General features: G+C 51.7%; 66 protein-coding genes and 4 tRNA genes (1 of these 70 only partly in view). 59 read left to right on the top strand and 11 right to left on the bottom strand.

Going from position 1 to position 54,756, the window contains the following annotated elements:
- The 47 genes from lgt to QV747_RS15460 form a co-directional block, all read left to right on the top strand.
- Positions 1–551, top strand: partial view of a prolipoprotein diacylglyceryl transferase gene (gene lgt / locus QV747_RS15690; RefSeq protein WP_273432348.1) — the 3' portion only. 250 nt of this gene lie to the left of the window's left edge; only the last 551 of its 801 coding nucleotides appear in the window; its start codon lies beyond the left edge, outside the window; it ends in the stop codon at positions 549–551.
- Between the two features lie 101 nt (positions 552–652).
- Positions 653–738, top strand: a tRNA-Tyr gene (locus tag QV747_RS15685).
- Positions 739–783: 45 nt separating this feature from the next.
- Positions 784–857: transfer RNA gene (locus QV747_RS15680), tRNA-Gly, on the top strand.
- Between the two features lie 10 nt (positions 858–867).
- A tRNA-Thr gene (locus tag QV747_RS15675) sits at positions 868–942 on the top strand.
- A 57-nt stretch (positions 943–999) separates the two neighbouring features.
- Entirely contained in the window at positions 1,000–2,190 is a 1,191-nt protein-coding gene (gene tuf, locus QV747_RS15670; protein WP_273432340.1) for an elongation factor Tu, read from the top strand.
- A gap of 47 nt (positions 2,191–2,237) precedes the next feature.
- A tRNA-Trp gene (locus tag QV747_RS15665) sits at positions 2,238–2,313 on the top strand.
- Between the two features lie 66 nt (positions 2,314–2,379).
- Complete coding sequence (secE, locus tag QV747_RS15660) at positions 2,380–2,736, top strand: preprotein translocase subunit SecE (protein WP_028448464.1); 357 nt, start codon at positions 2,380–2,382, stop codon at positions 2,734–2,736.
- A 15-nt stretch (positions 2,737–2,751) separates the two neighbouring features.
- The gene (nusG, locus tag QV747_RS15655) at positions 2,752–3,285 is read left to right on the top strand and encodes a transcription termination/antitermination protein NusG (RefSeq protein WP_273432346.1); all 534 of its coding nucleotides are present in this window, start codon (positions 2,752–2,754) and stop codon (positions 3,283–3,285) included.
- Between the two features lie 85 nt (positions 3,286–3,370).
- On the top strand, positions 3,371–3,802 hold the full coding sequence (gene rplK, locus QV747_RS15650; protein WP_028448462.1) for a 50S ribosomal protein L11: 432 nt from the start codon (positions 3,371–3,373) through the stop codon (positions 3,800–3,802).
- On the top strand, positions 3,803–4,495 hold the full coding sequence (gene rplA / locus QV747_RS15645; protein ID WP_028448461.1) for a 50S ribosomal protein L1: 693 nt from the start codon (positions 3,803–3,805) through the stop codon (positions 4,493–4,495).
- A 223-nt stretch (positions 4,496–4,718) separates the two neighbouring features.
- A complete protein-coding gene (gene rplJ, locus QV747_RS15640) occupies positions 4,719–5,243 on the top strand; it encodes a 50S ribosomal protein L10 (protein ID WP_047392356.1) in 525 nt (174 codons plus the stop codon).
- Between the two features lie 51 nt (positions 5,244–5,294).
- The gene (gene rplL, locus QV747_RS15635; protein ID WP_028448459.1) at positions 5,295–5,672 is read left to right on the top strand and encodes a 50S ribosomal protein L7/L12; all 378 of its coding nucleotides are present in this window, start codon (positions 5,295–5,297) and stop codon (positions 5,670–5,672) included.
- Positions 5,673–5,864: 192 nt separating this feature from the next.
- Complete coding sequence (rpoB, locus tag QV747_RS15630) at positions 5,865–10,037, top strand: DNA-directed RNA polymerase subunit beta (RefSeq protein WP_273432356.1); 4,173 nt, start codon at positions 5,865–5,867, stop codon at positions 10,035–10,037.
- 84 nt (positions 10,038–10,121) lie between these two features.
- Positions 10,122–14,348 (top strand): DNA-directed RNA polymerase subunit beta', encoded by a 4,227-nt coding sequence (rpoC, locus tag QV747_RS15625; protein ID WP_047392350.1) that lies wholly within the window; start codon positions 10,122–10,124, stop codon positions 14,346–14,348.
- A 176-nt stretch (positions 14,349–14,524) separates the two neighbouring features.
- Positions 14,525–14,899, top strand: coding sequence for a 30S ribosomal protein S12 (gene rpsL / locus QV747_RS15620; RefSeq protein ID WP_028448456.1), 375 nt, complete (start codon positions 14,525–14,527; stop codon positions 14,897–14,899).
- Positions 14,900–15,009: 110 nt separating this feature from the next.
- Entirely contained in the window at positions 15,010–15,480 is a 471-nt protein-coding gene (gene rpsG / locus QV747_RS15615) for a 30S ribosomal protein S7 (RefSeq protein ID WP_028448455.1), read from the top strand.
- Positions 15,481–15,507: 27 nt separating this feature from the next.
- On the top strand, positions 15,508–17,607 hold the full coding sequence (gene fusA / locus QV747_RS15610) for an elongation factor G (RefSeq protein WP_028448454.1): 2,100 nt from the start codon (positions 15,508–15,510) through the stop codon (positions 17,605–17,607).
- 17 nt (positions 17,608–17,624) lie between these two features.
- The gene (tuf, locus tag QV747_RS15605) at positions 17,625–18,815 is read left to right on the top strand and encodes an elongation factor Tu (protein ID WP_273432340.1); all 1,191 of its coding nucleotides are present in this window, start codon (positions 17,625–17,627) and stop codon (positions 18,813–18,815) included.
- Between the two features lie 10 nt (positions 18,816–18,825).
- The gene (gene rpsJ / locus QV747_RS15600) at positions 18,826–19,137 is read left to right on the top strand and encodes a 30S ribosomal protein S10 (RefSeq protein WP_028448392.1); all 312 of its coding nucleotides are present in this window, start codon (positions 18,826–18,828) and stop codon (positions 19,135–19,137) included.
- A 147-nt stretch (positions 19,138–19,284) separates the two neighbouring features.
- On the top strand, positions 19,285–19,929 hold the full coding sequence (rplC, locus tag QV747_RS15595; RefSeq protein ID WP_028448393.1) for a 50S ribosomal protein L3: 645 nt from the start codon (positions 19,285–19,287) through the stop codon (positions 19,927–19,929).
- A complete protein-coding gene (gene rplD / locus QV747_RS15590; protein WP_028448394.1) occupies positions 19,929–20,549 on the top strand; it encodes a 50S ribosomal protein L4 in 621 nt (206 codons plus the stop codon). The genes rplC and rplD overlap by 1 nt, the downstream gene beginning before the upstream one ends.
- Complete coding sequence (gene rplW, locus QV747_RS15585) at positions 20,546–20,851, top strand: 50S ribosomal protein L23 (protein WP_028448395.1); 306 nt, start codon at positions 20,546–20,548, stop codon at positions 20,849–20,851. Before rplD ends, rplW begins: the two co-directional genes overlap by 4 nt.
- 12 nt (positions 20,852–20,863) lie before the next feature.
- Entirely contained in the window at positions 20,864–21,697 is an 834-nt protein-coding gene (gene rplB, locus QV747_RS15580; protein ID WP_047395215.1) for a 50S ribosomal protein L2, read from the top strand.
- Between the two features lie 6 nt (positions 21,698–21,703).
- Positions 21,704–21,979 carry a 30S ribosomal protein S19 gene (gene rpsS, locus QV747_RS15575; RefSeq protein WP_047395218.1) on the top strand — a complete coding sequence of 92 codons (276 nt, stop codon included), beginning with the start codon at positions 21,704–21,706 and terminating at the stop codon, positions 21,977–21,979.
- Positions 21,980–21,988: 9 nt separating this feature from the next.
- Positions 21,989–22,318, top strand: a complete 330-nt coding sequence (gene rplV, locus QV747_RS15570; protein WP_028448396.1) for a 50S ribosomal protein L22 — start codon at positions 21,989–21,991, stop codon at positions 22,316–22,318.
- Between the two features lie 10 nt (positions 22,319–22,328).
- Positions 22,329–23,033, top strand: coding sequence for a 30S ribosomal protein S3 (gene rpsC, locus QV747_RS15565; protein WP_028448397.1), 705 nt, complete (start codon positions 22,329–22,331; stop codon positions 23,031–23,033).
- Positions 23,017–23,433 (top strand): 50S ribosomal protein L16, encoded by a 417-nt coding sequence (rplP, locus tag QV747_RS15560; RefSeq protein WP_028448398.1) that lies wholly within the window; start codon positions 23,017–23,019, stop codon positions 23,431–23,433. The genes rpsC and rplP overlap by 17 nt, the downstream gene beginning before the upstream one ends.
- Positions 23,434–23,622 carry a 50S ribosomal protein L29 gene (gene rpmC / locus QV747_RS15555; protein ID WP_028448399.1) on the top strand — a complete coding sequence of 63 codons (189 nt, stop codon included), beginning with the start codon at positions 23,434–23,436 and terminating at the stop codon, positions 23,620–23,622.
- Positions 23,623–23,624: 2 nt separating this feature from the next.
- Positions 23,625–23,888 (top strand): 30S ribosomal protein S17, encoded by a 264-nt coding sequence (rpsQ, locus tag QV747_RS15550; RefSeq protein WP_028448400.1) that lies wholly within the window; start codon positions 23,625–23,627, stop codon positions 23,886–23,888.
- 187 nt (positions 23,889–24,075) lie between these two features.
- Positions 24,076–24,444 carry a 50S ribosomal protein L14 gene (rplN, locus tag QV747_RS15545; protein WP_028448401.1) on the top strand — a complete coding sequence of 123 codons (369 nt, stop codon included), beginning with the start codon at positions 24,076–24,078 and terminating at the stop codon, positions 24,442–24,444.
- An 11-nt stretch (positions 24,445–24,455) separates the two neighbouring features.
- Positions 24,456–24,773 carry a 50S ribosomal protein L24 gene (rplX, locus tag QV747_RS15540; RefSeq protein ID WP_028448402.1) on the top strand — a complete coding sequence of 106 codons (318 nt, stop codon included), beginning with the start codon at positions 24,456–24,458 and terminating at the stop codon, positions 24,771–24,773.
- A gap of 10 nt (positions 24,774–24,783) precedes the next feature.
- A complete protein-coding gene (rplE, locus tag QV747_RS15535; protein WP_028448403.1) occupies positions 24,784–25,323 on the top strand; it encodes a 50S ribosomal protein L5 in 540 nt (179 codons plus the stop codon).
- Positions 25,324–25,330: 7 nt separating this feature from the next.
- Complete coding sequence (rpsN, locus tag QV747_RS15530; RefSeq protein WP_028448404.1) at positions 25,331–25,636, top strand: 30S ribosomal protein S14; 306 nt, start codon at positions 25,331–25,333, stop codon at positions 25,634–25,636.
- A 15-nt stretch (positions 25,637–25,651) separates the two neighbouring features.
- Positions 25,652–26,044 carry a 30S ribosomal protein S8 gene (gene rpsH, locus QV747_RS15525; RefSeq protein ID WP_028448405.1) on the top strand — a complete coding sequence of 131 codons (393 nt, stop codon included), beginning with the start codon at positions 25,652–25,654 and terminating at the stop codon, positions 26,042–26,044.
- Between the two features lie 12 nt (positions 26,045–26,056).
- Positions 26,057–26,590 carry a 50S ribosomal protein L6 gene (rplF, locus tag QV747_RS15520; RefSeq protein WP_273432330.1) on the top strand — a complete coding sequence of 178 codons (534 nt, stop codon included), beginning with the start codon at positions 26,057–26,059 and terminating at the stop codon, positions 26,588–26,590.
- Positions 26,591–26,603: 13 nt separating this feature from the next.
- Positions 26,604–26,957, top strand: a complete 354-nt coding sequence (gene rplR / locus QV747_RS15515; RefSeq protein WP_028448407.1) for a 50S ribosomal protein L18 — start codon at positions 26,604–26,606, stop codon at positions 26,955–26,957.
- A gap of 19 nt (positions 26,958–26,976) precedes the next feature.
- Positions 26,977–27,492, top strand: coding sequence for a 30S ribosomal protein S5 (gene rpsE / locus QV747_RS15510; protein WP_028448408.1), 516 nt, complete (start codon positions 26,977–26,979; stop codon positions 27,490–27,492).
- Entirely contained in the window at positions 27,489–27,674 is a 186-nt protein-coding gene (gene rpmD, locus QV747_RS15505) for a 50S ribosomal protein L30 (RefSeq protein WP_028448409.1), read from the top strand. The genes rpsE and rpmD overlap by 4 nt, the downstream gene beginning before the upstream one ends.
- A 2-nt stretch (positions 27,675–27,676) precedes the next feature.
- Positions 27,677–28,111 (top strand): 50S ribosomal protein L15, encoded by a 435-nt coding sequence (gene rplO, locus QV747_RS15500; protein ID WP_273432328.1) that lies wholly within the window; start codon positions 27,677–27,679, stop codon positions 28,109–28,111.
- A gap of 22 nt (positions 28,112–28,133) precedes the next feature.
- The gene (gene secY / locus QV747_RS15495) at positions 28,134–29,438 is read left to right on the top strand and encodes a preprotein translocase subunit SecY (RefSeq protein ID WP_273432326.1); all 1,305 of its coding nucleotides are present in this window, start codon (positions 28,134–28,136) and stop codon (positions 29,436–29,438) included.
- 223 nt (positions 29,439–29,661) lie between these two features.
- On the top strand, positions 29,662–29,775 hold the full coding sequence (gene rpmJ, locus QV747_RS15490) for a 50S ribosomal protein L36 (protein WP_081986638.1): 114 nt from the start codon (positions 29,662–29,664) through the stop codon (positions 29,773–29,775).
- 57 nt (positions 29,776–29,832) lie between these two features.
- Complete coding sequence (gene rpsM, locus QV747_RS15485; RefSeq protein WP_028448412.1) at positions 29,833–30,195, top strand: 30S ribosomal protein S13; 363 nt, start codon at positions 29,833–29,835, stop codon at positions 30,193–30,195.
- 15 nt (positions 30,196–30,210) lie between these two features.
- Entirely contained in the window at positions 30,211–30,603 is a 393-nt protein-coding gene (gene rpsK / locus QV747_RS15480) for a 30S ribosomal protein S11 (RefSeq protein WP_028448413.1), read from the top strand.
- A 14-nt stretch (positions 30,604–30,617) separates the two neighbouring features.
- Entirely contained in the window at positions 30,618–31,241 is a 624-nt protein-coding gene (gene rpsD / locus QV747_RS15475; RefSeq protein ID WP_028448414.1) for a 30S ribosomal protein S4, read from the top strand.
- Between the two features lie 33 nt (positions 31,242–31,274).
- Positions 31,275–32,258, top strand: coding sequence for a DNA-directed RNA polymerase subunit alpha (locus QV747_RS15470; RefSeq protein ID WP_034618537.1), 984 nt, complete (start codon positions 31,275–31,277; stop codon positions 32,256–32,258).
- Between the two features lie 26 nt (positions 32,259–32,284).
- On the top strand, positions 32,285–32,665 hold the full coding sequence (gene rplQ / locus QV747_RS15465; RefSeq protein WP_028448416.1) for a 50S ribosomal protein L17: 381 nt from the start codon (positions 32,285–32,287) through the stop codon (positions 32,663–32,665).
- 58 nt (positions 32,666–32,723) lie between these two features.
- A complete protein-coding gene (locus QV747_RS15460; RefSeq protein WP_273432319.1) occupies positions 32,724–33,551 on the top strand; it encodes a symmetrical bis(5'-nucleosyl)-tetraphosphatase in 828 nt (275 codons plus the stop codon).
- On the opposite strand, the gene QV747_RS15455 is transcribed toward QV747_RS15460, so the two are convergent.
- From QV747_RS15455 to QV747_RS15415, 9 genes are all read right to left on the bottom strand, one after another.
- Positions 33,508–34,137, bottom strand: coding sequence for a 1-acyl-sn-glycerol-3-phosphate acyltransferase (locus QV747_RS15455; RefSeq protein ID WP_288791539.1), 630 nt, complete (start codon positions 34,135–34,137; stop codon positions 33,508–33,510). The genes QV747_RS15460 and QV747_RS15455 overlap by 44 nt on opposite strands.
- A 200-nt stretch (positions 34,138–34,337) precedes the next feature.
- Positions 34,338–35,132: a GNAT family N-acetyltransferase gene (locus QV747_RS15450; protein ID WP_273432316.1), complete on the bottom strand. Its 795-nt coding sequence runs from the start codon at positions 35,130–35,132 to the stop codon at positions 34,338–34,340.
- Positions 35,133–35,184: 52 nt separating this feature from the next.
- A complete protein-coding gene (locus QV747_RS15445; protein WP_273432314.1) occupies positions 35,185–35,379 on the bottom strand; it encodes a DNA gyrase inhibitor YacG in 195 nt (64 codons plus the stop codon).
- Positions 35,379–36,137 (bottom strand): cell division protein ZapD, encoded by a 759-nt coding sequence (zapD, locus tag QV747_RS15440; protein WP_273432312.1) that lies wholly within the window; start codon positions 36,135–36,137, stop codon positions 35,379–35,381. Before zapD ends, QV747_RS15445 begins: the two co-directional genes overlap by 1 nt.
- 13 nt (positions 36,138–36,150) lie before the next feature.
- Positions 36,151–36,798, bottom strand: coding sequence for a dephospho-CoA kinase (gene coaE, locus QV747_RS15435; RefSeq protein ID WP_273432311.1), 648 nt, complete (start codon positions 36,796–36,798; stop codon positions 36,151–36,153).
- Positions 36,788–37,639: an A24 family peptidase gene (locus tag QV747_RS15430; RefSeq protein WP_273432310.1), complete on the bottom strand. Its 852-nt coding sequence runs from the start codon at positions 37,637–37,639 to the stop codon at positions 36,788–36,790. Before QV747_RS15430 ends, coaE begins: the two co-directional genes overlap by 11 nt.
- Complete coding sequence (locus QV747_RS15425) at positions 37,639–38,865, bottom strand: type II secretion system F family protein (protein ID WP_273432309.1); 1,227 nt, start codon at positions 38,863–38,865, stop codon at positions 37,639–37,641. Before QV747_RS15425 ends, QV747_RS15430 begins: the two co-directional genes overlap by 1 nt.
- Positions 38,866–38,877: 12 nt before the next feature.
- Positions 38,878–40,584, bottom strand: a complete 1,707-nt coding sequence (gene pilB, locus QV747_RS15420; RefSeq protein ID WP_034618539.1) for a type IV-A pilus assembly ATPase PilB — start codon at positions 40,582–40,584, stop codon at positions 38,878–38,880.
- A 227-nt stretch (positions 40,585–40,811) separates the two neighbouring features.
- Positions 40,812–41,618, bottom strand: a complete 807-nt coding sequence (locus QV747_RS15415; RefSeq protein ID WP_273432306.1) for an inner membrane protein YpjD — start codon at positions 41,616–41,618, stop codon at positions 40,812–40,814.
- Between the two features lie 81 nt (positions 41,619–41,699).
- Between QV747_RS15415 and ffh the strand changes: the two genes are divergently transcribed.
- The 5 genes from ffh to rplS all read left to right on the top strand — a co-directional run bounded on the left by ffh (position 41,700) and on the right by rplS (position 45,140).
- Positions 41,700–43,043, top strand: a complete 1,344-nt coding sequence (ffh, locus tag QV747_RS15410; RefSeq protein WP_273432304.1) for a signal recognition particle protein — start codon at positions 41,700–41,702, stop codon at positions 43,041–43,043.
- Between the two features lie 103 nt (positions 43,044–43,146).
- Positions 43,147–43,395 carry a 30S ribosomal protein S16 gene (gene rpsP / locus QV747_RS15405; RefSeq protein ID WP_028448426.1) on the top strand — a complete coding sequence of 83 codons (249 nt, stop codon included), beginning with the start codon at positions 43,147–43,149 and terminating at the stop codon, positions 43,393–43,395.
- A 7-nt stretch (positions 43,396–43,402) separates the two neighbouring features.
- Complete coding sequence (rimM, locus tag QV747_RS15400) at positions 43,403–43,948, top strand: ribosome maturation factor RimM (RefSeq protein WP_288791538.1); 546 nt, start codon at positions 43,403–43,405, stop codon at positions 43,946–43,948.
- A gap of 14 nt (positions 43,949–43,962) precedes the next feature.
- A complete protein-coding gene (trmD, locus tag QV747_RS15395; RefSeq protein ID WP_273432301.1) occupies positions 43,963–44,763 on the top strand; it encodes a tRNA (guanosine(37)-N1)-methyltransferase TrmD in 801 nt (266 codons plus the stop codon).
- On the top strand, positions 44,760–45,140 hold the full coding sequence (rplS, locus tag QV747_RS15390) for a 50S ribosomal protein L19 (RefSeq protein ID WP_028448428.1): 381 nt from the start codon (positions 44,760–44,762) through the stop codon (positions 45,138–45,140). The genes trmD and rplS overlap by 4 nt, the downstream gene beginning before the upstream one ends.
- Before the next feature lie 79 nt (positions 45,141–45,219).
- On the opposite strand, the gene ispB is transcribed toward rplS, so the two are convergent.
- Complete coding sequence (gene ispB / locus QV747_RS15385) at positions 45,220–46,233, bottom strand: octaprenyl diphosphate synthase (RefSeq protein ID WP_273432298.1); 1,014 nt, start codon at positions 46,231–46,233, stop codon at positions 45,220–45,222.
- Positions 46,234–46,421: 188 nt separating this feature from the next.
- Here ispB and rplU point away from each other — a divergent pair, with 188 nt between their 5' ends.
- The 7 genes from rplU to QV747_RS15350 all read left to right on the top strand — a co-directional run bounded on the left by rplU (position 46,422) and on the right by QV747_RS15350 (position 54,460).
- On the top strand, positions 46,422–46,733 hold the full coding sequence (gene rplU, locus QV747_RS15380) for a 50S ribosomal protein L21 (protein WP_028448430.1): 312 nt from the start codon (positions 46,422–46,424) through the stop codon (positions 46,731–46,733).
- Between the two features lie 15 nt (positions 46,734–46,748).
- Positions 46,749–47,021: a 50S ribosomal protein L27 gene (rpmA, locus tag QV747_RS15375; RefSeq protein ID WP_028448431.1), complete on the top strand. Its 273-nt coding sequence runs from the start codon at positions 46,749–46,751 to the stop codon at positions 47,019–47,021.
- Between the two features lie 167 nt (positions 47,022–47,188).
- On the top strand, positions 47,189–48,352 hold the full coding sequence (gene obgE / locus QV747_RS15370; protein WP_028448432.1) for a GTPase ObgE: 1,164 nt from the start codon (positions 47,189–47,191) through the stop codon (positions 48,350–48,352).
- 149 nt (positions 48,353–48,501) lie between these two features.
- Positions 48,502–49,764 carry a hypothetical protein gene (locus QV747_RS15365; RefSeq protein WP_028448433.1) on the top strand — a complete coding sequence of 421 codons (1,263 nt, stop codon included), beginning with the start codon at positions 48,502–48,504 and terminating at the stop codon, positions 49,762–49,764.
- Positions 49,765–49,781: 17 nt separating this feature from the next.
- Positions 49,782–50,441, top strand: coding sequence for a hypothetical protein (locus QV747_RS15360; RefSeq protein WP_028448434.1), 660 nt, complete (start codon positions 49,782–49,784; stop codon positions 50,439–50,441).
- On the top strand, positions 50,441–53,281 hold the full coding sequence (locus tag QV747_RS15355) for an AAA family ATPase (protein WP_273432293.1): 2,841 nt from the start codon (positions 50,441–50,443) through the stop codon (positions 53,279–53,281). The genes QV747_RS15360 and QV747_RS15355 overlap by 1 nt, the downstream gene beginning before the upstream one ends.
- A 9-nt stretch (positions 53,282–53,290) precedes the next feature.
- On the top strand, positions 53,291–54,460 hold the full coding sequence (locus tag QV747_RS15350; RefSeq protein WP_273432291.1) for a class I SAM-dependent RNA methyltransferase: 1,170 nt from the start codon (positions 53,291–53,293) through the stop codon (positions 54,458–54,460).
- Positions 54,461–54,528: 68 nt separating this feature from the next.
- Here the strand turns inward: QV747_RS15350 and QV747_RS15345 are convergent.
- On the bottom strand, positions 54,529–54,756 hold a 228-nt coding region (locus QV747_RS15345; RefSeq protein WP_273432289.1), incomplete at its 5' end, for a hypothetical protein.

Raw genomic sequence — 54,756 nt, 5'->3', positions numbered from 1 at the left:
AGCATCCGCTGAGCGTTTTTAAGTTGTGGGAAGGTGGCATGGCCTTTCATGGCGGTTTTCTCGGTGTATTGGTGGCGATGTACCTATTTGGCCGTAAAACCGGGCGCAGTTTTTTGCAGGTAACTGACTTTATTGCGCCGCTGGTGCCGCTGGGCTTGGCGGCGGGCCGACTAGGTAATTTCATTAATGGCGAATTGTGGGGGCGCGTAACCGATGCCACCATGCCGTGGGCGATGGTCTTCCCGCAGGCGCACGATGGTTTGCCGCGTCATCCGTCGCAGCTGTATCAGTTTACTTTGGAAGGTATGCTGCTGTTTGCTATTTTGTGGTGGTTCTCAAGCAAGCAGCGGAAAACCGGGCAGATTTCGGCACTATTCCTGTTAGGGTATGGCGCATTCCGCTTTGTGGCCGAATTTGCGCGTGAGCCAGATGACTTCCTTGGCTTGCTGTATATGAACTTCTCCATGGGGCAGTGGTTGAGCTTGCCGATGATCGTGATTGGGGTGTTGATGTGGCTGGTATGCAGTCGCGGCACTGCGCGCGCCAACTAAATTACCAAGCAAAATTAAGTATTTATTCAAAAACTGAGGGTGGAGATGAAAAATCTGTTTGACGACGGCAAAGTTCATCTCCATAATGCGTGGCTCTTGACGGGGAGGTTACCCAAGCGGTCAACGGGTCCGGACTGTAACTCCGGCGGCTTAGCCTTCGAAGGTTCGAATCCTTCCCTCCCCACCAGTTGCCCCCTAAGCGGGTGTGATAGAACGAATTGAGTATTAAGCCGCGGGTGTAGCTCAATGGTAGAGCAGAAGCCTTCCAAGCTTACGACGAGGGTTCGATTCCCTTCACCCGCTCCAATGATTAAATGCTGATGTAGCTCAGGGGTAGAGCACTCCCTTGGTAAGGGAGAGGTCGGGGGTTCAATTCCCCCCATCAGCACCATTCATTTCAATGCGTCATTAATCTGTTATTTCAAGTTCTCGAGAAGGAAATAAAGCGATGGCTAAGGAAAAGTTTACGCGGACCAAGCCGCACGTTAACGTTGGTACCATCGGTCACGTTGACCACGGTAAAACCACTCTGACTGCTGCGATCACGACTGTACTGACTCGCAAATTCGGTGGCGAAGCTAAAGACTACTCACAGATCGATAGCGCTCCTGAAGAAAAAGCACGTGGTATTACCATTAATACCGCTCACGTTGAATACGAAACTGAAACTCGCCACTACGCTCACGTAGATTGTCCAGGTCACGCGGATTATGTGAAAAACATGATTACCGGTGCGGCTCAGATGGATGGCGCGATTCTGGTTGTATCTGCTGCTGATGGTCCTATGCCACAAACTCGCGAGCACATCCTGTTGTCTCGTCAGGTTGGCGTACCATACATCATCGTATTCATGAACAAAGCTGATCTGGTTGACGACGCTGAGTTGTTGGAACTGGTTGAGATGGAAGTTCGTGACCTGCTGTCTAAATATGACTTCCCAGGTGATGACACCCCAATCATCGTTGGTTCAGCTCGTTCAGCGCTGGAAGGCGATCAAGGTGAATATGGCGAGCCAGCCATCTTCCGCTTGGCTGAAGCGCTGGACACTTACATTCCTCTGCCAGAGCGCGCAGTGGATGGTACCTTCCTGATGCCAGTTGAGGACGTGTTCTCAATCTCTGGTCGTGGTACTGTGGTTACCGGTCGTGTTGAGCGCGGCATCATCAAAGTGGGTGAAGAGATCGAGATCGTTGGTATCGTTCCAACTATCAAGACTACTTGTACTGGTGTTGAGATGTTCCGTAAGCTGCTGGACCAAGGTCAAGCGGGTGACAACATCGGCGCGCTTCTGCGTGGTACGAAGCGTGAAGAAGTTCAGCGTGGTCAAGTTCTGTCTAAACCAGGCTCAATCACTCCGCACACCAAGTTCACTTCTGAGATCTACGTATTGTCTAAAGAAGAGGGTGGTCGTCACACTCCATTCTTCAGCAACTACCGTCCTCAGTTCTACTTCCGTACTACGGACGTAACTGGCGCGATTTCTCTGCCAGAAGGCACTGAAATGGTTATGCCAGGTGACAACGTATCGATCACTGTGACGCTGATCGCCCCAATCGCGATGGAGCAAGGTCTGCGCTTTGCGATTCGTGAAGGTGGCCGTACCGTTGGTGCCGGCGTTGTAGCGAAAATTATTGAATAAGTAGTTTGCAAAATTGGCGGGGTTAAGTTATAATTCCGCCTCTCCGTAGGCGATTAGCTCAATTGGTAGAGCACCGGTCTCCAAAACCGGGGGTTGGGGGTTCGAGACCCTCATCGCCTGCCACGATATCAGCGGAGCCGTTCCAAATTTGATTTGGGGCGGCTTTGTTTTATGGGTCGCCAGAAAGTAATGCAAAACATTGAACGCCTGAAGTTGGTAGCGGCACTCGCGTTGGTTGCGCTGGGTGTGGCTGGCTTTTATTTGGTTCCCGCAGGGCAGTCCTTTGTCGGGTCTTTGTCGGTGGTTGCGGGTCTAGCGGCTGCGGCTGCGGTGCTGTGGTTTAGCGAGACCGGTCGCGGTTTTGTTGATTACGCCCGTGATGCGATCAAAGAAGCGCAAAAGGTTGTGTGGCCAAGCAAGAAAGAAACCTGGCAGGTGACTGGGGTTGTGTTCTTGTTTGTGGCGGTTTTGGCATTGTTCATGTGGGTTGTGGATTCTGGCCTGGCTTGGGTGTTTTACGATATCGTGCTGGGTCGCGGTAAATAAGGCGGAGCATCAGGCATGGGAATGCGTTGGTATGTAGTGCATGCATATTCGGGCTTTGAAAAGAGTGTGCAAAAAGCGCTGACTGAACGAATTACACGTCTTGGCATGGAGCATCTGTTTGGTCAGATCTTGGTGCCAGTAGAAGAAGTGGTGGAAGTAAAGGGTGGCCGCAAAGCGGTTTCGGAGCGTAAGTTCTACCCTGGTTATGTGTTTGTTGAAATGGAAATGACCGACGATAGCTGGCACTTGGTGAAAAGCACGCCAAAAGTGACCGGTTTTATCGGTGGTACGGGCACCAAGCCGATGCCAATCCCGCTCAAAGAAGTGGAGCGGATGATGCAGCAGGTGCAGGATGGTGCTGAAAAACCACGTCACAAAGTGTCTTTTGAGGTGGGTGAGGTTTTGCGTGTAATCGATGGTCCTTTTGCGGATTTCTCTGCAACGGTTGAAGACGTTGATTACGACAAGAATCGTCTGAAAGTGGCTGTGTCGATCTTTGGTCGTGCCACTCCGGTCGATTTGGAGTTTTCTCAGGTAGAAAAAACCTGATGAACTAGGCCCCCGCATGTCGGGGGTGTTGAGTTGGGGAGCCAATGTTCGCATTGGCGTTTGACCCGTTTTAAGGAGTAGTCCTGTGGCAAAAAAAATTATTGGCTACATCAAGCTGCAAGTGCCAGCTGGTAAAGCAAATCCTTCGCCTCCAATCGGTCCAGCGCTGGGTCAGCGCGGTCTGAATATTATGGAATTTTGTAAAGCCTTCAATGCTGCAACACAAGGTGTTGAGCCAGGCTTGCCAATTCCAGTGGTGATCACTGCTTTTGCAGATAAATCATTCACTTTCGTGATGAAGTCGCCTCCTGCGACCATCCTGCTGAAAAAAGCAGCTGGCATCACTAAAGGTTCTCCACGTCCACATACCGACAAAGTAGGTAAAGTGACACGTGCTCAGCTGGAAGAGATCGTAAAAACCAAGCAGGCTGATCTGACTGGTGCTGATCTGGATGCGGCTGTGCGTACCATCGCGGGCTCAGCTCGTTCGATTGGTATTGAAGTGGAGGGCGTGTAAATGGCTAAGGTTTCTAAACGTCTGGCAGCACTGCGTGCTTCTGTTGACAGCAATAAACTGTACGCAGCTGATGAAGCTCTGGCTCTGGTTAAGGGCGCAGCAACTGCTAAATTCAACGAATCAATCGATGTGTCATTTAACCTGGGCGTTGACCCACGTAAATCTGACCAAGTTGTTCGTGGTGCTGTTGTTCTGCCTAAAGGCACTGGTAAATCAGTACGCGTTGCTGTTTTCACCCAAGGCGCTAACGCTGAAGCAGCTAAAGCTGCTGGTGCAGATGTAGTAGGTTTTGAAGATCTGGCTGAACAAGTTAAAGCTGGCAATATTGATTTCGACGTGGTGATTGCATCTCCAGATGCAATGCGCATCGTTGGTCAGTTGGGTCAGATTCTTGGTCCACGCGGCCTGATGCCAAACCCGAAAGTAGGTACTGTTACGCCTAACGTTGCTGAAGCGGTTAAAAACGCGAAAGCCGGTCAGGTTCAATACCGTACTGACAAAGGTGGTATCGTTCACGCAACCCTGGGTCGCGCTTCTTTTGAAGTGGCTGATCTGCGTGAAAACTTGGCTGCTCTGGTTGATGCTCTGCAAAAAGCTAAACCAGCTAGCTCTAAGGGCGTGTACTTCAAGAAGATCGCCGTATCAAGCACGATGGGCCTGGGTGTTCGCGTAGACACTTCGTCTGTCCTGTAATCCGACTTTGGGCTGGGGCTTTGGCCCCAGAATGTCAAAGACCGTAGGTGCCAGCCATCTGGCTGGCTTAATCAAGGTGCCCAAACACCAGCCTACGCAGACGGTGCTCCCAATGCAGGCTTTTTGCTGAACCTAGTTTAGTTATTAGTCTCCTGAATATTGGTCGCCGTTTGATTGGGTGGCGCATCAACAATGCGCTGAACTTAACTAATGGAGAATGACCTTGAGTCTTAATCTTGACGACAAAAAAGCGGTCGTAGCTGAGATTGCGGCAGAAGTTGCCAAAGCCCAGACTATCGTAGTCGCTGAATATCGTGGTATCGAGGTTTCCAGCATGACTCAACTGCGCAAAGAAGCGCGTGAGTCAGGCGTTTACCTGCGTGTTCTGAAAAACACGCTGGCACGCCGTGCGGTACAAGGAACTCCGTTCGCCGATTTGGCCGACAAAATGGTTGGCCCACTGGTGTACGGTATTTCTGAAGACCCAGTTGCTGCAGCTAAAGTACTGAACAATTTCGCGAAAAAAGACGACAAAATCGTTCTGAAAGCCGGTTCTTATGATGGCAAAGTAATGGATGCAGCTGGCGTAGCCGCCCTGGCATCTGTACCAAGCCGCGAAGAACTGCTGTCAAAACTGTTGTTCGTTATGCAAGCGCCTGTTTCTGGCTTCGCGCGCGCTCTGGCTGCGCTGGCAGAGAAAAAAGGCGAAGGCGCCGCAGCTCCTGCTGCCGAAGCAGCCGAAGCATAATTTCGCAATTTAACTATATTAATCCGAAAAGATTTTCAGGAGTATTTACAAATGGCTATCACTAAAGAAGACATCCTCGAAGCGGTTGGCGCGCTGACTGTACTGGAACTGAACGACCTGGTTAAAGCGTTCGAAGAAAAATTCGGCGTTTCTGCTGCTGCTGTTGCCGTAGCTGGCCCAGCTGCTGCTGGTGGCGCTGCTGCTGCTGCAGAAGAAAAAACTGAATTCGACGTAATCCTGACCGACGCTGGCGCACAAAAAGTTGGCGTGATCAAGGTTGTACGTGAAGTTACCGGTCTGGGCCTGAAAGAAGCCAAAGACCTGGTTGACGGCGCTCCTAAAGCTGTGAAAGAAGGTGTTTCTAAAGCTGATGCTGATGCGATCGCTAAGAAACTGATCGAAGCTGGCGCACAAGCTGAAGTTAAGTAATCCTTAGCTAGCTAAGTAGTTCAGGCAGACGGAGCAATCCGTCTGCCCTTTTGCGTTTGTATACTGCGCTTGCTTACAGCATGTTTGTAAGTAGCACCAGCAGCAGACAAACCAGAAACCGCTCACAACTGATTTGTTAGCGGGCGTTTTGCGGTTTGTCCATTGCGCCCCACCCATGGAGAGTTTATGAGTATGAAATACTCGTTCACTGAGAAGAAACGCATTCGTAAAAGTTTTGCGAAGCGGGCAAGTGTCCTCGAAGTACCGTTTCTGCTGGCTACTCAGATCGACTCTTATTCCGAGTTTCTGCAACTGGGCGTGCCCCTAGAAGGGCGTCGCGAGATCGGTCTGCAGGCTGCGTTCAACTCGATTTTCCCGATTGTTTCGCACAATGAGTATGCACGCCTCGAATTCGTGCACTACACACTGGGTGAACCCGCGTTTGACGTGAAAGAGTGTCAGCAGCGGGGCATCACATTTGCGGCGCCATTGCGCGCCCGTGTGCGCCTGGTGATCATGGATCGTGAGTCATCCAAGCCAACAATCAAGGAAGTAAAAGAACAGGACGTGTATTTCGGTGAAATTCCACTGATGACTCGGAACGGTTCGTTCGTCATCAATGGTACTGAGCGCGTCATCGTTTCACAGTTGCACCGCTCTCCTGGTGTGTTCTTCGAGCATGACAAGGGTAAAACCCACAGCTCAGGGAAACTGCTGTTCTCGGCGCGGATTATTCCTTACCGCGGTTCATGGCTGGATTTCGAGTTTGACCCGAAAGATCTGCTGTTCTTCCGGATTGACCGTCGTCGTAAGATGCCAGTGAGCATTCTGCTCAAGGCGCTGGGGTATACCCCTGAACAGATTCTGGCTGAATTCTTTGATACCGATACCTTCCAATTGGGTGAAGACGGTATTTTCTGGGAACTGGTGCCGGATCGCCTGCGTGGTGAAGTTGCGAAATTTGATATCGTGACTGACGAAGGCAAAGTACTGGTTCAGAAAGATAAGCGTATTACCGCCAAAACCATCCGCGATATCAATACCGCGGGTATGACCCATGTACAAGTCCCGCTGGACTACATGTATGGTCGCGTCTTGGCGAAAGATGTATTGAATCCAGAAACTGGTGAAATCATTGCCAAAGCCAATGAAGAGCTGACCGAAGATCTGTTGGTAAAACTGGATCTGAACGAAGTTAAAGCCATCACCACGCTGTATATCAATGACCTTGACCAAGGTGGCTTCATTTCGTCAACACTGCGGACCGATGATACTGCAGACGAATGGCAAGCCCGTGTTGCGATCTATCGCATGATGCGTCCTGGTGAGCCGCCAACTGAAGAAGCCGTGCAAGCACTCTTCAATGGCCTGTTCTTCGCTGAAGATCGTTACGATCTGTCGGCCGTAGGTCGCATGAAGTTTAATAGCCGTGCTTACCCAGATCGCTTGGATGAAAAAGCGCCGGGTTGGCAACGTCGTTTCTACCAGCGCGTAGGTGCTAAGGGCATTACTGGCCCTGGCGTGCTGTCGACTGAAGACATCATCGCCGTGATTGGCATCTTGCTCGAGCTGCGCAATAGCCGCGGGGAAGTGGACGATATCGATCACTTGGGTAACCGTCGCGTGCGTTCGGTTGGTGAGTTGGCGGAAAACCAATTCCGTGCCGGCTTGGTGCGTGTTGAGCGCGCAGTGAAAGAGCGTCTGTCGCAAGCCGAATCAGACAATCTGATGCCGCATGATCTGATCAATGCCAAGCCAGTATCGGCCGCAGTGAAAGAGTTCTTCGGCTCTTCACAGTTGTCACAGTTCATGGATCAAACCAACCCACTGTCAGAAATCACGCACAAACGTCGTGTTTCTGCCTTGGGTCCAGGCGGTCTGACGCGCGAGCGCGCGGGCTTCGAGGTACGTGACGTACACCCAACGCACTACGGTCGTGTGTGTCCGATTGAAACGCCTGAAGGTCCAAACATTGGTCTGATTAACTCGCTGTCTTGCTACGCCCGCACCAATGAGTATGGTTTCCTGGAAACCCCATACCGCAAAGTCGTGGATGGTAAAGTCACCAGCGAAATCGAATATCTGTCGGCGATTCAAGAAGGCAAATATGTCATTGCTCAGGCAAACGCCCAAACCGATGCAGACAACAATCTGGTCGATGAGTTGGTGACTTGCCGTGAAGCCGGTGAAACCATCTTGGCTTCGCCTGATCGCGTGCAGTTCATGGATGTGGCACCTAGCCAGATCGTATCGGTTGCTGCATCGCTGATTCCGTTCCTTGAACACGATGACGCGAACCGTGCCTTGATGGGCGCCAACATGCAGCGGCAGGCCGTACCTTGTCTGCGTGCAGAAAAACCTATGGTAGGTACCGGTATCGAGCGCACTTGTGCGACCGACTCGGGCACGGCCGTAACCGCTCTGCGCGGTGGTGTAGTTGATTACGTTGATGCAACTCGTATCGTTGTGCGCGTGAACAACGACGAAGTGATCGCGGGTGAAGCCGGTGTAGATATCTACAATCTGGTTAAATTTACTCGCTCTAACCAGAACACCAACACCAACCAGCGTCCGATCGTGAAGAAAGGCGACATTCTGGCGAAGGGTGACGTGGTTGCCGATGGTGCGTCGACTGACTTGGGCGAATTGGCCCTGGGTCAAAATATGACCATCGCCTTCATGCCATGGAATGGTTACAACTTCGAGGATTCGATTCTGATTTCCGAGAAGGTGATTGCTGACGATCGTTACACCTCAATTCACATTGAAGAATTGAGCGTAATGGCGCGTGATACCAAGCTGGGCCCTGAAGAGATCACCCGTGATATCTCCAATCTGTCAGAGCGTATGCTCGGCCGTCTGGATGAGTCCGGTGTGGTGTATATCGGTGCTGAAGTTGAAGCCGGCGATGTACTGGTTGGTAAAGTGACGCCTAAAGGTGAAACTCAGCTGACGCCCGAAGAGAAACTGCTGCGCGCCATCTTCGGTGAAAAAGCCTCTGACGTTAAAGATACGTCGCTGCGCGTGCCTTCAGGCATGACCGGTACCGTGATCGACGTACAAGTATTCACTCGTGAAGGTATTGAGCGTGATAAACGCGCCCAATCGATTATCGATGAGCAACTGCGTCGCTACCGTCAAGACTTGAACGACCAACTGCGGATCGTAGAAGCCGACTTGTTCAAGCGGATTGAAGATATGCTGGTGGGCAAAGTTGCCAACGGCGGTCCGAAGAAGCTGGCTAAAGGCGCGACCATTACCGCTGAATATCTGGCTGATCAAGCGAACAAGCACGACTGGTTTGATATCCGTCTGGCCGATGAAGAAAGCGCTCGTCAGTTGGAAGCCAATAAAGACCTGATCGCACAAACTAAAGCCGAGTTCGAGCTGCGTTTTGAAGATAAGAAACGTAAGTTGACCCAAGGCGATGAGTTGCCACCGGGCGTGATCAAAATGGTGAAGGTGTACGTTGCAGTTAAACGTCGTCTGCAGCCAGGTGACAAGATGGCCGGTCGTCACGGTAACAAGGGTGTGGTATCGAAAATCCTACCAGTGGAAGATCTGCCATACATGGCAGATGGCACACCGGTCGACATCGTACTGAACCCATTGGGCGTACCGTCACGGATGAATATCGGTCAGATTCTGGAAGTGCATCTGGGCTGGGCGGCTAAAGGGATTGGTCAACGCATCGACAAGATGCTGCGCGATCAGCAAAACCTGGAGCAAGTACGCAGCTACCTCGATCGCATCTACAACAGCGCTGGTAAGCAAGAAGACATCGCTGGCCTGACTGATCTTGAAGTGCTGGATCTGGCTCAAGGCCTGCGCAAGGGTATGACCTTCGCGAGCCCAGTATTTGATGGCGCGAAAGAAAGCGAAATCCGCGCGATGCTGGATCTGGCTTATCCAGATGAAGATGCTCGCACGCAGCAGCTTGACTTCAATGGCAGCAAAACGCAGATGCAACTGTACGATGGCCGTACGGGTGAAGCCTTCGAGCGTAAAGTGACCGTGGGTGTGATGCACTATCTGAAACTGCACCACTTGGTGGACGATAAGATGCACGCCCGTTCAACCGGTCCATACTCGCTGGTAACTCAGCAGCCATTGGGCGGTAAAGCTCAGTTTGGTGGTCAGCGTTTCGGTGAGATGGAGGTGTGGGCACTGGAAGCTTATGGTGCTGCATACACCCTGCAAGAGATGTTGACTGTGAAGTCTGACGACGTGAATGGTCGTACCAAAGTATACGAAAACATTGTGAAGGGCGATCACCGCATTGATGCTGGCATGCCAGAGTCATTCAATGTGTTGGTTAAGGAAATCCGCTCGCTCGGTATCGATATCGATCTGGAAACCTATTGATTGCTGTGAGGTATAGGGCTGCAGGCTAGGATCTGCCTAGCTTTGCAGCTAATACCCTGATTGCCCTCACTGGAGAATATTGGAATGAAAGGCTTACTCGAACTCTTCAAGCAAGTCACCCAAGACGAAGAATTTGACGCGATTAAGATCGGGCTCGCATCGCCTGAGAAAATCCGCTCATGGTCGTTTGGTGAAGTGAAGAAGCCAGAAACCATCAACTACCGTACGTTCAAACCTGAACGTGACGGTCTGTTTTGTGCGCGTATTTTTGGCCCGATCAAAGACTACGAATGTCTTTGCGGTAAGTACAAACGCCTGAAGCACCGCGGTGTAATTTGTGAAAAATGTGGCGTTGAAGTCACGCTGTCGAAAGTGCGTCGTGAGCGCATGGGCCACATCGAGCTGGCTAGCCCAGTAGCGCACATCTGGTTCCTGAAATCGCTGCCGTCACGTCTGGGTATGGTTCTGGACGTTGCACTGCGTGATATCGAACGCGTGCTGTATTTCGAAGCATACATCGTGATCGAGCCGGGCATGACCCCGCTGCAACGCGCACAGCTGCTGACCGAAGAAGACTACTTCGCCAAAGTCGAAGAGTACGGCGACGAATTTGTAGCAATGATGGGCGCGGAAGCGGTGCGTGAGCTGCTCAAATCCATGGATGTTGATCAAGAGATCAGCAAACTGCGCGCTGAGCTGGATAGCACCGGTTCTGAAACCAAGATCAAGAAAATCGCTAAGCGCCTGAAAGTGCTGGAAGCCTTCGAGCGTTCAGGTATCAAGCCAGAGTGGATGATTCTGGATGTGCTGCCTGTGCTGCCGCCTGAGCTGCGTCCATTGGTGCCGCTGGATGGTGGCCGTTTTGCGACTTCCGATCTGAATGATCTGTATCGCCGCGTGATCAACCGGAACAACCGTCTGAAACGCCTGCTGGAATTGCGTGCGCCAGAAATTATCGTGCGCAACGAAAAACGGATGTTGCAAGAGTCGGTCGATTCGCTGCTGGACAACGGCCGTCGCGGTAAAGCGATGACTGGTGCAAACAAGCGTCCGCTGAAATCACTGGCCGACATGATCAAAGGTAAGGGCGGTCGTTTCCGTCAGAACTTGCTGGGTAAACGTGTTGACTACTCAGGTCGTTCGGTTATTACCGTAGGCCCAACTCTGCGTTTGCATCAGTGCGGTCTGCCAAAACTGATGGCGCTCGAATTGTTCAAGCCATTCATTTTCCACAAGCTGGAAGTGATGGGCCTGGCGACAACCATTAAAGCCGCCAAAAAAATGGTGGAAAGCCAAGAGCCAGTCGTATGGGATATCTTGGAAGAAGTGATCCGCGAGCATCCGGTACTGCTGAACCGTGCGCCGACGCTGCACCGCTTGGGTATTCAAGCTTTCGAACCGACTCTGATCGAAGGTAAAGCGATTCAGCTGCACCCGCTGGTTTGTGCGGCATTCAATGCCGACTTCGACGGTGACCAGATGGCCGTTCACGTGCCACTGTCGCTCGAAGCGCAGATGGAAGCGCGGACGCTGATGCTGGCGTCAAACAATGTACTGGCCCCAGCCAATGGCGAGCCTATCATTGTGCCGTCGCAGGATATCGTATTGGGTCTGTACTACATGACCCGCGAAGCAAAATATGCCAAAGGTGAGCGCCTGAGCGATGCCGGTGAACGCCTGACAATTTTTGCTGACGTGTCTGAAGCGCTGCGTGCTTACCAAAATAAAGCCGTTACGCTGCAAACCCGCGTTTCTGTGCGGACGAAACAATGGTCGAAAAACGAAGCAGGTGAGTGGGAATACCGCTTGGTGCGTCGTGACACCACAGTTGGCCGCGCGATCCTGTCTGAAATTCTGCCAAAAGGCTTGGATTTCTCGCACATCGACAAAGCACTGAAGAAAAAAGAAATCGGTAAACTGATCAATGCTTCATTCCGTCGCTGCGGTCTGAAAGACACGGTGGTGTTTGCAGATCAGCTGATGTACACCGGTTTCTCATACTCGACGCGTGGCGGTATTTCGATTTGCGTTGACGATATGCTGGTGCCAGCGAAGAAAGTGGAACTGCTAGCAGCTGCCCACGCAGAGGTAAAAGAGATCGAGCAGCAATACAGCTCAGGTCTGGTAACCCAAGGCGAGCGCTACAACAAGGTCGTGGATATCTGGGGTCGTGCCGGTGATCAAATCGCGAAGGCGATGATGGATCAGCTGGGTAAAGAGCCAGTTCTGGATGCCAACGGTAAACAGGACGAGCAAGAGTCGTTCAACTCGATTTACATGATGGCTGACTCGGGTGCCCGGGGTTCGGCAGCGCAGATTCGTCAGCTGGCTGGTATGCGGGGTCTGATGGCTAAGCCAGATGGCTCGATTATTGAGATGCCAATTACCACTAACTTCCGTGAAGGTCTGACAGTACTGCAGTACTTCATCTCAACACACGGTGCACGTAAAGGTCTGGCGGATACGGCTCTGAAGACAGCGAACTCGGGTTACCTGACACGTCGTCTGGTCGATGTAACGCAAGACTTGGTGGTTATTGAGGACGATTGCGGCACCAAAAATGGTGTGGCGATGAAGGCCGTAGTTCAAGGCGGTGACGTGGTTGAAGCCCTGCGTGACCGTATCTTGGGTCGTGTAGTTGCTAAAGACGTGGTTGATCCTTCGACACAAGAAACGATCTTCGAAGCCGGCGTGATGCTGAGCGAAGATGCAGTGGATGTGATCGAAGAGCGTGGCATTGATGAAGTGCTGGTACGCACACCGCTGACGTGTGAAACCCGCTATGGTCTTTGCGCGAAATGTTATGGTCGTGACCTCGGTCGCGGTCACTTGGTGAATAGCGGTGAAGCGGTTGGTGTTATCGCGGCGCAGTCGATTGGTGAGCCTGGTACACAGCTGACCATGCGTACGTTCCACATCGGTGGTGCGGCATCACGGGCGGCAGCAGCCAATCAGGTTGAAGCGAAATCTGGCGGCAAAATCGCTTATAGCTCGAATATGCGTTATGTAACTAACGCTAAGGGCGAGCCAGTAGTGATTGCCCGTTCAGCAGAAGTGATCGTCTTGGACGACAATGGCCGTGAGCGTGAAACACACAAAGTGCCATATGGCGCTACGCTGACTGTAAAAGATGGCGACGCTGTGAAAGCGGGTGCAGTGCTGGGTACATGGGATCCTCACTCACGCCCAATCATTACTGAATACGCGGGTACCGTTCGCTTCGAAAACGTCGAAGAAGGGATGACCGTTGTTAAACAGGTAGATGATGTAACTGGCCTGTCAACGCTGGTGGTTATTGCTTCGAAAGCGAAAGCAACTTCAAGCAAAGGCGTGCGCCCATTGGTGAAACTGCTGGACGAGTTTGGTAATGAAATCAAACTGGCGGGTACTGAAACCCCAGTCACCATTTCGTTCCAAGTTGGTTCGATCATTACAGTGAAAGATGGCCAGCAAGTAGGTGTGGGTGATGTTCTGGCCCGTATCCCACAAGAATCTGCGAAAACACGCGATATTACCGGTGGTCTGCCACGGGTAGCTGAGCTGTTTGAAGCTCGTTCACCGAAAGATGCCGGCATGTTGGCCGAAGTAACGGGTACTGCAAGCTTTGGTAAAGACACCAAAGGTAAGCAACGTCTGGTGCTGACCGACCTTGAAGGTGTTGCACATGAATATCTGATTTCTAAAGATAAGCATGTGATGGTGCACGACGGTCAAGTGGTTAACCGCGGTGAAACGATCGTGGATGGCCCGATTGATCCGCATGACATCTTGCGTCTGCAAGGTATTGAAGCCTTGGCGCGTTATATCGTTCATGAAGTGCAAGAGGTTTATCGCTTGCAGGGCGTGAAGATTAATGACAAGCACATTGAAGTTATCGTGCGTCAAATGCTGCGTCGTGTTGTGATTTCTGATGCCGGTGGTTCAGACTTCATCTTGGGTGAGCAAGTTGAGCGCGCCGAAGTGTTGATCGCGAACGACAAACTGTTGGCTGAGGGCAAAGAACCTGCGAAGTTTGACAATATCCTGCTTGGTATTACCAAAGCATCGCTGTCGACTGACTCGTTCATCTCCGCTGCTTCGTTCCAGGAAACGACTCGTGTCCTGACCGAAGCGGCGATTATGGGTAAGATCGATGATCTGCGTGGTCTGAAAGAAAACGTGATCGTGGGTCGTCTGATCCCGGCGGGTACTGGTCTTGCGTATCACAAAAACCGCAAGCGCCTGCAGGGTAAAGCGGAAGCACTGATGCCGTTTGCAGAAATCGCGGCTGAAGTGATGGCCGAATCAGCAGGTGAAACAGCAGCTGAATAATAGGAACGCCTTCCGCTTGCGCGGAAGGCGTTGACGTTCTCTTGTCAAGTTCCTTATAATTCAAAGTCTTTTGCTGCGACAGGTGAAATGCCGGTCGCAGCGTTTCCTTTTGGAAACTCAATTCCCTTGCGCAAGCTAAGGGTTTTTTATTTAAACGCGGTAGGAAGTTAGAAACAATGCCAACTATCAACCAGCTCGTCCGTAAAGGGCGTGTCGCGGAAGTCGCTAAGAGCAAAGTACCTGCTCTGCAGGCGTGTCCGCAAAAGCGTGGTGTGTGCACTCGTGTGTATACCACTACTCCAAAAAAACCAAACTCCGCTTTGCGTAAAGTTTGTAAAGTTCGTCTGACCAATGGTTTTGAGGTGATCTCATACATCGGCGGTGAAGGCCATAACTTGCAAGAGCACAGCGTGGTTCTGATTCGCGGTGGTCGTGTAAAAGACTTGCCAGGTGTGCGCTATCACTGCGTACGCGGCTCTCTGGACTTGGCTGGCGTGAAAAATCGTAAGCAGTCTCGCTCTAAGTACGGTGCTAAACGTCCTAAGGCGTAATTTGCACGGTCTGTGCGGCAGCGCAGAGCAAAAGCTGTCAAGTAAGTGGCCATCTTTATAGATGTCCGCGGGGTATCCCCAACTGAATGTCACATTAAGGAAGTAAATTTATGCCAAGACGCAGAGAAGTACCGAAGCGTGAGATTCTGCCAGATCCAAAATTTGGTAGTACTGAACTCGCTAAATTCATGAACGTTGTAATGCTGGACGGTAAAAAAGCCGTTGCCGAGCGCATCGTTTATGGCGCACTTGACCAGATCGCTAAAAAATCTGGCAAAGATGCGCTGGAAGTATTTAACACCGCAATCGGCAATGTAAAACCTGCCGTTGAGGTGAAAAGCCGTCGTGTCGGTGGTGCTAACTACCAAGTACCAGTAGAAGTACGCCCAAGTCGTCGTCTGGCATTGGCGATGCGTTGGGTCCGTGAAGCGGCGCGCAAACGTGGCGAGAAGTCAATGGATCTGCGTCTGGCGGGTGAGCTTCTGGATGCTGCTGAAGGTCGCGGTGGCGCCATGAAAAAACGTGATGAAGTGCATCGCATGGCTGATGCTAACAAGGCGTTCGCACACTTCCGCTTCTAATTACGTTTTTCCAATAAGGATTAAACCGTGGCACGTAAAACCCCTATTGAGCGGTACCGCAATATTGGTATCTCTGCTCACATTGATGCTGGTAAAACTACCACAACCGAACGTATCCTGTTCTACACCGGTGTAAATCACAAAATCGGTGAAGTGCATGATGGCGCAGCCACCATGGACTGGATGGAGCAAGAGCAAGAGCGTGGTATTACCATTACTTCGGCTGCAACCACTACCTACTGGAAAGGTATGGGTATGCAGTTCCAAGAGCATTTGGTAAACATTATTGATACCCCAGGGCACGTTGACTTCACGATTGAAGTTGAGCGTTCAATGCGTGTTCTGGATGGTGCTTGTATGGTTTATTGTGCTGTGGGCGGTGTTCAGCCACAGTCAGAAACCGTATGGCGCCAAGCTAACAAATACAACGTACCTCGCTTGGCATTTGTGAATAAGATGGACCGCTCAGGTGCCAACTTCTTCCGTGCGGTTGAGCAGATGAAAATTCGTCTGAAAGCGAATCCGGTACCTGTTGTAGTGCCTATCGGTGCGGAAGACAAATTCGAAGGCGTTGTTGATCTGCTGAAAATGAAAGCGATCATCTGGGATGACGCATCGCAAGGTATGAAGTTTGAATACGGCGATATCCCTGCGGATCTGGTTTCAGTTGCTCAAGAATGGCGTGAGAAGATGGTCGAGTCTGCGGCCGAAGCTTCTGAAGAGCTGATGAACAAATATCTCGAAACCGGCGAATTGACCGAAGAAGAGATTATCGCTGCTCTGCGTACCCGTACTCTGGCGTGTGAAATTCAGCCAGTGTTGTGTGGCTCTGCATTCAAAAACAAAGGTGTTCAACGTATGTTGGACGCTGTGATTGAATTCCTGCCATCGCCACTGGATATTCCAGACGTTAAAGGTGTGGATGATCGCGAGCAAGAAGCTTCTCGTCCTGCTTCAGACTCTGCGCCATTCTCTGCTCTGGCATTCAAACTGATGAATGACCCGTATGTTGGTCAGTTGACCTTCTTCCGCGTCTATTCTGGCGTATTGAATTCAGGCGACTCTGTTCTGAACTCGGTTAAGAGCAAGAAAGAGCGTATCGGTCGTATCGTGCAAATGCATGCTAACGATCGTAAAGAAATCGATGAAGTTCGTGCTGGTGATATCGCTGCTGCGATTGGTTTGAAAGATGTGACGACTGGTGAAACTCTGTGTGATCCAGACCATGCTATCGTGCTTGAGCGCATGGTGTTCCCAGAGCCTGTAATTCACGTGGCAGTTGAACCAAAAACCAAAGCTGACCAAGAGAAAATGGGTCTGGCGCTGGGTCGTTTGGCTAAAGAAGATCCATCATTCCGCGTTCGTACCGATGAAGAAACTGGCCAGACCATTATGTCTGGTATGGGTGAATTGCACCTCGAGATTCTGGTTGACCGGATGAAGCGTGAGTTTGGTGTAGAGGCTAACGTAGGTGCGCCACAAGTGGCTTACCGCGAAACCATTACCCAGATCGCTGCTGATGTTCAGGGTAAGCACGCCAAACAGTCTGGTGGTAAGGGTCAGTACGGTGATTGTACGATCACTATCGAGCCAGCTGGGGAAGGCAATGGCTACTCGTTTATCGATGAAATTAAGGGCGGTGTAATTCCTCGCGAATTCATTCCTTCTGTCGATAAGGGTATCCAAAATACACTGAAGTCTGGTGTGTTGGCTGGCTTCCCAGTTGTGGACGTAAAAGTACGCCTGACATTTGGTTCTTACCACGATGTGGACTCTTCGCAGATCGCCTTCGAGTTGGCCGGTTCTATTGCCTTCAAAGAAGCAATGCGTCGTGCTGGTCCGGTGATTCTGGAGCCGATGATGGCTGTGGAAATCGAGACGCCAGAAGAGTACATGGGTGATATCATGGGTGATATCTCTTCTCGTCGCGGTATCTTGCAAGGTATGGATGACAATCCTGCTGGTGGCAAGATGGTTAAAGCTGAAGTTCCGTTGTCTGAGATGTTTGGTTACTCGACTACTCTGCGCTCAATGTCGCAAGGTCGTGCAACTTACTCGATGGAATTTAAGCACTACTCTATCGCACCGAAGCACATTGCTGATGCCATCATGGCAGCTAAAAAATAATCTGAGGAATTTGTAAAATGGCTAAAGAAAAGTTTACGCGGACCAAGCCGCACGTTAACGTAGGTACCATTGGTCACGTTGACCACGGTAAAACCACCCTGACTGCTGCGATCACGACTGTGCTGACTCGCAAATTCGGTGGCGAAGCTAAAGACTACTCACAGATCGATAGCGCTCCTGAAGAAAAAGCACGTGGTATTACCATTAATACCGCTCACGTTGAATACGAAACTGAAACTCGCCACTACGCTCACGTAGATTGTCCAGGTCACGCGGATTATGTGAAAAACATGATTACCGGTGCGGCTCAGATGGATGGCGCGATTCTGGTTGTATCTGCTGCTGATGGTCCTATGCCACAAACTCGCGAGCACATCCTGTTGTCTCGTCAGGTTGGCGTACCATACATCATCGTATTCATGAACAAAGCTGATCTGGTTGACGACGCTGAGTTGTTGGAACTGGTTGAGATGGAAGTTCGTGACCTGCTGTCTAAATATGACTTCCCAGGTGATGACACCCCAATCATCGTTGGTTCAGCTCGTTCAGCGCTGGAAGGCGATCAGGGCGAATACGGCGAGCCAGCTATCTTCCGCTTGGCTGAAGCGCTGGATACTTACATTCCTCTGCCAGAGCGTGCAGTGGATGGTACCTTCCTGATGCCAGTTGAGGACGTATTCTCAATCTCTGGTCGTGGTACTGTAGTTACTGGTCGTGTTGAGCGCGGTATCATCAAAGTAGGTGAAGAGATCGAGATCGTTGGTATTGTTCCAACTATCAAGACTACTTGTACAGGTGTTGAGATGTTCCGTAAGCTGCTGGACCAAGGTCAAGCGGGTGACAACATTGGCGCGCTGCTGCGTGGTACGAAGCGTGAAGAAGTTCAGCGTGGTCAAGTTCTGTCTAAACCAGGCTCAATCACTCCGCACACCAAGTTCACTTCTGAGATCTACGTATTGTCTAAAGAAGAGGGTGGTCGTCACACTCCATTCTTCAGCAACTACCGTCCTCAGTTCTACTTCCGTACTACGGACGTAACTGGCGCGATTTCTCTGCCAGAAGGCACTGAAATGGTTATGCCAGGTGACAACGTATCGATCACTGTGACGCTGATCGCCCCAATCGCGATGGAGCAAGGTCTGCGCTTTGCGATTCGTGAAGGTGGCCGTACCGTTGGTGCCGGCGTTGTAGCTAAGATCATCGAATAAGGATTTGGATATGCAAAACCAAAAAATCCGTATCCGCCTGAAAGCGTTTGACTACTCTCTGATCGACCGCTCTGCGCAAGAGATCGTTGAGACGGCAAAACGTACTGGCGCAGTGGTGAAAGGCCCAGTTCCTTTGCCAACTAAAATCGAGCGTTTTGATGTGCTGCGTTCGCCGCACGTTTACAAAACGTCACGTGACCAGTTCGAAATTCGCACTCACCTGCGCATGATGGATATCGTTGACCCAACAGATAAAACTGTTGATGCGTTGATGAAGCTGGACTTGCCAGCTGGTGTAGATGTAGAAATCAAACTGAACTAATCCTTGTTGGCGCGTATATAAGTGCTTGCCGTATAAGGATTTAGTGTGGTAGTATCGCGGACTTGCCATCAGGTGGTGGCAAGTCCGTTTATTTTTTAATGGTCATAGCCAGTCAATCGTAACTGGCCCTTGATAAAGGGAATAACTATGAGCTTAGGTCTTGTAGGTCGCAAAGTCGGCATGACCCGCATTTTTGCTGAGGACGGCGTGTCTGTTCCAGTGACTGTGCTGGAAATGGCTGCAAACCGCGTCACGCAAATTAAAACCGAAGAAGTGGATGGCTATTCAGCTGTTCAAGTTACTTTCGGCGCTAAGAAAGCTGGTCGTGTAAATAAAGCTGAAGCAGGTCATTTTGCTAAAGCTGGTGTAGAAGCTGGTGAGGCTCTAGTTGAGTTTCGTCTGGCGGCTGACAAAATCGCGGATCTGAAAGCCGGCGATACTCTGTCAGTTGAGTTGTTTAGTGTAGGTCAGATTGTTGATGTAACTGGCACCACCCAAGGTAAGGGTTTTGCTGGTCCAATCAAACGTCACCACTTTAGCTCTAATCGTGAATCACACGGTAACTCGGTTTCGCACCGTTCGCCTGGTTCGATTGGTATGGCGCAAGATCCTGGTCGTGTATTCCCAGGTAAGCGCATGGCCGGTCAGTTGGGTAATGTGAAGCGTACCGTGCAAAATCTGGAAGTTGTACGTGTTGATGTAGAGCGTCAACTGCTGTTGGTTAAGGGCGGTGTGCCAGGTTCTAAAGGCAATCAAGTCATTGTCCGTCCAGGCGTGAAGGTGGGTGCGTAATGGAACTGAAATCTGTAAATCTGAAAGGTGAAGCTCAGGCGGCAGTTGCAGGTTCGGATGCACTGTTCGGTCGTGAGTTTAGCGAAGCTCTGGTGCACCAGGTTGTAACTGCGTATTTTGCAAATGCACGCAGTGGTAATCGTGCGCAGAAAGATCGCACTGATGTAAAACACTCAACCAAAAAGCCTTGGCGTCAAAAAGGTACGGGCCGTGCTCGTGCTGGTATGTCGTCTTCTCCGCTGTGGCGTGGTGGTGGTCGTGCGTTCCCAAATAGCCCTGATGAGAATTTCTCTCAAAAAGTAAACCGCAAGATGTACCGTGCTGGTATTGCGACGATTTTCTCGCAATTGGTGCGCGAAGAGCGTCTGTTGGTGGTTGATTCTTTTGATGTTGAAACTCCAAAAACTAAGGCTTTTGCTCAGAAGCTAGCTGATCTGCAGCTGGATAACGTGCTGATTATCACCAAAGAACTGAGTGAAAATCTGTACCTTGCTTCGCGCAATCTGCCGCATGTTTTGGTACTTGAGCCATCGCAAGCTGATCCAGTTAGCCTGGTTCGCTTCAAAAAAGTAGTGCTGACTCGTGATGCGCTGCAGGCTCTTGAGGAGATGTTTGCATGATCAAAATCGCCGAAAATCGCCTGTTGCAAGTAATTCTTGCTCCAGTTGTATCGGAAAAAAGCACCATGCTGGCTGAAAAAGCTGAGCAAGTTGTTTTCCGTGTTGCAACTGATGCAACTAAGGCTGAAATTAAAGCTGCAGTTGAATTGCTGTTCAAAGTAAAAGTGGACGCAGTTACAACTGTTAATGTGAAGGGTAAAACCAAACGCTTTGGCCGCACCGCTGGCCGTCGTAAAGACTGGAAAAAAGCGTATGTTAGCCTTGTGGCGGGTCAAGAAATTGATCTGGCTGCTGCGCAATAAGGAGTCTGAATAATGGCTTTGGTTAAAGTAAAACCTACCTCTCCAGGTCGCCGCGCAGTAGTTAAGGTTGTTAACGAAGATCTGCACAAAGGCGCGCCTTACGCACCTTTGCTGGTGAAAAAATCAAAAACTGGTGGTCGTAATAATAACGGTCATATCACTACACGTCATATCGGTGGCGGTCACAAGCAGCACTACCGCTTGATCGACTTCCGTCGCAATAAAGATGGCATCGTAGCGAAAGTTGAACGCATTGAATACGATCCAAACCGCACTGCGCATATTGCATTGCTGTGCTATGCAGATGGCGAACGCCGCTACATCATCGCCCCTAAAGGCTTGGTGGTTGGTGCTACTGTAGTATCGGGTTCAGAAGCACCGATCAAATCAGGTAACACTCTGCCTATCCGCAATATTCCAGTGGGTTCAACTATCCATTGCATCGAATTGCAACCTGGTAAAGGCGCGCAATTGGCTCGCTCAGCTGGCGCTGCTGTACAGTTGCTGGCTCGTGAGGGTGCATACGCTCAATTGCGTCTGCGCTCAGGTGAGATCCGTAAGGTGCACGTTGATTGCCGCGCAACGATCGGTGAAGTGGGTAATGCAGAGCATTCCCTGCGTTCATACGGTAAGGCTGGTGCTAAGCGCTGGTTGGGTATTCGTCCAACTGTTCGTGGTACTGCGATGAACCCGGTTGATCACCCGCACGGTGGTGGTGAGGGGCGTACTGGTGAAGGTCGTGTGCCAGTTAGCCCATGGGGTCAACCTACTAAAGGCTATCGTACTCGTCGTAACAAGCGTACGGACAACATGATTGTTCGTCGTCGTTTCGCGAACAAGGGGTAATGAATAATGGCTCGTTCCGTTAAAAAAGGTCCATTCGTTGATCTGCATCTGCTGAAAAAAGTAGAAGCAGTCCGTGCCAATAACGACAAACGTCCAGTGAAAACTTGGTCTCGTCGTTCTACCATCCTGCCAGACTTCGTTGGTTTGACCATCGCTGTGCACAACGGTAAACAGCACGTTCCAGTCTATGTGAATGAAAACATGGTAGGCCATAAGTTGGGTGAGTTTGCGCTGACCCGTACTTTCAAAGGCCATGCCGCGGACAAAAAATCTAAGCGATAAGGTGAAGACATGCAAGTATCTGCTGTACTAAGCAACACTCGCCTCTCGGCTCAGAAAGCACGTCTTGTCGCAGACTTGGTTCGTGGCAAGCCCGTAGAGCAGGCGCTGAATATTCTGACTTTCTGCCCGAAAAAAGGCGCTGTTCTGATCAAGAAAGTGCTTGAATCGGCAATTGCCAATGCTGAGCACAATGAAGGTGCGGATATCGACACCCTCAAAGTGAAAACAATCTATGTAGACAAAGGCCCTTCGCTGAAACGATTTGCTGCTCGCGCTAAAGGCCGCGGCAATCGTATCGAGAAGCAAACTTGTCACATTACACTCACTGTTGGCGATTAAGGAGCTACTGATGGGTCAGAAAATTCATCCAACAGGCTTCCGTCTGCCTGTTACTAAAAACTGGTCTTCTCGTTGGTACGCCAACAGCAGCAGTTTTGCCAAGATGTTGAATGAAGACATCGAGGTGCGCGATTTCTTGAAAAAGAAATTGGCCGGTGCTGCTGTTAGCCGTGTAGTGATTGAGCGCCCAGCTAAAAACGCGAAAGTGACCATCTACTCAGCTCGTCCGGGCGTAGTGATTGGTAAAAAAGGTGAAGATATCGAGCAGCTGAAGGCTCAGCTGCAAAAGATCTTGAACGTGCCAGTGCATGTGAACATTGAAGAAGTTCGCAAGCCAGAGATTGATGCGCAAATCATTGCTGATAGCATCACTTCTCAGCTTGAAAAACGTGTGATGTTCCGCCGCGCGATGAAACGTGCGATGCAGAATGCAATGCGTTTGGGTGCACAAGGTATCAAGATCATGTCTTCAGGTCGTCTGAATGGTATCGAGATCGCTCGTACTGAGTGGTATCGTGAAGGCCGCGTGCCTTTGCATACTCTGCGTGCCGATATCGACTACGCAACTTCTGAAGCAAAAACGACCTACGGTATCATCGGTGTGAAAGTTTGGGTTTATAAGGGTGAAGTTAAGCCAGGCGAAAAATTCGCGGCTGAACCTGTAGAAACCCAGAAGAAACCACGTAAGGGGCCACGAAATGCTGCAGCCAACTAGACTTAAATTCCGTAAGGTCCAGAAAGGCCGTAACACTGGTATCGCGACTCGTGGTAACACAGTAGCTTTCGGTGAGTTTGGTCTGAAGGCAACTAGCCGTGGTCGTTTGACTGCGCGTCAGATTGAATCTGCTCGTCGTGCAATCACCCGTTATATCAAGCGTGGTGGTCGCGTTTGGATTCGTGTATTCCCAGACAAGCCGATTTCGACTAAGCCTGCCGAAGTGCGTATGGGTGGGGGGAAAGGTTCTCCTGACTATTACGTAGCTGAGATTCAGCCAGGTAAAGTACTGTACGAATTGAACGGTGTATCTGAAGAAGTGGCTCGTGAAGCGTTCCGCTTGGCTTCTGCCAAGTTGCCATTTGCAGTTACATTCGTTTCTCGCCAAGTGGGGCAATAAATGAAAGCTAGTGAACTGCAACAGAAGACTGTCGAAGAGCTGAAAGCTGAATTGACGTCACTGCTGAAGGCTAAGTTTAGTCTGCGCATGCAGCATGCGACTGGCCAATTGGCAAAAACCAGTGAACTGAAACGCGTGCGTAAAGATATTGCGCGTGTATTGACTGTTCTGTCACAGAAGGCGGCATAAGCATGAGCGAAACTAAACTCAAACGTACGCTGACCGGTCGTGTTGTTAGCAATAAGATGGACAAAACAGTAACCGTATTGGTAGAGCGCCTGGTGCGTCACCCGCTGTACGGCAAAATGGTTCGTCAATCTAAAAAATACCACGCTCACGATGAGCTAAACCAATACGGCGAAGGTGATGTGGTGACAATCGAAGAGGGTCGTCCTCTGTCTAAGACCAAGTCTTGGGTGGTTACGGCTCTGGTCGAAAAAGCACGCGTTATTTAATTTATTGAAAAATAACGCTTAGTGCTTGTGCGGGCATTCTAACTTGTGTAGAATGCCCGTTTTCCTTGCGAGTCAGAAATTTGACTCGTGTTTTCCCATCGGGATCCAAAACTGGCCGCTATTGGCTCGGCTCGACCGGGCACCCGGTTCTCCGGGCGATTAGGCGGATTAAGTTGGAGGCTTTTAAATGATTCAAATGCAATCCAAGCTTGAGGTTGCTGACAATACTGGTGCACGCACAGTGATGTGTATCAAAGTATTGGGCGGCTCAAAGCGTCGTTACGCATCTATCGGTGACATCATCAAGGTGAGCATCAAGGATGCGGCTCCACGTGGTCGTGTGAAAAAGGGCGATGTTTACAACGCCGTTGTTGTTCGCACTGCTAAAGGCGTTCGCCGTGCAGATGGCGCACTCATCAAATTTGATGGCAATGCAGCTGTATTGTTGAACAACAAACTCGAGCCAATCGGCACACGTATCTTCGGGCCAGTGACACGCGAATTGCGTAGCGAGCGCTTTATGAAGATTGTTTCCCTGGCTCCAGAAGTGCTGTAAGGAGTAGGGTAATGAATAAGATTCGTAAAGGCGACGAAGTCGTTGTTCTGACCGGTAAAGATAAAGGTAAGCGTGGTGTTGTTGTCCGTGCTCTGCCTGCTTCTGATCGTGTTGTGGTAGAGGGTGTTAACGTAGTTAAGAAACACCAAAAGCCAAACCCAATGCGCGGTGTTCAGGGTGGTATCGTTGAGCTGACTATGCCAGTTCACGTATCTAATGTAGCTATTTTCAATGCTAAAACTGGCAAAGCAGATCGCGTTGGCTTCAAGATTGAAGACGGCAAGAAAGTGCGCGTGTTCAAGTCTAGCGGCGAAGTAGTTGGCGCGTAAGGGGATGGCAATGGCACGTTTTCAAGAAATCTACGAAAGCAAAATTGTTCCTGAATTGATTAAGCAATTCGGTTACAAGTCAGTGATGGAAGTTCCTCGTATCGAAAAAATCACCGTAAATATGGGTGTGGGCGAGGCAGTTGCTGATAAGAAAGTAATGGAATTCGCAGTTGGCGATATGCAAAAAATCACCGGCCAAAAGGCTGTAGTGACTAAAGCTAAAAAATCAATTGCTGGCTTCAAAATTCGTGATGGCTATCCAGTGGGTTGTAAAGTAACTCTGCGTCGTGAGCGTATGTACGAGTTCTTGGATCGTCTGGTTACTGTGGCTCTGCCACGCGTACGTGACTTCCGCGGTGTTGGTGGCAAATCATTTGATGGTCGTGGCAATTTCAACATGGGTGTGAAAGAGCAGATCATTTTCCCAGAGATCGAATACGACAAGATCGATGCTCTGCGCGGTATGAATATCACCATTACTACTACGGCTAAAACTGACGAAGAAGCGCGCGCTCTGCTCGCTGCCTTCAAGTTCCCGTTCAAGAATTGAGGCGATCATGGCTAAACTTGCACTGATTAATCGTGAAGCCAAGCGTGAAGCTGCGGTTGCTAAATTCGCAGCCAAGCGTGAAAAGCTTCTGGCAATTATTAACGACAGCAAGGTGAGTGAGGAAGAGCAATTCCAAGCCCGCCTGAAATTGCAGCAACTGCCACGGAATTCTTCGCCAGTTCGTCTGCGTAATCGTTGTCAATTGACTGGCCGTGCCCGCGGTGTGTTCCGTAAGTTCGGTCTGGGTCGTAGCAAACTGCGTGATCTTGCTTTCAAAGGCGAGATTCCAGGTCTTGTTAAAGCTAGCTGGTAATAGGAGAACTAAAACATGGCAATGCATGATCCTATCGCCGATATGCTGACTCGTATCCGTAACGCTCAGCGTGCAGAAAAAGCTTCGGTGGTAATGCCTTCTTCAAAACTGAAAGTGGCTATCGCTAAAGTACTGCACGAAGAAGGTTATGTTGAATCTTTCGTTGTTACTGGTGATGTTAAGCCGGTACTGACTATTGAGCTGAAATACTACGCAGGTCGCCCAGTTATTGAGCGTCTTGACCGTGTGTCTAAGCCTGGTCTGCGCGACTACCGTGGTAGCGGCGAGATTCCTAGCGTAATGAATGGTCTTGGTGTGGCAATCTTGTCTACTTCCAAGGGTGTGATGACCGACCGCAAAGCACGTGCCAATGGTATTGGCGGCGAGTTGCTGTGCATCGTTGCTTGATGAGGTGTCACAATGTCTCGCGTAGCTAAGAATCCAGTAGCAATTCCGGCCGGCGTTGAAGTTAAAGTCGACGCTGGTCAAATCGTAGTTAAAGGCCCGCAAGGTACTTTGGCTCAACCAGTGGTGGCTGATGTTGCTGTCGAAGTGAAAGACGGTAACGTGACATTTGCTGCTAATGGCAATAGCAAATTTGCCCGTTCAATGTCAGGTACATTGCGCGCACTGGTTAACAACATGGTAAATGGTGTTAACAAAGGCTTTGAGCGCAAACTGACGTTGGTTGGTGTTGGTTATCGTGCGCATGCACAAGGTGATGTGCTGAACCTGTCATTGGGTTTCTCTCACCCTGTTGCGCATCCAATGCCAGCTGGCATCAAATGTGAAACCCCTTCTCAGACTGAAATCATTCTGAAGGGTGCCGATAAACAACTTCTCGGTCAAGTCGCTGCTGAAATCCGCGCTTATCGTTCGCCAGAGCCTTACAAAGGCAAGGGTGTTCGTTACTCGGACGAAGTTGTGGTGATTAAAGAAACCAAGAAGAAGTAATCGAGGCTGAATCATGGATAAGAATCAAAGCAGACTCCGTCGCGCACGTAAAACCCGTGCCAAAATTGCGGAGCTTAAAGTTGCACGTTTGTCTGTTCATCGCACGAATAGCCATATCTATGCACAAATCTTCGATGCAACTGGTAGCCAAGTTTTGGCTTCAGCTAGCACCGTTGAGGCTGCAGTGCGTGGTGAAGTGAAGAACGGCGGCAACGTTGCAAGTGCGGTTGCAGTTGGCAAGCTGATCGCTGAAAAAGCAAAAGCTGCTGGCGTGCAAAACGTAGCTTTCGATCGCTCAGGTTTCAAATACCACGGCCGTGTAAAAGCACTGGCTGATGCGGCTCGTGAAGCTGGCCTCGTCTTCTAATTGAGTTTGGAGTTTAAATATGGCTAAGAACGAAATTGAAGATCGTCAGGACGGCCTTCGTGAGAAGATGGTAAGCGTAAATCGCGTTACCAAAGTCGTTAAAGGCGGTCGTATTCTTGGTTTTGCAGCGTTGACTGTTGTCGGTGACGGCGATGGTGGCGTTGGTATGGGTAAAGGCAAGTCAAAAGAAGTGCCGGTAGCCGTACAAAAAGCGATGGAAGAAGCCCGTCGCAAAATGATCAAAGTAAATCTGCGCAATGGTACAGTGCAGCACACAGTGTTCGGTAAACACGGTGCGACTACTGTATTCTTGCAGCCAGCCCCAGAAGGTACCGGTATTATTGCTGGTGGTCCTATGCGTGCTGTATTTGAAGTAATGGGTATTCATAACATTACTGCTAAATGCCACGGCTCGACCAACCCATACAATATCGTTCGTGCGACTCTGGATGGTTTGTCTAAGCTGCATACGCCAGCTGAGATCGCTGCTAAGCGTGGTAAATCCGTAGAAGAAATTCTCGGGGGTGCACAATGAGCGACGTGAAAACTGTTAAAGTAACTCTGGTTAAAAGCCTGATTGGCCGTCTGGAGTCACATAAAGCGTGTGCGCGTGGTCTGGGCTTGCGTAAAACTAACAGCTCGTCTGTAGTTATTGATACGCCTGAAAACCGCGGCATGATCAATAAGATCAGCTATCTGCTGAAGGTGGAGGGTTAATCATGGAACTCAATAACCTGAACCCGGGCGTTGGCGCTAAGCACGCTCCAAAACGCGTTGGTCGTGGTATTGGCTCTGGCTTGGGTAAGACTGCAGGTCGTGGTCACAAAGGTCAGAAGTCTCGTTCTGGTGGTTTCCATAAAGTGGGTTTTGAAGGCGGTCAAATGCCTCTGCAGCGTCGTCTGCCAAAACGCGGCTTTAAATCACTGGCTCAAGGCAAAAATGCTGAAGTTACTCTGGCTGAACTTCAAGCTCTGCCGATCAATGAGATCGATATGCTGAGCCTGGTTCAAGCTGGTCTGATTTCTCAGCACGCAATCAGCTGCAAAGTGATCTTCTCTGGTGAAATTAGCCGCGCTGTAACGCTGAAAGGTGTTGCTGCGACTAAAGGCGCCAAAGCTGCGATCGAAGCTGCTGGTGGTTCTGTAGCAGAGTAATTTTTAAAGGTTTAGGCAGAACGTGGCAAATCCCGCTATTGCTGGATCAGCAAGTAAATTTGCTGATCTCAAAAAGAGAATCTGGTTTGTAGTTGGTGCACTGATTGTATATCGCATCGGTGCTCATATCCCGGTACCTGGGATCAATCCTGTTGAGCTAGCTAACTTGTTCCAGTCTTCACAGACTGGCCTGTTGAATATGTTCAATATGTTCTCTGGTGGTGCTTTGTCACGCTTCACCGTGTTTGCGATTGGTATCATGCCGTATATTTCGGCCTCGATTATCATTCAGCTGGCGGGTGAAGTTCTGCCTAACTTGAAGCAGTTGAAGAAAGAGGGTGAAGCTGGTCGTCGCAAGATTACTCAGTACACCCGCTACTTTACCGTTCTCTTGGCGAGCGCTCAGAGTTTCGGTATTGCGATGATGCTGTATCGCCAGCCTAATTTAGTGGTGCTGGATCAATGGCTTTTTGTTGCTGTGACCATGGTTAGCTTGGTAACTGGCACGATGTTCCTGATGTGGCTGGGTGAGCAAATCACTGAGCGTGGCCTTGGGAATGGTATTTCGATCATTATTTGTGCAGGTATTGCCGCTGGTGTGCCTGGTGCAATTGGGAAAACACTTGAGCTGACTAGCCAAGGTTCTCTGCCTATCTTGTTGGTGTTATTCCTTTTTGTTGGTGTGGTGCTCCTTACTGCGGCGGTGGTATTTGTTGAGCGTGGCCAACGCAAAGTGCCAGTACAATATGCCAAACGCCAAGTTGGTAATCGCCTGATGCAAGCGCAAAGCTCGCATCTGCCGTTGAAGCTCAACATGGCTGGCGTAATTCCACCCATTTTTGCATCATCAATTATTCTATTCCCAGCCACTGTTTTGTCTTGGACTGGTAATAGCGAGCATTTCTATTGGCTGAAGTCGATCGGTGATAAGTTGCATCCTGGTCAGCCGCTGTATGTACTGCTCTATGCTGCTGCGATTATTTTCTTCTGCTTTTTCTACACTGCGCTGGTGTTTAACCCACGTGAAACGGCTGAAAACCTGAAGAAAAGTGGTGCCATGATTCCTGGTTATCGTCCGGGTGATCACACAGCGAAGTACATTGAAAAACTGATCATGAAATTGACTCTGATTGGTGCCGTGTACATCACTTTAGTATGTTTGATTCCTGAGTTTTTGATTTTGAAGTGGAATGTTCCATTCTACTTTGGTGGTACTTCGCTGCTGATCTTGGTGGTGGTGACAATGGACTTTATGGCGCAGATGCAGTCATACATTATGTCGCACCAGTATGAGAGTTTGCTGAAAAAGGCAAACTTCAAGAACTAAACGTTGTGCTGTTTTAATTGGATGCCCAGCTATATGCTGGGCATCTTAACTGACGTGTGGCTATTGTTCGTCTTTCCATAAGTTCTGCGGTGTGTTATAGTCGTGGGCTTTACTGGAATTCGATTGCGCTCTGGAATTGGTGCAGTCAGGGACAGTAGGCGCATCGTATTCCAGTCAATGCTTTTGTTGACTGGGATTTTTCTTTGTTCCCAAAGGATAGACCATGAGAGTTCAAGCATCGGTCAAGAAAATCTGCCGTAACTGCAAGATTATTCGCCGCAATCGTATTGTGCGCGTAATCTGCACCGACCCACGGCACAAGCAGCGTCAAGGTTAATTGGTTCGCCAATTTCCGAGACAATAATCCAAGACTTTTTAACCTGGGGTAAGAAGTATGGCCCGTATTGCTGGGGTTAATATCCCTAATCATCAGCATACTGTGATCGGTCTGCAGGCAATCTACGGTATCGGCCAAACTCGCGCTAAAGCGATTTGTGCTGCTACTGCTATTGAGCCTAGCAAGAAAGTTAAAGATCTCAGTGAAGCTGAACTTGACAAACTGCGCGACGAAGTAGGCAAATTCACCGTTGAAGGTGATCTGCGTCGTGAAATCACTATGAGCATCAAGCGTCTGATGGACCTTGGCTGCTATCGTGGCTTCCGCCATCGCAAAGGCCTGCCGGTTCGCGGTCAGCGTACTAAAACTAACGCGCGCACTCGTAAGGGTCCGCGTAAAGCCATCGCTGGCAAGAAGTAATTAAGGACATAAATTATGGCTAAAGCAAACACAGCTCGTGTACGTAAGAAAGTCAAAAAGAGCGTGTCTGAAGGTATCGTGCACGTTCACGCTTCCTTCAATAACACGATCATTACCATCACTGATCGCCAAGGCAATGCTTTATCTTGGGCTACCTCGGGCGGTGCTGGTTTTAAGGGCTCTCGTAAAAGTACACCTTTTGCCGCACAGGTTGCTGCAGAAGCTGCTGGTAAAGTTGCCCAAGAATATGGTGTTAAAAACCTCGAAGTACGCATCAAGGGTCCGGGCCCTGGTCGTGAATCATCAGTGCGCGCTTTGAACGCACTGGGCTTCAAAATTACCAGTATCTCGGATGTGACGCCTGTTCCGCACAACGGCTGCCGTCCTGCGAAAAAGCGTCGTATCTAATTTCGGAGTAAGAAATGGCTCGTTATATTGGACCCAAGTGCAAACTTGCACGCCGCGAAGGCACGGATCTGTTCTTGAAAAGCGCTCGTCGTTCGCTCGACAGCAAGTGCAAGCTGGAACAAGCCCCAGGCCAGCATGGCGCTAAGAAAAATACGCGTCTGTCGGACTACGGCGTACATCTGCGCGAAAAGCAAAAGATCCGTCGCATTTACGGCGTGCTGGAACGTCAGTTCCGTCGCTACTTTGAAGAGGCTGCTCGCCGCAAAGGTTCAACTGGTGAAAACCTGTTGAAGCTGCTGGAAAGCCGTCTGGACAACGTAGTTTATCGTATGGGATACGGCTCTACTCGTGCCGAATCTCGTCAACTGGTTTCCCACAAGTCAATCACCGTTAACGGTAACGTTGTGAACATTCCTTCTTTCCAAGTGAAAGCGGGTGATGTTGTTGCCGTACGTGAAAAAGCTAAGAAGCAAGTACGTATTCAGGAAGCGTTGAGCTTGGCTGAAGGCATTGGCTTCCCGAGCTGGGTACAGGTTGATGCTAAAAAAATGGAAGGCGTGTTCAAAAACATGCCAGAGCGTTCAGATCTGTCTAGCGATATCAATGAATCGCTGGTAGTTGAATTCTACTCCAAGTAATAACCTGAACCAGTTGGCAAGGGATACTGACTTATGCAAATTAACGCAAACGAGTTGCTCAAACCGCGCATTATTGATGTGCAGGCTCTGGCTCAAGCTCACGCTAAGGTCGTTATGGAGCCGTTTGAGCGTGGTTATGGCCATACTCTCGGTAATGCGCTTCGCCGGATTCTTCTTTCTTCAATGGCCGGTTACGCACCGACCGAAGTTAAGATTGACGGTGTAGTTCACGAATATTCCGCATTGGATGGCGTACAGGAAGACGTAGTCGATATCCTGTTGAACCTGAAAGGCGTTGTGCTGAAACTGCATGGTCGGGATTCTGTCACTCTTACCCTAACTAAAGAGGGTGAGGGTGTCGTCAAGGCTTCCGACATTCAGTTGCCGCATGATGTAGAGGTGATTAACCCTGATCATGTCATTGCGCACCTGTCTGCGGGTGGCAAGCTGAGCATGGAAATCACTGTCGAGAAAGGTCGCGGCTATCAGCCTGCTCCTGCTCGTCTGAACAAAGATGAAGGCCGTTCTATCGGTACTATCATCCTGGATGCTTCATTCAGCCCTATCCGCCGCGTGAGCTATCAAGTTGAAAGCGCACGTGTTGAACAGCGTACTGATCTTGACCGTCTGATTATCGACATTGAAACCAATGGCGTAATCGAGCCGGATGAGGCTGTGCGTCAGGCTGCGCGTATGCTGATCGACCAGCTCGGCGTATTTGCTGATCTGGAAGGTACGCAAGAAGAGAAAGTAGTTGAGCCACAAGTCACCATCGATCCGATTCTGCTGCGTCCAGTAGATGATCTCGAGTTGACCGTACGTTCAGCGAACTGCTTGAAAGCGGAAAACATCTATTACATCGGCGATCTGATTCAACGTACCGAAACCGAGTTGCTTAAAGCGCCTAACTTGGGTCGTAAATCGTTGAACGAGATCAAAGAGGTCTTGGCTTCCAAAGGCCTTAGCCTTGGCATGCGCCTTGAAAACTGGCCACCAGCTGGCTTAGATAAGCCTTAAGCTGGTACTAGCAAAGGAATTGACAAATGCGTCATCGTCTTTCTAATCGTAAACTGAATCGCACGTCGAGCCATCGTCTGGCGATGTTGCGCAACTTGGCTAATGCCTTGTTGAAGCACGAAGTAATCAAAACCACTCTGCCAAAAGCGAAAGAACTGCGTCGCGTGGCCGAGCCCCTGATTACTCTGGGTAAAAAACCTTCATTGGCTAACCGCCGTCTGGCATTTGACCGCACTCGTGATCGCGAGATCGTGGTTAAACTGTTCGACGTTCTGGGTCCACGCTATGCTGCACGTAACGGCGGCTATCTGCGTATCCTGAAATGTGGTTTCCGTGTTGGCGACAACGCGCCTATGGCGTATGTTGAGCTGGTTGACCGCCCGGAAGAAGTTGAAGCTGCTGAATAAGTAGTTTCAAAATGAAAAGCCGACCTTTCTAGGTCGGCTTTTTCTTTGTGTGGATTTTATGGCTACCTATGTAATCGGTGATGTACAAGGCTGTTTTGCAGAGTTCAGCCGCCTTCTTGCACTAGTGCGCTTTAATCCGGCAGAAGATCGGCTGATTTTCCTGGGGGATTTAGTCAACCGTGGGCCCGGTTCGCGTGAAGTGTTGGCATGGGCGTATACGCATCGAGACCTTGTTGAACTCGTACTTGGCAATCATGATTTGCATCTGCTGGCGTGTTGGCTTGGTTTCGCGCAGCCAAAAGGCTTGGATACTTTAGCTGAGATACTTGCTGATCCTGAGTGCGAGAATTGGTGTGAGTGGCTACTGCAGCAACCTTTATTACTAAAAAGGCAGGGGTATATGCTCAGCCACGCCGGAATCAATCCCGTATGGGCTGATACGGAGGCAGAGTATTGGGCTAATTTTGCCCGGCTGCGTTATAGTTCTGCGGAACGCAAGCTATGGTTTGCGGACATGTATGGCAATAAACCGCGTCGGTTCGATATCAATGATGACGAGGATGGTTTATTCCGTTTTGCCATTAATAGTTTTACTCGCATGCGCTTTTGCGAACCGGATGGCAAACTCGACTTTAAATTTAAAGGCGAGTTGGATACTGCTCCACACAATTTGCAACCTTGGTTTGTGGTGCGAGAACAGTTAGGCAATGCAGCTGCCCCAGTTTTGTTTGGGCATTGGTCCGCGCTTGGTGTGCGCAAAACGCCTGCATATGTGGCCTTGGATAGTGGTTGTGTCTGGGGTGGTGCTTTAACGGCCTTTTGCTTAGAAACTGGTGAACTCTTTAGCCAAGCTGCATTGGCTGCTTATCAGCATATTGAAGCATGAAAGCATGATGCTGTTGTTCAATCACATGTTGTAATTCGCTGGTGAGCTCGGCGCGAGTTTTGCCAGTAATGCTGATTGGCGGCAGATAGTAGAGATGAAACACCAGCCCAGAGTGTTTCATCAACGTATGCATCGATTGCTCGAAGCTAATATCGTCGATGTAGGCAGCCAAGTCGGTTTGTTTGCCGTTGAGTGTGTAGTTCAGGTAAAACGGCTGAATGGTGCCTTCAGAATTCATCACAGCTTGAATCAGCGAACCTTTGAAAGGTAATACTTGGCGGCCGTTGCTGGTAGTGCCTTCAGGGAAAAAGCTAATGCATTCGCCCGCCCGCATTGCAGCACTAATCTGTTCGTTAACGAGTTTGGTGTCTTTGATGCGTTGCCGATTAATAAAGAATGTGCCTGCGCCTTGGCAGAGTCGGCCGACTAATGGCCAGCCTGCAATCTCAGATTTAGCGACAAAACCTGAATGAAATTGGCTTTTAAGTGCGAATATATCAAGCCACGAAATATGATTGCCCGCATACAGTAGATTGCCGGCCTGGGTGTCGATTTGGCCGTGGATTTCTAATTGCAGATCGAACACAGCAATCAGCTTCAGTGACCATTGTTTGATCTTTGTACCACGTTGCTGATAACTAAGTCGTGGCAAAACAAATGTGACCTGAAACAGGCCGCTCCCAAGGAGTAAGGCCAGCTGCAGGCCACGCAGAAGATATTTCATTGCTGCTCTAATCTAATACCAATTACCTTACAGTGTAGCGGAATGTGCCATTGCCGTAGAGCTTAACGGCTGAAGTGTCGCACATGGCGTGCATTCAGGGCATTCATTGGCAGTAGCATAAAAAAGTCTGCTGAGTTGAAGTCTGGATCCCACGCAGGTTCGCCGCACACCATTGCGCCGGCCTTGATATAGCCTTTAATCAAAGGCGGGATTTCAACTTCGATTTGCCCCGCCAACCCAGCGAGGGGTAATGGATGGCGCGGAAAAACTCGCCATTCAATCGGCGCGTAAGATGCTGCTTTAAGTTGGTTGTATAAGCTTGTAGCCCGGTGGCCACCATCAGAAAGTGGGATGGAAGCGCAGCCCATCATGTATTGATAATTGTTTTGCCGCATGTATTGCGACAAGCCTGCCCATAAGCGGGCGATGGTAGAGCCCGTGCGGTAGTTGGCATCGACACAGGAGCGACCAAATTCAACCAGCTGCGGACGGATGTGTTGTAAACGAGTCAGATCAAATTCGATATCTGAATAATAGCTGCCTACTTTTTTGGCTTGATGTGGCGGCAAGATGCGATAGGTGCCAACAACTTCACCGGTTTCATCATTCATGGCGATCAAGTGGTCGCAATAGGCATCGAACAGATCTTCATCAATCCCGAACTCTTTGGTGTTGAGTTTGGCGCCCATTTCATCCGCAAAGATGCGATAGCGCAGGGCTTGTGCGGCGCGGATTTGATCTTTCGAAGTGGCCAGGGCAACAGTAATTTTGCCGGTGCGTGAGCTGGTATGGCTGTGCGTGAGGGCGTGGTGCATGAGAAACCTCGTCGTGTGTTTCTCATACGTTAGCTGGCGCATATTGCTATGCGGTGAAAATTAAATGATGTTTGAGTTGCGCTTGGCTTACTACTTAATGCTGGGGTGCCAATTGTGCCTGCAATAACTCGAGTGGATCAACTTCGGCGCTGTCGGCGACGCGATATTTCTCGCTGGCCCATTCGCCCAGATCGATTAATTTGCAGCGCTCACTGCAAAAAGGTCGAAATGGATTGCTCGTGGAGTATTCAGTTTGGGATTTGCAGATCGGGCAGAGTACTGATGGCATTACAAGTTGCAATAAGTTAGCGTGAAGTTGAGATCGGTTTCGATGACCTTGGCGCGTTCACCGCTGGTGGAAGGCACGATAAAGCGAATATTGATCGCATAGCGGTTAGCAGATAGCTCCGGGACTGCCGGTACATCGGTCGGTAAAGAGACTTTTAGCATCTGCACGGTTTTGCCGCCCGACACTTGCTGAAAACAGCCGGCCTTGGCGGTGTAGTGCGTACTCTTGCCTGAGTCACGCAATAGCTTCAAAACGATATCGAGGCCGTTTTTAATTGGTAGCAATGGTGTTAGCCAGCGCTCCAAGTCGGCGCGGCGGCGATCAGCGCTTTGTTTGCGCCAGTAGTGATAAGAGGGCAGATCAAACTCGCACACGCCACCTGGAATGGACACACGCTGCTTAATGGCCATTAGCCATTCATTCTCGCGCAGGTATTGGCCAAACTTGCCAGTCATATCCAGTAAATTGGTATGCGTGATTTCAATCTCGCCCAACACTTGCTCAAGGGCATCTTCGGAGATATGCGGATTATTGCGTAGGGCGGCTAGGGCTTGGCGTTGGCGTTCCAGCTCTTGCAGCAGGTCTGATTTCAGATCCGCACGGCTGGCCACTTCCATAATCTCAAAAATACCCAGCAAGGCCATGTGGTGATCAAGTGCATCTTCCCGGGCAACCAGCTTGCTAGTGCGCACATACAGCTCTTCAAGGCGCAGCAAGGTGCGAATGCGTTCATTGATCGGGAATTCGTAGCTAATCACGTGATGCTGCCCTTCAAGTTCCACTTTGGGAGGAAAAATGGCAGGGATGGCGCTTGCTGATCTCTGCCAGTATTTTTCGATGAAGCCGGTTTACCTGATACACAATATCAAGCTTAGACCCATTATTGTAAAGCAAGTAATCGCTAAGATGTCCGCGTTCGTCATCGCCCAATTGATTATTCATAATCGATACGACAGTTTCGCGGGTTAAAGCTGAGCGTTGCATCACGCGACGTATCCTTAGCTCGGTATCTGCCAAGATGGTCGCCGTTTCATCGCAGTGCGCACGAAAGCTTGGTGTTTCATGCAGTAGCGGCACCATAAAGATGATGTATTCGCTCTCGATCGTTGCGATGGCCTGCAGACAGGTTTGGAGAATGGCCGGTTGAAAAATGGATTCGAGTCTGACTTTGGCGTCGGGATTGCTAAAGACGGCATCGCGCAACCATGCTCGATTTAATGTGCCATCATTTGCAACTGCATTTGGGCCAAAAGCCTGCGCAACTTGGGGAGTCAGGGGGGAGTTGGCTTGGCTTAATTCATGGGCCTGTGCATCGGCATCGATGACACCGATGCCGAGCTGTTGCCAGATTGCAGCAAAGGTAGATTTGCCAGAGCCGATGCCGCCAGTCAGGCCGATAACCGGCCGCTTAGAGGCCATACAGCAAATGGTTAAGCTCTGGACCAAAGAACAGGGCCAAAATCCCCGCGATGCCTAGGTAGGGGCCGAAGGGTAATGGCTTATTCCAACCGCGGTTTTTGCCAATCACCATCACAATGCCGATTGCTGCTCCGGCCAAGGATGACAGAAGAATAATCGCTGGCAAGCTACTAGCACCTAGCCACGCGCCTAGTGCTGCAAGTAATTTGAAGTCGCCGTAGCCCATGCCTTCTTTCCCTGTTACGAGCTTGAATAGCCAGTATATGCTCCAAAGGCTTAAATAGCCTAATGCAGCGCCATATACTGCCGAGGGTAAGCTGGTAAACAAAGCAAAGCTATTGGCAAGTAGCCCCGCCCAAACTAAGGGTAGGGTGATCGAGTCGGGTAAAAGATAGGTATCAGCATCGATCATGATCAATGCGATTAGAGCCCAAGCAAAAGGCAGGGCGCAGAGTAATTGCAAACTAGGGCCAAATTTCCAAGCGAGCAAAGCACTCAAAATGGCGGTGGCCAGCTCAACCGTGGGATAACGAATGCTGATGGCAGCTTGGCAATTTGAGCACTTGCCCTGCAGGAATAACCAGCTGATGACCGGGATGTTCTCACTGGCCTTGATCTGGTGCCCGCAATGAGGGCACGCAGAACGTGGTACTACCAATGTGTATTTGGCGCTGGTGGCCGTTTGTTTTGCTTCGGGGAAGTAGGTCTGGCATTCCTGCTTAAAACTGGCCTCCATCATAATCGGTAAACGATGAATGACTACATTCAGAAAGCTTCCAACCAGCAAGCCCAAAATACCTGCGATCCAGATCAGGATGTTCGGTTCAAAGAGATAATCCATTAGCCGACCGCCGCACCCATTTTGAAAATTGGCAGATACATTGCTACCACTAAGCCACCGATCAAGGTGCCTAATACCACCATGATGATCGGCTCCATCAGGCTGGAAAGTGCTTCTACAGCATTATCGACTTCTTCTTCGTAGTAGTCGGCGACCTTGCCGAGCATGCTATCCAGAGAGCCGGACTCTTCGCCAATCGAAGTCATCTGTAACACCATATTGGGAAATACATTGGCGTTTTGCATTGCAGTAGTGAGGCTGGTGCCGGTGCTCACTTCGGACTGAATGCGGCTTGTCGCGAGTTTATAGATAATATTGCCAGCGGCCCCGCCGACTGAGTCGAGCGACTCTACCAGTGGCACACCGGCTGCAAACATCGTTGCGAGGGTGCGGGTCCAGCGAGCAATCGTTGCGTTTTTGACGATTTCACCGAATACAGGCAGTTTAAGGAGTAGGCGGTCCATGAAGAACTGGACCTTCTCGGAACGGCGCCAGATTTGTAGGAAGCTATAAATACCGCCGCCAATCACGCCGAAGATAAGCCACCAGTATTGGACAAAAAAGTCCGAAATGGCCATCACTAAGAGCGTGGGGCCAGGTAGATCCGCACCAAAGCTCGAGAATAACTCTTTGAAGGCTGGAATTACGAAAATCATAATCACGGCAGTGATGACAAATGCGGCCACAATGACCGCGGTTGGGTAAAACATTGCCGATTTGATTTTCTTTTTAACAGCCAGAATTTTTTCTTTGTATGTCGCTAGACGCGCTAGCAGGGCGTCAAGAATACCGGCCTGTTCACCAGCCTGTACGAGGTTGCAGTACAGATTGTCAAAGTGCATTGGGTGCTTGCGAAAAGCCTGCGTCAACGATGAGCCGGTTTCGATATCCGTTTTGATTTCCATTAAAAGTTTGGTGACGGAGGGGTTGCTATGCCCCTTGGCAACGATATCAAAGGCTGTCAACAGCGGGACGCCTGATTTCAGCATGGTGGCCAATTGGCGGGTGAACATGGTGATGTCTAGTTCGGTGATTTTACGTCCTGCACCTAGGCGTACTTTCTTCACACTAGTGACGTTGATGCCTTGGCGGCGTAGCGTACTTTTGACTACGCTCTCCCCGCTGGCGCGCATTTCGCCTTTTACGATTTTATTGGTTCTATCCTTGCCTTCCCAGCGGAAGGTGAATTCTTTCACAGCTGGGCTCTTGCTTCTGGTAGTGGCCATGCTGATCCCCTATTAGGTATTGGTGACGGCCATGACTTCTTCTAGCGAAGTAAGGCCTTGTTTAACTTTACGCAGACCGGCTTCACGCAGGCTAAGAACGCCTTCTTTGCGCGCTTGGTCGGCAATGTCAATCGCGTTGCCGTGATTCATAATCAAGCGATTGATTTCGTCCGTGATGGGCATGACTTGATAAATGCCCACGCGGCCTTTGTAGCCCGTGTTTTTGCAGATATCGCAGCCAACTGGACCATACGGCTGCCATGTGTCGTCGAGGTCGGCTTCTGTGAAGCCCGCATCGAGTAGCGCTTGCTTGGGGATATCTACGTGTTTTTTGCAGCTGCACAGCCGCCTAGCTAAACGTTGCGCGGTAATCAAAATCACGGATGAGGCAATATTGAAGGGCTGAATACCCATATTCAGCATCCGCGTCAGCGTCGTCGGCGCATCATTGGTGTGGAGGGTTGAAAACACCATGTGGCCGGTTTGGGCGGCTTTAATTGCAATATCTGCAGTTTCAAGGTCGCGAATCTCCCCCACCATGATGATGTCGGGATCTTGACGCAAGAAAGCTTTTAGTGCTGCAGCAAAGGTTAGGCCGGCTTTGTCGTTGACGTTAACCTGGTTGATGCCGGGGAGGTTAATCTCGGCCGGATCTTCGGCAGTCGAGATATTGATATCTGGCTTATTGAGTAGATTTAGGCAGGTATACAGCGATACGGTTTTGCCCGAGCCCGTAGGGCCGGTAACCAGTACCATGCCGTACGGCCGTTGAATTGCGTCAAGGATAATGGCTTTCTGGTCAGGATCATATCCAAGAGCGTCAATGCCCAGTGTGGCGGAGGACGGATCCAAAATCCGCATTACGATTTTTTCGCCGTGCATCGTCGGCAAGGTAGAAACCCGGAAATCAATCGCCCGCGATTTGGACAGAACCAGCTTCATCCGGCCATCTTGCGGGATGCGCTTTTCTGAGATATCCAGTTTGGATATGACTTTAATCCGCGATGAAATTTTCTCTTTGATCGCCAGTGGTGGCTGCGCTACCTCGCGCAGCACCCCATCCACCCGATAGCGGATGCGATAGAACTTTTCGAACGGTTCAAAGTGGATATCTGAAGCGCCACCGTTAATGGCATCCATCAAGATCTTTTGCAGATATTTAACGACTGGGGCATCGTCAATTTCCTGCCCCATTTGCGCGTCGTTGCTGCTTGGCTCAGGGTCGCCGCCTGCCATTTCAAGGTCGGCTTCGTCAATGACAATGTCTTTGAAGTTGGCGCCTGACGCCTCAATGGTCTTGTTGAGGAGGTTAACAAGTTTGTTGTCCTCAACAATAATGGGCTCGACTTGCGAGTTGGTCTGAAAGCGAACTTTTTCGATGGCTTCCAGATTGGTGATGTCAGACAAACCAATAAACAACTTAGTGCCGCGTTTGAATAGGGGCACCAGGCGTTGAGAGCGCATGATGTTGTTATCCAGTACGCCCTGCGGCAGGTAGCTGGTATCGATGCGATCGAGGTCAAGCAGTGGATAGCCGAAAGTTTGCGAAGAAAATTCGGCGATTTCACGTGCGCTAAGTTTGCGGCTTTGGGTTAATTGTTCGATGAACGAGGTTTTGCTGCTGCTGGCGGCCGACTGCAAAGCTTCGGCGTCGGTTTCGCTGAGACGTCCATGCTGGACGAGCAGACGGGCGAGGCCTGAGATGTGCGGGGTGCTCATGGCAGAAAAATCACTCCAATGCGATCAAGGCTTGATCCGTACGTTGCGGACAAAGCAAGCTCAATATAACCATAATCTTTACAAGTCTAGCAGATGACTTTCGAATGCGTAGCATCTGCATCACATTATGCTAATGAAATGTTGCAACGTGGCTTGTGAGTGGTACTGATGGAGTGTGGGATGGTTCGCCAGGTGGGGTACGGCTGTTTGAGTAGAGGTATCTTGCGCTAAGCCTTGTGTAGAAAGACTTCTAGAGCAATACGGGTGCCAATATAGCCTAGTAACAGGCAGGCAAAGCCGACTAGCGCCCAGTTGGCGGCAAAGCGTCCGCGCCAGCCGCGAAGATGATGGCCTAGTAATAAAGTTGCAAAAATGATCCACGACAGCAAGCCAAATACGGTTTTGTGATTCCAGCTAAACCATTGCCCAAGTTGCTGGCTATTCATGATGGCGCCGGCAATCAGTGCTAGGGTCAGGGCGATAAAACCCGTGTCTAGGGTCGCGAAAAGTAGGCGCTCTAGCGTCAAAAGTGGCGGGAGGGTGCGAGCGAGTAGTTTGCTGGTGTGATGATGCAGGGTGCTGTCGGTCATGCGCATCAATACGGCGATCCCAGCGGCGATAAAAATCAAGCTCTGTGCCAGCATCGCCAAAAAGAAGTGCGCCTGAGAGAGCGGGTTGGCTTGATAGCTGGGGGTGTGGCCTGCGGGCAGTAGTAGCGCCAGCCCGATAAAGCCGGCAGCGAAAGCCATTAAGGGGGGCTCAATGCCGGCGAGCTGTAGTCGTTTTTGGCCACTGGCATAGATGGCCAGAGCTAGCCAGGCGGTGAGTGATAATGCTTGGGCTGCCCCAAAGGTGGGGGTGGGGCCGGCAATCGCGTGCAATAAGCCTGCGCCGTGGCAAAGTAAGCCTACGCCGAGTAAGACCGTTGCGATTGGCGCGCGCAGCAGGGCGCGGCCGGCGAGGCGTAGCTGGCAAAAATGCCAGCCGAGTAGCAGGTAAATGCAGAAAGCCAGCAGTGCAAGCAGAGTCAGCACGGCAATTAGGGTAAAATGGCAAAGAATTAAGTCTAACAGAGTGATTGCCCCTGCGGCAGTAACAGCTCAAGGAATCGTTGCATGTTTGAAAATCTGTCTGGCCGCCTTGGTAGTGTGGTGAAAACCCTGCGGGGGCATTCCCGTCTGACTGACGACAATATCAAGGATGCACTGCGCGAAGTGCGGATGGCTCTGCTGGAGGCCGATGTGGCGCTGCCGGCGGTGAAGCAGTTTATCGCTGACGTCAAAGTGCGAGCAGAGGGTCGTGAGGTGGTTGGCAGCCTTACGCCGGGGCAGGCCGTCATCGGTGTGGTGTACGAAGAGCTCACCAAGCTGATGGGTGCGCAAAACGATGCATTGAATCTGGCCGCGCAGCCCCCGGCGGTTATTTTGATGGCGGGTTTGCAGGGGGCGGGTAAAACCACTACCTCGGGCAAGTTGGCCAAGTTACTCAAAGAAACCCAGAAGAAGAAAGTATTGCTGGTGTCGACGGACGTCTATCGTCCGGCCGCGATCGAGCAGCTGAAAACCCTGGCGCAGCAGCTGGAAGTGGAGTGGTTTCCTTCTGATGTGTCGCAAAAGCCAGTAGATATCGCGCTGGCGGCGATTGATTATGCTAAGCGCCATTTCTTTGATGTGTTGATTGTCGATACGGCCGGTCGTCTGGCAATTGATGAAGCGATGATGCTGGAAATCAAGGCTTTGCATGCTTCGGTGAAACCAGTGGAAACCTTGTTCGTTGTTGATGCGATGCAAGGGCAGGATGCGGTGAATACCGCGCAGGCATTCAATGAAGCGCTGCCGCTCACGGGGGTGGTGCTTACCAAGATGGATGGTGATTCCCGTGGTGGTGCCGCGCTGTCGGTGCGACATATTACCGGTAAGCCGATTAAATTCCTGGGTACGGGCGAGAAGCTGACCGGTCTGGAGCCTTTCCATCCCGACCGTATGGCCAGTCGTGTGCTGGGCATGGGCGATGTGTTGTCGCTGATCGAAGATGTGCAAGCCAGCGTTGATGAAGCCGAAGCGCTGAAAATGATGAAGAAGGTCAAGTCCGGCAAGGGCTTTGATCTGGAAGACTTCAAGGCGCAAATTCAGCAAATGAAAAAAATGGGCGGTATGTCCGCGTTGCTGGATAAGCTGCCGGGTAATCTGGCCTCGATGGCCGATAGCCAGATGACCGATAAGGCGGTGGCGCGGATTGAAGGGATTATTAATTCAATGACGCCGCTAGAGCGGCGCAAGCCTGAGCTCCTGAAGGCGAGCCGCAAGCGGCGGATTGCCGCGGGGGCGGGGGTGTCGGTGCAGGAGGTCAATCGCCTGCTGAAGCAGTTTGAGCAAACCCAGAAGATGATGAAGCAATTCTCGGGTGGCGGCATGATGAAAATGATGCGTGGACTCAAGGGCTTGATGCCGGGGATGTAACTGTGGCGAGCCGATGGCTTGCCGTTGTATGGGCTTGCGATCTGTCGAGTAATCTGGCATGATTGCGAGCTTATTTTTATTTATTCAATGATTGGGTTTTATTATGGTCGTGATTCGTCTTGCTCGTGGTGGCTCAAAAGATCGCCCGTTCTACAATGTTGTGGTGACTGATTCTCGCAACCGCCGCGATGGTCGTTTCATCGAGCGCGTTGGCTTCTACAATCCACAAGCTTCTGGTGCTGCTGAAGAACTGCGCTTTGTTGCTGATCGCCTGAACTACTGGCTGGGCGTGGGCGCGCAACCTACTGACACCGTAGCGCGTCTGATCAAGCAAGCTAAAGTAGCTGCCTGATTTTTCCGTGGTGAAAGATTCTAAAGCCTCGTCGATCGAGGCCCAGCAGGTGCCAGAAGATCTGGTGGTGATGGGCTACATCAGCGGGGCTTTTGGTATTCAAGGCTGGGTAAGTCTAGTGGCTGATACGCAATATGCGGATAGCTTGCTGGATTACAAAACCTGGTGGGTCGGGCGTGATGGCCGTTGGTCAGCTAAAGCCGTCTTGGACGGGCATGTGCAGCCGAAAAAGCTCAATGCGCGTCTGGAGGGGGTGGCGGATCGCGATGCTGCTTTTGCACTCAAGGGGTGCGAAGTGGCGGTGCCACGCAGTGCCATGCCGGCCTTGGCTGCCGATGAGTACTACTGGGCTGATCTGGTGGGCGTGCAGGTGGTTAATCAGCAGGGCGAAAGCCTGGGCGTGATCGATCGCTTGTTCGAAACCGGAGCCAATGATGTCATCGTGGTGAAGGCGGATGGGGTTGAGCGCTTGGTTCCCTTTGTGGGGCATGTGGTGCTGAATGTCGATTTGCCGGCTAAAACCATGCTGGTTGACTGGGGGCTGGATTATTAATCCGGTGTGCGGCCATGCAATTTGACGTGGTGACGCTGTTTCCAGAGATGTTTGCGGCGATCACGGCGCACGGGGTTACCCGGCGCGCGGTTGAGCAAAATGCCATTGCGCTGCATACGTGCAATCCGCGGGATTTCACCACCGACAACTATCACCGGGTTGATGACCGCCCATTTGGTGGTGGCCCCGGGATGGTGATGCAGCCGGCGCCGCTGGATAAGGCCTTGGGGTATTGCAAGCAGCGCCAAGTTCAGAGCGGCTTGCAACCCTATACCGTCTATATGTCGCCGCAAGGCGCGCCGCTCACGCATGCAAAAGTGGCGCAGCTGGCCGAGAAATCGGCGCTGGTGCTGCTGTGTGGTCGGTATGAGGGTGTTGATGAGCGTGTTTTGCAGGCGCACGTCGACGAAGAAATTTCCGTGGGCGATTATGTTTTGTCGGGGGGTGAATTGCCCGCGATGATTCTGATCGACGCGGTGGCGCGCTTGCTGCCTGGGGTGTTAAACACCGCGGCCAGTGCGGTCGAAGATTCGTTTGTGGATGGGCTGCTGGATTGTCCGCATTACACCCGTCCTGAAGTTTATCGCGATATGGTGGTTCCGGAGGTTTTGCTTTCGGGGAACCATGCCGCAATAAGGCGCTGGCGTTTGAAGCAGTCGCTGGGGCGCACTTGGTTGCGTCGCCCAGATTTGCTGCAAGAGCGCCGGTTATCTAAAGAAGAGGCACGGCTTCTGGCTGAGTTCCAGCGTGAACAATCGGCTGTAGCGCCCGGCGCGGCGTCAGAAGGTACGGTCTCACTAGGAGAAGTAAAATGAACTTGATTCAACAACTCGAGCAAGAAGAAATCGCCCGTCTGGGTAAATCTATCCCTGAATTCGCCCCAGGTGACACCGTTGTGGTCTCTGTGAAAGTGAAAGAGGGTTCACGTGAACGTCTGCAGGCTTATGAAGGCGTGGTGATTGCTAAGCGCAATCGCGGCCTGAACAGCAACTTCATCGTGCGCAAGATTTCTTCTGGCACTGGCGTTGAGCGTACTTTCCAAACTTACTCACCACTGGTGGCTTCAATTGAAGTTAAACGCCGCGGTGACGTTCGTCGCGCCAAACTGTACTACCTCCGTGATCGTTCAGGTAAATCTGCACGTATCAAGGAAAAATTGCCTGCGCGTAAAGTGGCTGCTCCAGCTGCTTAATGCCTCGGTAATTTGGCCAATAAAAAACCCCGCGCTGCGGGGTTTTTTATTGTCGGCTTTCTTGTTGGCTTGGTCTGGCTTAGCTATTGCGCGCAATTGCTAGGTCAGCCAGCGCCAGCAAGGCTTCGGTGTGCGGGTTGGTGGGGAGGTGACTCAGGCAAGCTTTCGCGCGGGCGGCTTCTTCGCTGGCGATTTGCCGGGCGTAATCCAGTGCGCCTGATTGCTGTACGGCAGCCAGAATGGCGGGGAAATGTTCACGCTTGGCGTTTTCCAGGGCGTCTTTCACCAGTGCTGCGGCGCTGCTATCGCCTTGTTGCATGATAAAAATCAGTGGCAAGGTCGGTTTGCCTTCGGCGAGATCGTCGCCCAAGGACTTGCCAATTTCTTCCTGTTTGCCAGAGTAATCGAGCACATCGTCGATAATTTGAAAGGCGGTGCCCAAGTGCATGCCGTAGCGAGCGAGTGCGTCTTCGGTGTCTGCGTTGCTGTGATTCAAGATGGCGCCCAGGCGTGCGGCTGCTTCAAAAAGCTTGGCGGTTTTGTAGCGGATTACTTTGAGGTAGTCGGCTTCATCGATGTCGATATTGCCGATATTCATCAGTTGCAGCACTTCCCCTTCGGCGATCACATTGGTTGCGTCGGCCAGTACTTCCATGATCCGCATCGAGCCGCAATTCACCATCATCTGAAAGGCGCGGCTGTAGAGAAAATCGCCCACCAGCACGCTGGCGGCATTGCCAAACAGGGCATTGGCGGTGTCACGGCCGCGGCGCAGGCTGGATTCGTCGACCACGTCGTCGTGCAGCAGGGTGGCGGTGTGGATAAACTCGATCACGGCCGCCAGTTCGTGATGGTGCCGGCCTTGGTAGCCCAGAGCTTGCGCCGAAAGCAGGGTGATCATGGGGCGCAGACGTTTGCCGCCGGATGAAACAATATACTCGGCCACTTGTCGTACCAGCACGACATCGGAATAAAGACGCTCGCGGATCACCTGATCCATTTGCGCCATGTCGGCATCTACGACCGATTTGACAAACTGCATCGACACGCTGTGCTTACCCTTGGGGCTGTTGGCCTCGTGGCCGTTAATCATTGAGTCGCGTGATTTTAGCAGAGATGGGCTTCTTGCGCCCATTCTTGCCGTGGCGGCACGGGAAAAGTGTTGGGTAAGTCCTTGACTTTACATGGACATGCGCTTACTATGCTCGATTCTCAATTTTGAGATGCCGCGCTGCGCGGATTGTGCGCTGGCGCGTTGGGTCAAACTCTTAGGAGCTTGTTATGTATGCAGTCGTAAAAACTGGTGGCAAACAATATAAAGTTGCTATCGGCGAAAAACTTAAAGTAGAACAGATTGCTGCAGACATCGACAGCCAAATCGTACTGAATGAAGTATTGATGGTGGCAGACGGTGATGCGGTTGTAATTGGCGCCCCAGTGGTTGCCGGTGCTGCCATCAAAGCAACTGTAATTTCTCAAGGTCGTGGTGAGAAGGTTCGCATTTTCAAAATGCGCCGTCGTAAACACTACATGCGTCGTGCTGGCCATCGCCAGAACTACACTGAAATTCGCATTGACGAAATCGTTAAGTAATTAAGGAGCTGAACCATGGCACATAAGAAAGCTGGTGGTAGTTCGCGTAACGGTCGCGATTCAGAAGCCAAACGCTTGGGTATCAAAGTTTACGGTGGTGAGCTGATCCCTGCGGGTTCTATCATTGTTCGTCAACGTGGTACTGAATTCCACGCTGGTGACAACGTAGGCATGGGCAAAGACCACACCCTGTTTGCAAAAGTTGACGGCTATGTACAATTTGCAGTGAAAGGCGCCCTGAAGCGTCGCACTGTAACTGTACTGCCATACACCGGCGAAGAAGCATAAGCTTTTTCCTGGTTCGCTTGGAAAGCCCTATCCTGGTGATGGGGCTTTTTTTCTTTTAGTGGGCTAGCAAGGTGATTTAACAGGTACATGCAGGGGTATGTGCTGGTGCGCGTTAAATTACTTTGTTTTTGGGGCGATACCCCGGCTTGTTGAGCTGGAGAGCACATATGAAATTCATTGACGAAGCAAAAATCGAAGTCATTGGCGGCAAGGGCGGCAATGGTTCGGCCAGTATGCGCCGGGAAAAATTCGTGCCCCGTGGTGGCCCGGATGGTGGCGATGGCGGCCGAGGTGGTACGGTGTGGGCAGTGGCCGACGAAGACATCAATACCCTGGTGGATTACCGTTTTGTGCGCAAATACAAAGCCAAAGACGGTGAAAACGGCCGCGGTGCCGATTGCTATGGCAAGGGCGGTGATGACATCGAGCTGCGCATGCCGGTAGGTACCGTGCTCAGTGATGCCGAAACCGGCGAAATCGTCGCTGATCTGACCACCAATGGCCAGCGGGTGGCGGTGGCCAAAGGTGGCCAAGGCGGTTTTGGTAATCTGCATTTCAAATCCTCAACCAATCGCGCGCCACGCCAAACCACGCCCGGCGCCGAAGGCGAACGCCGCGAACTGAAGCTTGAATTGAAAGTGCTGGCCGATGTGGGCTTGCTGGGGATGCCGAACGCCGGTAAATCGACCTTTATTCGCGCGGTATCAGCCGCTAAGCCGAAAGTAGCGGATTATCCGTTTACCACGCTGCACCCGAATCTTGGGGTGGTGCGCATTGATGACAATCGCAGCTTTGTGATTGCTGATATTCCCGGCCTAATTGAAGGCGCGGCCGAAGGCGCGGGCCTGGGGCATCGCTTCCTTAAACATTTGCAGCGCACTGGTATTTTGCTGCATCTGGTGGATTTGGCACCGTTTGATCCGGATACCGATCCGGTGGCGGAAGCCAATGCGATTGTCGAAGAGCTGCGCAAATACGACGAAGAGCTCTACAACAAGCCGCGCTGGTTGGTGCTCAATAAAGTCGACATGATTCCGGAAGAAGAGCGTGAAGAGCGCGTGCAGGCTTTCCTGAAAGCCTATGGCTGGGAAGATGTGCAGCGGGATGAATACGCCGCCTTCGATCCGGCACAGCCCCGCTACTTCGTGATCGCTGGTCTGACCGGTGAAGGTTGTCGTGATCTGGTCTACGCCATCGCCGATTATCGCGATGCAGCGAAAAAGCTGGCCAAGGAAGAAGCCGAAGCCGCCGCGGCCCGCTTGGCAGCCGAGCAAGAAGCCTTGCTGGCCGCGCGAGCCGCGGCGCTGGCGAACGACGAGGACATCGTTTAAGCCTTATCCCGCCTCGGGCCACCGGTTGCAATGACCGGCGGGCGCGAGGCGGTTCTCTCTGGCTGCAGCCTAGCCAGCCTCCCGCTAAAGGCATTGTTTTTCACTTCGTTTGCCTTTAGTCTTGCTGATCCCTGTTTTTTGTCATCTCCATGCAAGACGAAAATCTGTTTTCCGATTTTTTCCAGCCCGGATTTGTGCCGCATGAATTGCCGCAAGTGGCCGAGCTGTTGCGCGCGCGCACCTATATTGATGCGCTGATCGCCCTGTTTCGCGGCGGGGAAGATGAAGTTTTTGTCCGCCTGATTGTCTTGCGCGAAATCGGTGCGCGGGCCGATGCGCCGCGCTGGTCGCCGCAAGATTTGCAGGCCCACTTTGCCTATATCAATCAGGTGAAGCTCGATACCGTCCTCAAACGTTTGCGCGATTACGGCCTCTTGGTTTGGGATAGTGACGAGCAAATGTACGGTATGGCCGAGGCCGGCCGGGTGGCGCTGTCTTCGCTGGGCACCATGCTGCAATTTGCCGAGGGCGACGCCGAGCTCGGTTATCTCACTTCGCAGGTGGCCGCCGGCCAATCGCTGGGGCAAGTTTCTAACGAAGTGCTGCTCAATCTCTTGGCGCGGCTGAACGAGCTCTATGCGGATTTCGAGGCGGCGCTTGAGTCGCAATCCGAATTCCAAATTCGCGCTGCGCGCGAAAAGCTGGAAAAAGTGTGGCAATGGGTCGAGAAAGGCACCGATGTCATCCGCGCCGTGCTCACTGACGAAACCACGGATCAGCGGGTGTATCAGGTGGCGCAATCCATTGCGCTGGCGCAGGCGCGGATGCTGCGGCTGACGTCGGTCTTCCATCGCCGTCTTTCCGAGCTAGCCTCGCAACGCGTGCATTTGGGGCAATCGGGCCTCTCTACCACCAATGTGGCCGACTGGCTGCGCCGGCAAACGCAGGCCTCGCTGGCCGAATTGGGGCGCGATCTGATTTTGTATCATCCCGAGCCGCATTTTGTGGTGTCGGACATTCTGCTCGATATTGCCGAATTTGAAATCTGCGAGCGCGAGCGGCCCGATAATAGCGTCAGCGATATGCCGCAAAGCGCCGCTGCGCAGGAAGTGGGCGCGGTGGAAGCTGAGCGCCTGCTGGCGGCTGAGGCCTTGTACGACGAGTTGAATCAGCTGGCCCAACTTGGCGCCGGCAGCGACCTGCCCGCCGCCGTCTTGGCACCCACGTACAACGAAACCGCTTACCGCCTCTCGCTGCTCTCGCTGCTGGGCGATGCCGAGGCGGCGCTCGAGAAGAGCGTGGTGGCCGACATTGTGAAACTACCGCTGCGGCTGGAAGCTCACACCGAGTTGTACGAACCCGATCACCCTGAGGTGGCCAGCATCAGTGCCGGCCGCCTGCATCCACTTTGAAATAGGCTGCAAACAAGATGGATCAAGCCCTGAATATTCTGGTCGCGCGCCTATTGGCGCAGCGCTTTGTTCCCCGTAAAGACCCGCTCGCGCGGCGCGCGCTGATCGATGAAGCTTTTCGTGAATCACTCGAGCATCGTCTGGCCGATTGCGGCTTGCAGCTCTTGGAAAACCCCTATGCCGAGCACATCGCCGTGGCGCTGCAGCCGCAGATGGAAGACTGGGTATTTGGCGAAGGCGAAAATTGGCTTTCCAATAATATGGGCCTGCCGCGCGATGGCATTGCCCTGCTGGTGGTGATCTGGGCGCTGATCATTCTGCCCAAACGCGAACGGCAAATTGCCCGGGTGGAAGCCGGCAATGAAGAGCAGGGCGATCTCTTTGGCGCAGAAAAACCGATCGAGCACGGCGAGCAAGTCGCCCAGGGCGTATCGGAAGACGCGCTGTATGCCGATTTTGGCAAAGTGCTGGGCGGTAAAATGCGCTTCACCACCAATCTGGGTCAGCTGTCGAAACTGGGCTTTGTGGTGCGCCGCAACCGGATGATTTTTGAAGGCCCGCTGCTGGATTTGATGATCGACTACGCCAAACTGGCTCCGCGCATTATCAATGGGGCGCTGGCGGATATCTTGCAATTGCCCGCCGCCAAGCTGGCGGGTGAGGCGGAGGAAAACTAATGTTCCAGATCAAAACCCTGGAAATGGTGCACTGGGATTTCTGGCAGCGCATCACTGTGCCGCTGGATGCTCAGATTGTGACCATTGTTGGCCCGAATGGCTCGGGCAAAACCACGCTTTTGGACGCATTGCGCACCATGCTGGCGTTGAAATGCTCGGGCCGGCGGGATTACAAGCGCTATGTGCGTAATAACAAGGAAAACATCGCTTGGCTGCGCGCGGTGGTGAATAACCCGAAACGCACCGGCGGTGGTTTTTTCCCGTATCTGTTTTTCCCCTTAACCAGTGAAACCGTCACGCTGTTCTGCCGGATTAAAAAGCAGGGCGGGGATTGGGTGCGCCAGTATGCAATCGCCGAGGGCGATGCGGCGCTGGATGGGCAAACCGAGCAAAATCTGCAATGGCTGGGCGTGGGTGATTATCGTCGTCGGTTGGAGCAAGCCGGCCTGACACCAGCAATTGCCGAGGTATTGGCCCTGGAGCAAGGCGATACGGACAAGTTGTGCGAATACTCCCCCAAGGCATTGCTCGACTTGGTGTTTCAGGTCTTTGGCGACAAGGAAGTTCTCGACCATTACCAAGAAGCCAAGTTGCGTTTGCGCGAGGCCGAGGGCGAGCTGGATAAAATGCAGCAGCAGCTCTCGCAGCTGGGGCTGGATGTCGAGCGTTTCCGCCTGCGTGCTAGCAGCTACCTCGAATGGTGTGCGCTGGGTACGGATACGGTACGGCTAGAGCGCGAGGTGATCCCGGCACTGCAAGTGGCCGAAGCGCAAGATGGCCTGCGCCATGCCGTGCAGCAATATAAATTGCAGCGCCGCAATCTATGGCACAAGCGCGCGGATCTGGGGCAGCTGGATAAGCGACTGGCCGTGGCACAAACCGCCGCCAATCAAACCCTCAGCGGCGAGCAGCAAAGCAAAACTGATTACGAAGCGCTGTTTGCGCGCTTTCAGGCGGTGCGCGATGCCGCCCGCGATACCGAGCGCATTATGCGTGAGGGCGAAAAGCTGCGCGAGTTGGCCGAGCGTGAGCATGGCGCCGACGCGATTGGGCTGAATGATCAGCTGGCCGAGCTGAAGGTTAAAGAAGCCGAGCTCAAATTAGCGGTGAAGCAGGCGCGCGATGAGCGGCAGCAATTGTCCGAATCCCAGTTTGCCCTGCAGGCTGGTAAAGCGCCGTCACCCGATTTTGTGCGGCAAATGCGCGCCGCGCTGGATGAGGCGGGTATTCCGCATCAGCTGCTGACCGAAATCACCGAAGTGACCGATCCGGCCTGGCAAGATGCCGTCGAGGCGCTGCTGGCGCCGTCGCGGCATTTGATTTTGCTGCAGCGCGAAGCCGACAAACAGCGCGCCTGGGAAGTGGGTGAGCGGATGCGCTATCGCCACTTCATCGTGTCCGAGCGTGAACCGGCGCCACGGGCGAATCTGGGCTCGATTTTAGAAATCATCGATTTCAAAGCCAATGTGCCCCCATGGTTAAGCCGTCAGCTGAACGGCATTCAGCGCGTGAAATCGGTAGAAGCCGGTAGCCGCCTGAGCTCGGACTGGATTACCCGTGAGGGGTATTACCGTGAACGCCGCGGTGCGCGTTTCATTGGGATCGATACCCGCGAATACGCCTTTGGCGAGGCGGCACGTCATTCGCGCTTGAATGATATTGCGCTGCGCCTGAAGGCCCTGAACGATCAGGTGCTGGATCTGGAAACCGAGCTTGCCAGTGTGCAGCGCGATATCCAGGGCATCACCGTGCAGCTGATGGGCATGCAGGCGGTGTTGCAATTGGCGTCGCGCCAAGCTGAATTTGCTGCTGCGGCCGAGCGCTTCCCGGCCGAGCAGGCCGAAGTGCAACGCATGGGGGCCGAACTAGCTGCCGCGCAAGCCGCACTGGAAACCTCGCGCGAAAGCCGTGCCGATTTACGCTTGGCCGCGCAAAAAATCGAAATCGAGCGCGATCAATTCCGCCGAGCGGTGGATGAGCTGCAAGCGCAGCTCACGCGCCAGCGCAACGAGATCAGCCGCCAGCTTGGCGCGATTCGCGTGCTCAATGAAAAGGCCCTGCCGGCCTGGCTGTTGCCGCATGTACTCACGCAGCTGAAAGAAGAATATCGTAGCGTCACCGAGGTGAAGCACATTATCGAGCGCCAGCAAGAGCAACTCACGCAAGCGCATTGGGAGCGGGACGAAACCATCATCCAGCGCCGCGATAAGCTGGTGGCCGACTATGGTGCGCTGGAAGATGAAGCGCAAGGGCATCGCCAAGAGGTGGAGCGCACGGCTGAACTGACCGATGAAGCGCGGGCGGCCTATATCAATAAGCTGCGCGCCACGATTCGCGCCTACGGCCGCAATATCAAAGGGCTGGGTGATCTGGCTGGGATTGATGTTGAGTTGGATATGCCGCATCTGGAAAACGATGACGTGGTCCTGGCGCAAGCCGGCCTCACGGCGCGGTTTAACTTTGACCAGAAAGGCATGATGGGCCTGAACGATGGTGAAGCCTCGGGTGGTCAGCAGGTGATGAAGTCGCTGATTCTGCTGATTGGCCTGATGATGGATGACAATAATCCATCCGGCTTTGTCTTTATTGATGAGCCTTTTGCCCACTTGGATATTTTCAATATTGACCGGGTCGGTGGTTTCCTGAAAGCCACTCAGGCGCAATATCTGATCACTACGCCGCTGACGCACAACACCAATGTGTATGGCCCATCGGAGCTGACGCTCACCACCCGGAAAAAACGGCCCGGCGAAACTTGGGCGCCATTGATCATGCAAACCCGCCGCCGCACCGAGCAAAGCGGCGCAAATGCAGATACAGTGGTCAGCAGTCACTCTTAGGAAAACGCAGTGCTACAAATATTTCATTTTTTTGCGCCTTGTCCGCGCGGGCTGGAGCCAGTGCTGGTGCAGGAGTTGCAAGCGCTCGAGGCTAAGCAGATTAGTGCAACCGATGGCGGGGTGGCATTTAGCGGCCCATGGCCGTTGATGTACAAGGTCAATCTGCATTCGCGGGTGGCCAGTCGGGTGCTTTGGAAGCTGACCGAGCGTAGCTACCGCAACGAAGACGATCTATACCGTCTGGCCCGCGATACCGAATGGGCCGAGCTGTTTGCGGTTGAAAACACCATCAAGGTGCAAGTGACTGCGGTGCGCTCGCCTCTGCGTAGCCTCGACTTTATTGCTCTGAAAGTGAAGGACGGTATTTGTGATCGCTTTCGCCTGAAAACTGGCAATCGTCCAAGTGTCGATACTCGTGAGCCGGATATGCGGATTCACCTTTATCTGACTCACAAAATGGCCACGCTGTATCTCGATACTTCGGGTGAGGCGCTGTTTAAACGCGGCTATCGCGTGGAAACGGGCGACGCGCCCATTCGTGAAAATCTGGCCGCAGGCATTTTGAGCTTGAGCGGCTGGACGCCTGAGCAGCCTTTGTATGATCCAATGTGTGGCTCTGGCACTTTCCTGATCGAAGCTGCAATGATTGCGCGCCGAATCGCGCCTGGTCAGCGGCGCTCGTTTGCCTTCCAGCAGTTGCGGATGCACGACGATCAGTTCTGGCAGCAATTACGGGCGCAAGCCAAAGCGGCCGAATTGCAAAGCAATGCGCTGATCTATGGTAGCGATGTGTCGAGCACGGTGCTCAATCATGCCAAGGCCAATATTGAAGCAGCAGGGCTGGCCGATGCCATTCAGCTGAAACAGCTGAATGCCGCCGATGCCAAAGCGCCGGCAGCAAGCGGCGTTTGGGTGTGCAATCCGCCCTACGGTGAGCGCCTGGATGAAAAAGAGCGTCTCGCGAGTCTGTATCCGCAATGGGCGGCGACCTTAAAGCAGCGCTTTGCCGGTTGGAATGCTTATTTCCTCACCGCAGACCTGGATCTGCCGAAGTTTATGCGTCTGAAAGCCAGTAAACGGACGGTGCTGTTTAATGGCCCACTCGAATGTCGCTTGTTTGAATACAAGATGGTGGCCGGCAGTAATCGTGAAAAGACGGCAGAAGAAGCCGCAGAGTAATCCGGCCAGCGTATCAATTAGCTAAAGCAGCCCCCAAACACAGCCCGCGTCAGCGGGCTGTGGTGTTTCTAGGCTGGGTTTTGGCGGTGTTTGCGCTGGTGCTGCGGTGTTGCTGGGCGTGGGGGGCTGATTGTTTCTCTTGGTTTGGCGCGATTTTCTTTGGTGTTCGCTGCTTTGCAAATCAATCGCTTATCGACTTGTTGGCGGTTTTTCGTTGGATTGGTGTTGACGTGTTCGAGGCGGGTGGGTATAGTTCGGCCTCTCTGCTGATGACGCAGCGAAACAAAACAAGTTTC

The organism is uncultured Chitinibacter sp., from assembly GCF_945957625.1.
Classification (GTDB): Bacteria; Pseudomonadota; Gammaproteobacteria; order Burkholderiales; family Chitinibacteraceae; genus Chitinibacter; species Chitinibacter tainanensis.
Note: the sequence above shows the minus strand (reverse complement) of the source record. Positions and strands in the feature narration are given on the sequence as shown.

Coding starts and splice junctions, on each gene's coding strand:
- rplC (WP_028448393.1), top strand. CDS start 19,285: ATGAGCTTAGGTCTTGTAGGTCGCAAAGTCGGCATGACCCGCATTTTT.
- rpsS (WP_047395218.1), top strand. CDS start 21,704: ATGGCTCGTTCCGTTAAAAAAGGTCCATTCGTTGATCTGCATCTGCTG.
- rplD (WP_028448394.1), top strand. CDS start 19,929: ATGGAACTGAAATCTGTAAATCTGAAAGGTGAAGCTCAGGCGGCAGTT.
- rpmJ (WP_081986638.1), top strand. CDS start 29,662: ATGAGAGTTCAAGCATCGGTCAAGAAAATCTGCCGTAACTGCAAGATT.
- rpsE (WP_028448408.1), top strand. CDS start 26,977: ATGGCTAAGAACGAAATTGAAGATCGTCAGGACGGCCTTCGTGAGAAG.
- rplF (WP_273432330.1), top strand. CDS start 26,057: ATGTCTCGCGTAGCTAAGAATCCAGTAGCAATTCCGGCCGGCGTTGAA.
- rplQ (WP_028448416.1), top strand. CDS start 32,285: ATGCGTCATCGTCTTTCTAATCGTAAACTGAATCGCACGTCGAGCCAT.
- ispB (WP_273432298.1), bottom strand. CDS start 46,233: ATGATTAACGGCCACGAGGCCAACAGCCCCAAGGGTAAGCACAGCGTG.
- pilB (WP_034618539.1), bottom strand. CDS start 40,584: ATGAGCACCCCGCACATCTCAGGCCTCGCCCGTCTGCTCGTCCAGCAT.
- rpmD (WP_028448409.1), top strand. CDS start 27,489: ATGAGCGACGTGAAAACTGTTAAAGTAACTCTGGTTAAAAGCCTGATT.
- QV747_RS15360 (WP_028448434.1), top strand. CDS start 49,782: ATGGATCAAGCCCTGAATATTCTGGTCGCGCGCCTATTGGCGCAGCGC.
- rplB (WP_047395215.1), top strand. CDS start 20,864: ATGGCTTTGGTTAAAGTAAAACCTACCTCTCCAGGTCGCCGCGCAGTA.
- rplN (WP_028448401.1), top strand. CDS start 24,076: ATGATTCAAATGCAATCCAAGCTTGAGGTTGCTGACAATACTGGTGCA.
- tuf (WP_273432340.1), top strand. CDS start 1,000: ATGGCTAAGGAAAAGTTTACGCGGACCAAGCCGCACGTTAACGTTGGT.
- rplW (WP_028448395.1), top strand. CDS start 20,546: ATGATCAAAATCGCCGAAAATCGCCTGTTGCAAGTAATTCTTGCTCCA.
- QV747_RS15365 (WP_028448433.1), top strand. CDS start 48,502: ATGCAAGACGAAAATCTGTTTTCCGATTTTTTCCAGCCCGGATTTGTG.
- rpsM (WP_028448412.1), top strand. CDS start 29,833: ATGGCCCGTATTGCTGGGGTTAATATCCCTAATCATCAGCATACTGTG.
- obgE (WP_028448432.1), top strand. CDS start 47,189: ATGAAATTCATTGACGAAGCAAAAATCGAAGTCATTGGCGGCAAGGGC.
- rplU (WP_028448430.1), top strand. CDS start 46,422: ATGTATGCAGTCGTAAAAACTGGTGGCAAACAATATAAAGTTGCTATC.
- rpsL (WP_028448456.1), top strand. CDS start 14,525: ATGCCAACTATCAACCAGCTCGTCCGTAAAGGGCGTGTCGCGGAAGTC.
- rplX (WP_028448402.1), top strand. CDS start 24,456: ATGAATAAGATTCGTAAAGGCGACGAAGTCGTTGTTCTGACCGGTAAA.
- nusG (WP_273432346.1), top strand. CDS start 2,752: ATGGGAATGCGTTGGTATGTAGTGCATGCATATTCGGGCTTTGAAAAG.
- QV747_RS15425 (WP_273432309.1), bottom strand. CDS start 38,865: ATGGCCACTACCAGAAGCAAGAGCCCAGCTGTGAAAGAATTCACCTTC.
- rpmA (WP_028448431.1), top strand. CDS start 46,749: ATGGCACATAAGAAAGCTGGTGGTAGTTCGCGTAACGGTCGCGATTCA.
- coaE (WP_273432311.1), bottom strand. CDS start 36,798: ATGGCCTCTAAGCGGCCGGTTATCGGCCTGACTGGCGGCATCGGCTCT.
- rpsG (WP_028448455.1), top strand. CDS start 15,010: ATGCCAAGACGCAGAGAAGTACCGAAGCGTGAGATTCTGCCAGATCCA.
- rplO (WP_273432328.1), top strand. CDS start 27,677: ATGGAACTCAATAACCTGAACCCGGGCGTTGGCGCTAAGCACGCTCCA.
- QV747_RS15430 (WP_273432310.1), bottom strand. CDS start 37,639: ATGGATTATCTCTTTGAACCGAACATCCTGATCTGGATCGCAGGTATT.
- rplP (WP_028448398.1), top strand. CDS start 23,017: ATGCTGCAGCCAACTAGACTTAAATTCCGTAAGGTCCAGAAAGGCCGT.
- QV747_RS15450 (WP_273432316.1), bottom strand. CDS start 35,132: ATGCGCCAGCTAACGTATGAGAAACACACGACGAGGTTTCTCATGCAC.
- QV747_RS15355 (WP_273432293.1), top strand. CDS start 50,441: ATGTTCCAGATCAAAACCCTGGAAATGGTGCACTGGGATTTCTGGCAG.
- rpsJ (WP_028448392.1), top strand. CDS start 18,826: ATGCAAAACCAAAAAATCCGTATCCGCCTGAAAGCGTTTGACTACTCT.
- rplA (WP_028448461.1), top strand. CDS start 3,803: ATGGCTAAGGTTTCTAAACGTCTGGCAGCACTGCGTGCTTCTGTTGAC.
- rplV (WP_028448396.1), top strand. CDS start 21,989: ATGCAAGTATCTGCTGTACTAAGCAACACTCGCCTCTCGGCTCAGAAA.
- rpoB (WP_273432356.1), top strand. CDS start 5,865: ATGAAATACTCGTTCACTGAGAAGAAACGCATTCGTAAAAGTTTTGCG.
- rpmC (WP_028448399.1), top strand. CDS start 23,434: ATGAAAGCTAGTGAACTGCAACAGAAGACTGTCGAAGAGCTGAAAGCT.
- QV747_RS15470 (WP_034618537.1), top strand. CDS start 31,275: ATGCAAATTAACGCAAACGAGTTGCTCAAACCGCGCATTATTGATGTG.
- rplL (WP_028448459.1), top strand. CDS start 5,295: ATGGCTATCACTAAAGAAGACATCCTCGAAGCGGTTGGCGCGCTGACT.
- rpsC (WP_028448397.1), top strand. CDS start 22,329: ATGGGTCAGAAAATTCATCCAACAGGCTTCCGTCTGCCTGTTACTAAA.
- rpsH (WP_028448405.1), top strand. CDS start 25,652: ATGGCAATGCATGATCCTATCGCCGATATGCTGACTCGTATCCGTAAC.
- QV747_RS15460 (WP_273432319.1), top strand. CDS start 32,724: ATGGCTACCTATGTAATCGGTGATGTACAAGGCTGTTTTGCAGAGTTC.
- rpsP (WP_028448426.1), top strand. CDS start 43,147: ATGGTCGTGATTCGTCTTGCTCGTGGTGGCTCAAAAGATCGCCCGTTC.
- rpsN (WP_028448404.1), top strand. CDS start 25,331: ATGGCTAAACTTGCACTGATTAATCGTGAAGCCAAGCGTGAAGCTGCG.
- secE (WP_028448464.1), top strand. CDS start 2,380: ATGCAAAACATTGAACGCCTGAAGTTGGTAGCGGCACTCGCGTTGGTT.
- QV747_RS15445 (WP_273432314.1), bottom strand. CDS start 35,379: ATGCCATCAGTACTCTGCCCGATCTGCAAATCCCAAACTGAATACTCC.
- rplR (WP_028448407.1), top strand. CDS start 26,604: ATGGATAAGAATCAAAGCAGACTCCGTCGCGCACGTAAAACCCGTGCC.
- rpsQ (WP_028448400.1), top strand. CDS start 23,625: ATGAGCGAAACTAAACTCAAACGTACGCTGACCGGTCGTGTTGTTAGC.
- rpoC (WP_047392350.1), top strand. CDS start 10,122: ATGAAAGGCTTACTCGAACTCTTCAAGCAAGTCACCCAAGACGAAGAA.
- ffh (WP_273432304.1), top strand. CDS start 41,700: ATGTTTGAAAATCTGTCTGGCCGCCTTGGTAGTGTGGTGAAAACCCTG.
- rpsD (WP_028448414.1), top strand. CDS start 30,618: ATGGCTCGTTATATTGGACCCAAGTGCAAACTTGCACGCCGCGAAGGC.
- rplS (WP_028448428.1), top strand. CDS start 44,760: ATGAACTTGATTCAACAACTCGAGCAAGAAGAAATCGCCCGTCTGGGT.
- trmD (WP_273432301.1), top strand. CDS start 43,963: ATGCAATTTGACGTGGTGACGCTGTTTCCAGAGATGTTTGCGGCGATC.
- rplE (WP_028448403.1), top strand. CDS start 24,784: ATGGCACGTTTTCAAGAAATCTACGAAAGCAAAATTGTTCCTGAATTG.
- tuf (WP_273432340.1), top strand. CDS start 17,625: ATGGCTAAAGAAAAGTTTACGCGGACCAAGCCGCACGTTAACGTAGGT.
- rpsK (WP_028448413.1), top strand. CDS start 30,211: ATGGCTAAAGCAAACACAGCTCGTGTACGTAAGAAAGTCAAAAAGAGC.